General features: G+C 51.1%; 50 protein-coding genes (2 of these 50 only partly in view). 23 read left to right on the top strand and 27 right to left on the bottom strand.

Annotated features, from left to right (window positions below; all coding sequences use genetic code 11):
• On the bottom strand, positions 1–306 hold the 5' portion of the coding sequence (locus tag Q0577_RS05530; RefSeq protein ID WP_298733537.1) for a DUF6089 family protein. It extends 561 nt beyond the left edge of the window; the window shows 306 of its 867 coding nt (coding positions 1–306); the start codon lies at positions 304–306; its stop codon lies beyond the left edge, outside the window.
• A gap of 240 nt (positions 307–546) precedes the next feature.
• Between Q0577_RS05530 and Q0577_RS05525 the strand changes: the two genes are divergently transcribed.
• Entirely contained in the window at positions 547–1476 is a 930-nt protein-coding gene (locus Q0577_RS05525) for an AraC family transcriptional regulator (RefSeq protein WP_298733535.1), read from the top strand.
• Between the two features lie 214 nt (positions 1477–1690).
• Here the strand turns inward: Q0577_RS05525 and Q0577_RS05520 are convergent, their stop codons facing one another.
• Complete coding sequence (locus Q0577_RS05520) at positions 1691–2782, bottom strand: family 20 glycosylhydrolase (RefSeq protein ID WP_298733531.1); 1092 nt, start codon at positions 2780–2782, stop codon at positions 1691–1693.
• A 154-nt stretch (positions 2783–2936) separates the two neighbouring features.
• On the opposite strand from Q0577_RS05520, the gene Q0577_RS05515 reads away from it, so the two are divergent.
• Positions 2937–4019 (top strand): AI-2E family transporter, encoded by a 1083-nt coding sequence (locus tag Q0577_RS05515; RefSeq protein WP_298733529.1) that lies wholly within the window; start codon positions 2937–2939, stop codon positions 4017–4019.
• Between the two features lie 8 nt (positions 4020–4027).
• Here Q0577_RS05515 and Q0577_RS05510 read toward each other — a convergent pair whose 3' ends face one another.
• The gene (locus Q0577_RS05510; protein WP_298733527.1) at positions 4028–4726 is read right to left on the bottom strand and encodes an FkbM family methyltransferase; all 699 of its coding nucleotides are present in this window, start codon (positions 4724–4726) and stop codon (positions 4028–4030) included.
• A gap of 287 nt (positions 4727–5013) precedes the next feature.
• Between Q0577_RS05510 and Q0577_RS05505 the strand changes: the two genes are divergently transcribed.
• Both Q0577_RS05505 and Q0577_RS05500 read left to right on the top strand, forming a co-directional pair.
• Complete coding sequence (locus Q0577_RS05505; protein WP_298733525.1) at positions 5014–5511, top strand: GNAT family N-acetyltransferase; 498 nt, start codon at positions 5014–5016, stop codon at positions 5509–5511.
• 22 nt (positions 5512–5533) lie between these two features.
• The gene (locus Q0577_RS05500; RefSeq protein WP_298733523.1) at positions 5534–5947 is read left to right on the top strand and encodes an EamA family transporter; all 414 of its coding nucleotides are present in this window, start codon (positions 5534–5536) and stop codon (positions 5945–5947) included.
• 278 nt (positions 5948–6225) lie between these two features.
• Here the strand turns inward: Q0577_RS05500 and Q0577_RS05495 are convergent, their stop codons facing one another.
• Positions 6226–6867 carry a metalloregulator ArsR/SmtB family transcription factor gene (locus Q0577_RS05495; RefSeq protein ID WP_298733521.1) on the bottom strand — a complete coding sequence of 214 codons (642 nt, stop codon included), beginning with the start codon at positions 6865–6867 and terminating at the stop codon, positions 6226–6228.
• A 156-nt stretch (positions 6868–7023) separates the two neighbouring features.
• On the opposite strand from Q0577_RS05495, the gene Q0577_RS05490 reads away from it, so the two are divergent.
• From Q0577_RS05490 to Q0577_RS05455, 8 genes are all read left to right on the top strand, one after another.
• The gene (locus Q0577_RS05490; protein ID WP_298733519.1) at positions 7024–7605 is read left to right on the top strand and encodes an NADPH-dependent FMN reductase; all 582 of its coding nucleotides are present in this window, start codon (positions 7024–7026) and stop codon (positions 7603–7605) included.
• Positions 7606–7633: 28 nt separating this feature from the next.
• Positions 7634–7960: an iron-sulfur cluster assembly accessory protein gene (locus tag Q0577_RS05485; protein WP_298733518.1), complete on the top strand. Its 327-nt coding sequence runs from the start codon at positions 7634–7636 to the stop codon at positions 7958–7960.
• Positions 7961–8113: 153 nt separating this feature from the next.
• On the top strand, positions 8114–9559 hold the full coding sequence (sufB, locus tag Q0577_RS05480) for a Fe-S cluster assembly protein SufB (RefSeq protein WP_298733515.1): 1446 nt from the start codon (positions 8114–8116) through the stop codon (positions 9557–9559).
• Positions 9560–9606: 47 nt separating this feature from the next.
• The gene (gene sufC / locus Q0577_RS05475) at positions 9607–10368 is read left to right on the top strand and encodes a Fe-S cluster assembly ATPase SufC (RefSeq protein ID WP_298733513.1); all 762 of its coding nucleotides are present in this window, start codon (positions 9607–9609) and stop codon (positions 10366–10368) included.
• Between the two features lie 204 nt (positions 10369–10572).
• The gene (sufD, locus tag Q0577_RS05470; protein WP_298733511.1) at positions 10573–11889 is read left to right on the top strand and encodes a Fe-S cluster assembly protein SufD; all 1317 of its coding nucleotides are present in this window, start codon (positions 10573–10575) and stop codon (positions 11887–11889) included.
• A gap of 11 nt (positions 11890–11900) precedes the next feature.
• On the top strand, positions 11901–13148 hold the full coding sequence (locus Q0577_RS05465) for a cysteine desulfurase (RefSeq protein ID WP_298733509.1): 1248 nt from the start codon (positions 11901–11903) through the stop codon (positions 13146–13148).
• A gap of 100 nt (positions 13149–13248) precedes the next feature.
• A complete protein-coding gene (locus Q0577_RS05460) occupies positions 13249–13674 on the top strand; it encodes a SufE family protein (protein ID WP_298733508.1) in 426 nt (141 codons plus the stop codon).
• 28 nt (positions 13675–13702) lie between these two features.
• Positions 13703–14014: a DUF59 domain-containing protein gene (locus tag Q0577_RS05455; protein WP_298733507.1), complete on the top strand. Its 312-nt coding sequence runs from the start codon at positions 13703–13705 to the stop codon at positions 14012–14014.
• Positions 14015–14110: 96 nt separating this feature from the next.
• Here Q0577_RS05455 and Q0577_RS05450 read toward each other — a convergent pair whose 3' ends face one another.
• Both Q0577_RS05450 and Q0577_RS05445 read right to left on the bottom strand, forming a co-directional pair.
• Positions 14111–17422 carry a DUF5107 domain-containing protein gene (locus Q0577_RS05450; RefSeq protein ID WP_298733506.1) on the bottom strand — a complete coding sequence of 1104 codons (3312 nt, stop codon included), beginning with the start codon at positions 17420–17422 and terminating at the stop codon, positions 14111–14113.
• Positions 17423–17717: 295 nt separating this feature from the next.
• Positions 17718–19166: a sugar porter family MFS transporter gene (locus Q0577_RS05445; RefSeq protein ID WP_298733505.1), complete on the bottom strand. Its 1449-nt coding sequence runs from the start codon at positions 19164–19166 to the stop codon at positions 17718–17720.
• 266 nt (positions 19167–19432) lie between these two features.
• Between Q0577_RS05445 and Q0577_RS05440 the strand changes: the two genes are divergently transcribed.
• The 6 genes from Q0577_RS05440 to Q0577_RS05415 all read left to right on the top strand — a co-directional run bounded on the left by Q0577_RS05440 (position 19433) and on the right by Q0577_RS05415 (position 25008).
• Positions 19433–19696, top strand: a complete 264-nt coding sequence (locus tag Q0577_RS05440; protein WP_298733504.1) for a hypothetical protein — start codon at positions 19433–19435, stop codon at positions 19694–19696.
• 273 nt (positions 19697–19969) lie between these two features.
• Positions 19970–20197, top strand: coding sequence for a hypothetical protein (locus tag Q0577_RS05435; protein WP_298733503.1), 228 nt, complete (start codon positions 19970–19972; stop codon positions 20195–20197).
• 341 nt (positions 20198–20538) lie between these two features.
• Positions 20539–21804, top strand: a complete 1266-nt coding sequence (locus Q0577_RS05430) for a glycosyltransferase family 1 protein (RefSeq protein ID WP_298733502.1) — start codon at positions 20539–20541, stop codon at positions 21802–21804.
• A 10-nt stretch (positions 21805–21814) separates the two neighbouring features.
• Positions 21815–22369: an HAD family hydrolase gene (locus Q0577_RS05425; protein WP_298733501.1), complete on the top strand. Its 555-nt coding sequence runs from the start codon at positions 21815–21817 to the stop codon at positions 22367–22369.
• 79 nt (positions 22370–22448) lie between these two features.
• Positions 22449–23921: a PfkB family carbohydrate kinase gene (locus Q0577_RS05420; protein WP_298733500.1), complete on the top strand. Its 1473-nt coding sequence runs from the start codon at positions 22449–22451 to the stop codon at positions 23919–23921.
• 7 nt (positions 23922–23928) lie between these two features.
• On the top strand, positions 23929–25008 hold the full coding sequence (locus tag Q0577_RS05415; RefSeq protein WP_298733499.1) for a glycosyltransferase family 9 protein: 1080 nt from the start codon (positions 23929–23931) through the stop codon (positions 25006–25008).
• On the opposite strand, the gene Q0577_RS05410 is transcribed toward Q0577_RS05415, so the two are convergent.
• From Q0577_RS05410 to Q0577_RS05400, 3 genes are all read right to left on the bottom strand, one after another.
• Positions 25003–25974 (bottom strand): glycosyltransferase, encoded by a 972-nt coding sequence (locus Q0577_RS05410; RefSeq protein WP_298733498.1) that lies wholly within the window; start codon positions 25972–25974, stop codon positions 25003–25005. The genes Q0577_RS05415 and Q0577_RS05410 overlap by 6 nt on opposite strands.
• 12 nt (positions 25975–25986) lie before the next feature.
• Positions 25987–27708, bottom strand: coding sequence for a carbamoyltransferase (locus Q0577_RS05405; protein WP_298733497.1), 1722 nt, complete (start codon positions 27706–27708; stop codon positions 25987–25989).
• A 112-nt stretch (positions 27709–27820) separates the two neighbouring features.
• Positions 27821–28468: a hypothetical protein gene (locus Q0577_RS05400; protein WP_298733496.1), complete on the bottom strand. Its 648-nt coding sequence runs from the start codon at positions 28466–28468 to the stop codon at positions 27821–27823.
• A gap of 148 nt (positions 28469–28616) precedes the next feature.
• On the opposite strand from Q0577_RS05400, the gene Q0577_RS05395 reads away from it, so the two are divergent.
• On the top strand, positions 28617–29441 hold the full coding sequence (locus Q0577_RS05395; protein WP_298733495.1) for a hypothetical protein: 825 nt from the start codon (positions 28617–28619) through the stop codon (positions 29439–29441).
• A gap of 4 nt (positions 29442–29445) precedes the next feature.
• On the opposite strand, the gene Q0577_RS05390 is transcribed toward Q0577_RS05395, so the two are convergent.
• The 6 genes from Q0577_RS05390 to Q0577_RS05365 form a co-directional block, all read right to left on the bottom strand.
• Positions 29446–31674, bottom strand: coding sequence for a cation:proton antiporter (locus Q0577_RS05390; protein WP_298733494.1), 2229 nt, complete (start codon positions 31672–31674; stop codon positions 29446–29448).
• A 154-nt stretch (positions 31675–31828) separates the two neighbouring features.
• Positions 31829–32281, bottom strand: a complete 453-nt coding sequence (locus Q0577_RS05385; RefSeq protein WP_298733493.1) for a MarR family transcriptional regulator — start codon at positions 32279–32281, stop codon at positions 31829–31831.
• A gap of 301 nt (positions 32282–32582) precedes the next feature.
• The gene (locus Q0577_RS05380) at positions 32583–34280 is read right to left on the bottom strand and encodes a sodium/solute symporter (RefSeq protein WP_298733492.1); all 1698 of its coding nucleotides are present in this window, start codon (positions 34278–34280) and stop codon (positions 32583–32585) included.
• Between the two features lie 222 nt (positions 34281–34502).
• Positions 34503–34676 (bottom strand): hypothetical protein, encoded by a 174-nt coding sequence (locus Q0577_RS05375; protein ID WP_298733491.1) that lies wholly within the window; start codon positions 34674–34676, stop codon positions 34503–34505.
• An 85-nt stretch (positions 34677–34761) separates the two neighbouring features.
• A complete protein-coding gene (locus tag Q0577_RS05370) occupies positions 34762–35922 on the bottom strand; it encodes a FecR domain-containing protein (RefSeq protein WP_298733490.1) in 1161 nt (386 codons plus the stop codon).
• Between the two features lie 185 nt (positions 35923–36107).
• Complete coding sequence (locus Q0577_RS05365; RefSeq protein ID WP_298733489.1) at positions 36108–36584, bottom strand: hypothetical protein; 477 nt, start codon at positions 36582–36584, stop codon at positions 36108–36110.
• 160 nt (positions 36585–36744) lie between these two features.
• Here Q0577_RS05365 and Q0577_RS05360 point away from each other — a divergent pair, with 160 nt between their 5' ends.
• A complete protein-coding gene (locus Q0577_RS05360; protein ID WP_298733488.1) occupies positions 36745–38289 on the top strand; it encodes an alpha-L-arabinofuranosidase C-terminal domain-containing protein in 1545 nt (514 codons plus the stop codon).
• Positions 38290–38630: 341 nt separating this feature from the next.
• Here Q0577_RS05360 and Q0577_RS05355 read toward each other — a convergent pair whose 3' ends face one another.
• The 8 genes from Q0577_RS05355 to Q0577_RS05320 form a co-directional block, all read right to left on the bottom strand.
• Positions 38631–38843 carry a hypothetical protein gene (locus Q0577_RS05355; RefSeq protein WP_298733487.1) on the bottom strand — a complete coding sequence of 71 codons (213 nt, stop codon included), beginning with the start codon at positions 38841–38843 and terminating at the stop codon, positions 38631–38633.
• Between the two features lie 80 nt (positions 38844–38923).
• The gene (locus tag Q0577_RS05350; RefSeq protein WP_298733486.1) at positions 38924–39793 is read right to left on the bottom strand and encodes an aldose 1-epimerase family protein; all 870 of its coding nucleotides are present in this window, start codon (positions 39791–39793) and stop codon (positions 38924–38926) included.
• A 53-nt stretch (positions 39794–39846) separates the two neighbouring features.
• Positions 39847–41289 carry a glycoside hydrolase family 30 beta sandwich domain-containing protein gene (locus tag Q0577_RS05345; protein WP_298733485.1) on the bottom strand — a complete coding sequence of 481 codons (1443 nt, stop codon included), beginning with the start codon at positions 41287–41289 and terminating at the stop codon, positions 39847–39849.
• Positions 41290–41426: 137 nt separating this feature from the next.
• On the bottom strand, positions 41427–42887 hold the full coding sequence (locus tag Q0577_RS05340; RefSeq protein WP_298733484.1) for a RagB/SusD family nutrient uptake outer membrane protein: 1461 nt from the start codon (positions 42885–42887) through the stop codon (positions 41427–41429).
• Between the two features lie 11 nt (positions 42888–42898).
• Positions 42899–45853 (bottom strand): TonB-dependent receptor, encoded by a 2955-nt coding sequence (locus Q0577_RS05335; protein WP_298733482.1) that lies wholly within the window; start codon positions 45851–45853, stop codon positions 42899–42901.
• A gap of 294 nt (positions 45854–46147) precedes the next feature.
• On the bottom strand, positions 46148–48037 hold the full coding sequence (locus tag Q0577_RS05330) for a 7TM diverse intracellular signaling domain-containing protein (RefSeq protein ID WP_298733480.1): 1890 nt from the start codon (positions 48035–48037) through the stop codon (positions 46148–46150).
• A gap of 37 nt (positions 48038–48074) precedes the next feature.
• Positions 48075–48485, bottom strand: coding sequence for a copper resistance protein NlpE N-terminal domain-containing protein (locus Q0577_RS05325; protein WP_298733478.1), 411 nt, complete (start codon positions 48483–48485; stop codon positions 48075–48077).
• 38 nt (positions 48486–48523) lie between these two features.
• The gene (locus Q0577_RS05320) at positions 48524–49537 is read right to left on the bottom strand and encodes a zinc-binding alcohol dehydrogenase family protein (protein ID WP_298733476.1); all 1014 of its coding nucleotides are present in this window, start codon (positions 49535–49537) and stop codon (positions 48524–48526) included.
• Positions 49538–49766: 229 nt separating this feature from the next.
• On the opposite strand from Q0577_RS05320, the gene Q0577_RS05315 reads away from it, so the two are divergent.
• From Q0577_RS05315 to Q0577_RS05305, 3 genes are all read left to right on the top strand, one after another.
• Positions 49767–51230 carry an amidohydrolase gene (locus Q0577_RS05315; RefSeq protein ID WP_298733474.1) on the top strand — a complete coding sequence of 488 codons (1464 nt, stop codon included), beginning with the start codon at positions 49767–49769 and terminating at the stop codon, positions 51228–51230.
• A 123-nt stretch (positions 51231–51353) separates the two neighbouring features.
• Positions 51354–52322 carry a sugar phosphate isomerase/epimerase gene (locus Q0577_RS05310; protein WP_298733472.1) on the top strand — a complete coding sequence of 323 codons (969 nt, stop codon included), beginning with the start codon at positions 51354–51356 and terminating at the stop codon, positions 52320–52322.
• A 303-nt stretch (positions 52323–52625) separates the two neighbouring features.
• Positions 52626–53528 (top strand): cyanophycinase, encoded by a 903-nt coding sequence (locus Q0577_RS05305; protein WP_298733470.1) that lies wholly within the window; start codon positions 52626–52628, stop codon positions 53526–53528.
• Here Q0577_RS05305 and Q0577_RS05300 read toward each other — a convergent pair.
• The 4 genes from Q0577_RS05300 to eat form a co-directional block, all read right to left on the bottom strand.
• A complete protein-coding gene (locus tag Q0577_RS05300; protein WP_298733468.1) occupies positions 53525–54577 on the bottom strand; it encodes a sialidase family protein in 1053 nt (350 codons plus the stop codon). The genes Q0577_RS05305 and Q0577_RS05300 overlap by 4 nt on opposite strands.
• Positions 54574–55308 carry an ethanolamine ammonia-lyase subunit EutC gene (gene eutC / locus Q0577_RS05295; RefSeq protein ID WP_298733466.1) on the bottom strand — a complete coding sequence of 245 codons (735 nt, stop codon included), beginning with the start codon at positions 55306–55308 and terminating at the stop codon, positions 54574–54576. Before eutC ends, Q0577_RS05300 begins: the two co-directional genes overlap by 4 nt.
• A 122-nt stretch (positions 55309–55430) precedes the next feature.
• Positions 55431–56801 carry an ethanolamine ammonia-lyase subunit EutB gene (locus Q0577_RS05290; RefSeq protein WP_298733464.1) on the bottom strand — a complete coding sequence of 457 codons (1371 nt, stop codon included), beginning with the start codon at positions 56799–56801 and terminating at the stop codon, positions 55431–55433.
• Positions 56802–56804: 3 nt separating this feature from the next.
• Positions 56805–57671 carry the 3' portion of an ethanolamine permease gene (eat, locus tag Q0577_RS05285; protein WP_298733462.1) on the bottom strand. Its footprint extends 450 nt past the window's final position, so 867 of the gene's 1317 nt are visible here — the last part of the coding sequence; its start codon lies off the right edge, out of view; it ends in the stop codon at positions 56805–56807.

The raw sequence follows: 57671 nt of genomic DNA, 5'->3' as shown, positions 1-57671 counted from the left end.
GTTCACCTCCCACAATACGGAGCGGAAACTGAGATTGCGGGCCAGTAAGTACTTGCTTTCATTTGTACTATCTGCAGCGGCTACACGTCCCCACTGAAAGCCAAGACGGGCGGTGAAGTAACGGTTGATGTCCCGTTTTACCATCAGGCCGATAGTGGGCCGGGTATACTTCATATCTACTCTCGATTGTGATAAGTCCCCGCTGTAATTACTGATGCCGAGAAAACCGCCTACATGCCAATCCTGTGAAAATACGCTGAGTGGAGCCAGCATTGAAAGCAATAGTATCCAGGTAATCTTTTTCAACTGATAAGGTTTTTTAGAGGCCAATGAATTTATGTTAATAACGTTTAGAATGTGAAAAAAAGTATAAAGTTATAGTTTTCAATTCCCATGTAATAATTTTTTCTTATTTCATTACAAATACGTTAATTTTAGCTATTGTCAAAATAGCCGACTTATCATAAATAATTATTCATTTATAACGACTTGTGTAGTATTGTCTTTGAGCAACAGAAGGTAACCTCATTAAATCAGCTAAAACAGATGAAGCCCAAATCTCCTACCAAGGAACAAATGGAACTACATGCCCTGAGAGGCCTGGGGTATGCAGATGATCATGTGACAGACCCCTTCAATATGAAAGATGTATCAGACTGGCTGGGTATCTCTTATTCTTATTTCTATCACATTTTTGCAGAGATCATGGGTGAGCCCTACTGGCAATATGTAAAACGGCATCGCCTGGAGCTGGCCGCCGGCCTGCTGCGCCACAGCGGGTATAACATAGGTGAGATCGGGGATCTTTGCGGCTATGCGACTATGGCAGCCTTCACCAAAGCCTTTTCAGGGCACTTTGGTAAAAGCCCGCGCGGCTTCCGTAAAATAGATGAACTGCCCAATGAGAAAAGAACACTGGAAATGACGGCAATGATCACCGCGGCCTTTGCCCGGCAGGGCGCCGATCTGGCTAACCTGTTCAGCTTTGACCGTGCCGAACACGTGATCCTGCCCGATACCATATTATATTATACGCTGGTGTCTTACGGTAAAGATCCGATTGCCCAGCTGGTGATGAAGATGAGTTATCATGAACAGCATTTCCGCAAGATGCTCGACATGCTGGACCTGCCCCAGGGCAAGATCATTACCGGCACCCTTGACGCCGTACCCGTTACCAACTATGAAAAACTCAGCATGTATGCAGGGATCTGTGTGCCCGTAAAAGAAGCCAAAGCCCATATACAGATCGCGGCACAGTTCCCGCTGCTCATTCAGAAACGCATGAACGGCGGCAATTATCTGCGCCTGCAGGTACCGCTGGACTTTGCCACCGCCGGTGTACCCATGTATGATTTTATTAACCGCTGCTGCAGGGAAGGTATTTATAAGATGAGTGGCAACCACTTCTTTATTTCTTTCACAGGACCTAACCTGGTGGAGATTTACATTCCTTATATGAAACAGTTGTTATAGTTTGGTTTATCCCCGTCATTGCGAGGCCCTAAAGGCCCTGGCGGGAAGCCGGGCCGAAGCAATCTTTTTAAACGGAAAAAGGCAGGCAATCATCATTATACGTCGCTAAAAGATTGCTTCGTCGCGCTCGCGCTGTTTCCTCTACGGCTCCTCGCATTGACGGATCAGTGCCCCGTTCCTCCACGCAGCTCCCCGCCATGACGCAAATGAAGCCCTACTTCACAAACGCCGCCCTGAAACAATTACTCTGCGTGTTCACTGAATCCTTACCCTGCTTGCTTCTTCCATAGAACTCATCCAGGAAAGACTCCGCCGGAGACCATACCGTTTGCATAATGCCCTGGTACATGGGCTTTGTTTCTTTGGTTGCATCCTTGCGGAAGCTGATCATATCTGCTACCTGTGCAAGGGCCACATCGGGTTTGCGCCAGGGACATGTGATCACCGGCAAACCTTTCATTGCGAAGAGTACGGCCGATTTATCCGCCCTTTCATAATGCCAGTCGCATACCATAATATCTTTAGGCACCATATCAATGGCACGGTGTGTATTATTCATACTGGCTTCCCACATACCCATGCCCGTAGTTTTGCCATCCAGCATACGGTCGCCCCATATCCAGAGCTGGCGGTTCTTTTGCGCCAGGTGATTGCGTAGGGTCCATACCTCCCCGGCAAAGAGTGCTGCTTTATCACGGCCGCCGCAACGCGGACATTTATCATCGCCCAGGTAGAACACTTCATCCATCCCTGCATGAAAGGCGTCGGTCTCAAACACATCGCAGATCTCATCCACCAGGTCAAATACTATTTTGTGCACTTCGGGGTGCAGCGGACAATAACTTTTACAATACAGTCCGTCCGGGTTAGGCCACACGTACTTTTCAGGCATCTTTACATGCGGCGTTTCGTCAAATTGCGGGTATACCCGCAGCAGGTTGCCGATGGAGCCCGCCCATGACTGGTGCCCCAGCAGATTTACCTGCGGTATCAGGCGGATCTGATGTGCACGGCAGGCTTTCACCAGCTTTCCGATATCCTGTTTAGATAAAGCGCCTGAATCGCTCAGTTCCGGGTGGCGCTGGTACTGGTAATTATAATCTACACGCAGCACCAGCGTGTTGATATTCCGGGGCGCCAGCTCCTCATTGATAAATTTGATAAAGGCATTCAGGCCAGCCGCCCGCGGCGCTGCGATACAGAAACCCCGCACCGGCAGACTGTCCGTCAGCCGGGCCTGTGAACGACCGGTATGACCGATCAGCAGTAACACACTCAGCGACAAAAGGGATAGCAGTTTTTGCATGTGGATCTAATTTTGATGACGATAGCGTACAAACTACGAAAAAGGTTTGAAAGTTGGAGGGTTTGAAAGTTTGAAGGTGACCAGAACAGGTAAGCCCGCCTTCAAACTTTCAAACTGTTAAACTTTTAGATTTACATTTGGTAAAAAGTGTTTCATGACCGAGAACAAACTGCCCTTTACTGCGCGACTGGCCTTTACGCTCCTTTCGCTGGTATTGATCATTTATATCGCTCATTTCAGCGCCACCATCATCATTCCCCTGGCTTTCGCCAGCCTGGTGGCCATCATGCTGCTGCCCCTGGCCTCCCGACTGGAAGAATGGGGCTGCTCCCGCGGGCTCTCGGCATTTATAGCGGTGCTGCTATTCGTGATCGGTCTTTCCACCTTACTGGCCCTGCTTACTTCGCAGATGGGCGCCTTTGTATCTGACTTTCCGCACCTGCAGCAGCAGCTCATGAAAAGCCTGGATAATTTACAGGTATGGATAAACGAAAAGTTCCACATCAATGCGCATAAGCAAATGGATTACCTGGAGCAGTTTGCGCTGGGCACACTCGGTTCTGCCACCACCTTCCTGAGCCAGACCTTCGGCGCGGTATCCTCGCTGCTTATCTTCTTCGTGTTTGTACTGCTTTACTCCTTCTTTATATTGTTGTACCGTTCACTGCTCATCACCTTCCTGATACGGTTGTTCCAGTATCAGCACCGGGATAAGCTGCTGGATGTGGTGAGCCAGACGCGCTTCATTATCCGGAGCTATGCCAGCGGACTAATGATAGAAATGCTGGTGGTAGCCATCCTGAACTGCACCGTCTTCTGGATACTGGGTATTAAATACGCTACCCTGCTGGGCGTAATGGCAGCGGTGTTCAACCTGATCCCCTACCTGGGCATTATTACGGCCACCATTATCTGCATGCTGATCACATTAACCTCCGGTACGCCGGGCGACAGCCTGCAGGTGGGCATCGCGCTGCTCATCATTCACTTCCTGGACAGCAACATCCTGCTGCCCCGCATAGTAGGCTCCAAGGTGAAGATCAATGCGCTGGTCACCCTTGTTGGAGTGGTAACCGGCAACCTGCTCTGGGGCGTTCCGGGTATGTTCCTGGCCATTCCCACCATCGCCCTGCTGAAGATCATCTTTGAACATATTGAGCAGATGAAGCCCTGGGCCATATTATTGGGCGAACTGCCTGCAAAGCCCCGGAAAAAGATCAGCAGCAAAAAACAGTGAATGCAGATCTAGCGCTGACTGTCTGCAAACAACACGGTGTTGATGGTCTTTGCCAGGAACTTATAACCGATCTTATCAAGATAGGCGGCCGTCTCGTTGCCCGCCATATTCGCCGGATCAAAGCCTGTTATTTCCACCAGCAGCACCTGCGGCCGGTAGTTGATCCAGTCGTTGGATTGTAATACGTTCAGGTCCAGTCCCTCCACGTCAACAGACATAAAGTCGATCACCGTACCCCTGGGCACATGTTGTTCCAGCAAAGCGGATAATCGTTGCGTACGGATCTCCTTTGTAAAGATGATCTTATAACCTTTCTGGCCATCCCTGGTATCGGACAGCGCTTTGGAGAACCCGTTCAGCGCCGGCTCATTAAAAGCATAGTAGGTCAGTACTTCCTCTTTATCAGATATGGCCGCTTCAATGTTAGTGTCTGAGGGGCGGTGCTCATTAAACGCATGCATACTGCCTGGCATGGCATCGATGTTGATACCCCGCCATCCTTTCAGGTAAAATTTGTAGGTATTGGAAAAACGGATAGGATCATGGGCGCCTACATCCACAAAAAAGCCCTTGTTCCGGTGCTCAAAGAACCGGTCCAGGATCTTGTCTTCCCCCTCCTGGGAATAGGACAGCGCATCAAAGAAATTTTTGAGAATGGCTTTACCAAAAAGCTTATTCACTAAAGTGTTGGAAGAAACAGTGCTCATCTTCAATTTGATATAGACGGTTTTAAATATACCTGGGCCGCCAGCTGTAAACCTGCTACAGTGTTGGTACAGCGTGATGCACGCCCGGTAACTGACATAGGATTGCAATGCTACCTGTAACGGACGAACGAATATAATGTTACACTGACACTTGAAATACTCCGCCACAGTTCAGCAATCCCCCTTATTAACTGTCTGTCGTACAGCAACATCCGTGTATTACTGACAACCCATTGTTCATGGTTCCCTGCTTACAATATCATTTTTAAATTTGTACTTTTGCGCGCATGTCCTCCCTTCATTTCCGCAATGCACAGCTCTCCGATCTGCCGGTGATCGTAGAGATATACAATTCTACCATTCCCGGGCGGATGGTGACCGCAGATACCACTCCAGTTACCGTTGAAAGCCGTCAAAAATGGTTCCATGATCATACGCCGGAAAAACGTCCCTTATGGATCGTGGAGTCTGAGGGGCAAACTGCCGGATGGGTCAGCTTTAATTCTTTTTACGGACGCCCCGCCTATGATGGAACGGTGGAGATCAGCATTTACCTGCATCCTGATTTCCGGGGCAAAGGATTAGGCAAAGCCGTGTTGGCGCATGCCATGGAGCAATGCCCCGCACTGGGTGTATCTACTCTCCTGGGTTTTATTTTTGCGCATAATGCGCCCAGCATACAGTTGTTCCTGAACATGGGCTTTGAAGAATGGGCCCACCTGCCGGATATAGCGGTACTGGATGGGGTGAAAAGAAGTCTGAAGATATTGGGAAAAAAAGTTTGACGGAGATCGTTAACTTCGTTTTATGTGGTGGATCTACGCTTTACTCTCTGCGCTTTTCGCCGCCTTAACGGCCATCTTTGCCAAGGTGGGCGTTTCCGGTATCAATTCCAACCTGGCTACCGGTATCCGCACCATTATTATACTGATCATTGCCTGGGGGATCGTCCTCTTCCGCGGCGAAGCGAAAGGGATCGGCAGCATCTCAAAACACAGTTTGCTGTTCCTGGTGCTCTCCGGTATTGCCACCGGCCTTTCCTGGATCTTTTATTTTAAGGCCCTGCAGGTAGGAAAAGTGTCGCAGGTAGCCCCTGTAGATAAGCTGAGCGTGGCGCTGACCATCGTCCTCTCGGTTATTTTCCTGCACGAGGCCCTTACCTGGAAAACGGCCATCGGGGCCCTGCTGATCATCAGCGGAACCCTGGTCCTGATATTCTAGCGAACCACATCATCCCCTCCTTAAGTCTTGATCAAGTCCACCTCATGTCCACTAAGCATTGAGTTTCAGTGGCTTATACGATGCTTTTTCATAAAGGCTTACTCCCAGGGTATTGGTAATGAGTGTGTTGTGAAATCGTAGTGAGTGCCTTGTAAGCGTTTAGTCCGTGTTTAGTCGGTGCTTAGCCCGTTCTGAACAGGCGTGCTGTTGGAGCACTATTTATGCTCCACCCGTATGCCCCCCGTTATAAAAAGCGCATACCATCCCTGTACAAGCGCTTACACCAGCTGGTCGGTATATGTGATCCGGTAAATACAGCAGCGATTTCCCGCCAGGATGTGTTCAGTACGGGTTACGGTCACCTCGTCGCCCAGGATGGCGGCAAAGGTTCTGAGCTCTGAAGAACAGATATTATCGCATTGGGTAGCTGCACTGCAGATGGGGCAATGGTTTTCAATGAAAATATAGCCGTTTTCTTCCTTCCTCCACTCTGCCAGGTAGCCCTCGGCGGTTCGTAAAGTGGCAAAACGGGCTATTTTATCTCCTATGTTGGTAATTCCTTTTAAAGCTGCACGGTATTTTTCAAGTTGGCTATGTTCCCGGGCGATGATCACCTGGTCTAAAGCTTCCTGGCCTAGTTCCTTTTTGATGGTATTCATCAGCTGAAGGCTCAGTTCGGCGTGTGTATCGGGAAAATGCGCATTACCCTGGGCAGTCAGACTCCATACCTGCACAGGCCGTCCTACCCCCCTTGAGCTGGTGGTGGCGGCTACCAATCCTTCTTCTGCCAGTTTCAGTAACTGCAAACGCGCACCCTCCCCCGTTATGCCAAGCTCGGCGGCCAGGGAAGCGGCTGTTTGCGGACCACGGGTCTTTAATAATACCAGAAACCGGTCAGCTGCTGCTTTGATCTTTGGCATATAATTTTCCAAGTTATCACTTGTTTTATTGTCAAATGTCGTAATTTTGTACTAGTTAAAAAAATATTGTTGTAAGGTTTATACGACCTTTGCACCGACGATCAACTAAGGGTATACCTTCATAACAATTTAACCTATTGATAATAAGGACATTAGATGAATGTATTGATATTCAATGGTACGATGGATGACCGGCCCTATGCAACAGCCGGGAAGGTAGCCGCTTACTTTGAGACCCGGTTCAGGGAAAAAGGCTTTACGCCCCGCGTATTCAGCCTGGCTAATACAGCCATTCCGTTCTTTGATCCGCTGAAACAGGAAACGCCCGAAGCCGTGCAGCAGATGTGCAACGCCTTTTGCGAGGCCGATCTGCACGTATGGCTCACGCCCCTTTACCACGGGAGCATGACGGGCGTTATGAAAAATGCGCTCGACTGGCTGGAGCTCACCAGCCGCCTCGGCCGCCCATATTTAACGGGAAAGGTTGTAGCTTTGGTGAGTTGGGCCAACGGCTCACAGGCCATGCAGGGTATCAACGCCATGGATGCAGTGGCTAAGGCATTGCGGGCCTGGGTACTCCCCTTTTCGGTTCCCGTGCTGAAAGACCACCTTTTTGATCCGCAAACAAATGACTTTTCAGCCCTCTATAGGAATAAGTTCGATCAAATGATAACTTTGCTGGCTGAATGCAAAGAGAATAATAATATAAATAAGCTGCTGCAGGCAGCCAACAGCTAATATTAACTGCTAAAAGCTAGATATAAAGATGATTACCGTTTCAGAAAAAGCAAGCACCTACATAAAAGACCTCATGGTAAAAGAAAACCATGTACCGGGTACCTTTGTACGCGTGGGCGTGAAAGGCGGCGGTTGTTCCGGACTTTCATATGAGCTGGTGTTTGAAGCAGAAGAAAAGCCAGGCGACCAGATCTTTGAAGATAAAGGCGTTAAGATTGCCGTACAGATGAAAAGCCTCCTGTACCTCTACGGTACAGAGCTGGACTACTCTGACGGCCTCAATGGTAAAGGCCTTTTCTTTAATAATCCCAACGCCACCCGTACCTGCAGCTGTGGGGAAAGCTTTGCCGTTTAGGCTGCGCAAATTCCAAATTCCAGGAGTTTTAAATTCCAAACAAGCGGAATCTGGATATTGGAATTTGATATTTGGCATTTGAATTTTAGATTTTGGAATTTGGATTTTGGAATTTGGGATTTTAGTATTCGGGATTTTACATTATAAGTAAGTATGAGAAACAGTAATGAAATAATCGATGATATTGCCAATAAGGAATACGAGTTTGGCTTTACCACCGATATTGAAATGGATATAGCGCCGGCTGGTCTCAATGAAGACACCATCCGCTTTATATCCGCTAAAAAGGAAGAACCTGAATGGTTGCTGGAATGGCGCCTGAAAGGATACCAGGCCTTTAAGAAAATGCAGATGCCCGGATGGCAGCATTTTAAATTGCCTGAGATCGACTTCCAGGGCGTGTCCTACTATGCCGCTCCCAAAAAGAAGAAGCAGCTGTCCAGCCTGGACGAAGTAGACCCTGAACTGCTGGCTACCTTTGAAAAACTGGGCATCCCGCTGAACGAACAGAAAGCGCTCTCCGGCGTAGCCGTAGATGCCGTGTTCGACAGTGTGTCTGTTGCCACCACCTTTAAAGAAAAACTGGGCGAAATGGGCGTTATCTTCTGCTCCTTCGGGGAAGCCGTGAAGCACCATCCCGACCTGGTGAAAAAATACCTGGGCTCCGTAGTGCCCCACTCTGATAACATCTTTGCTGCATTGAATGCCGCGGTATTCTCTGACGGCTCTTTTGTATATATTCCGAAAGGCGTACGCTGCCCCATGGAGCTGAGCACCTACTTCCGTATCAATGCTCAGAACACCGGCCAGTTTGAACGTACGCTTATCATAGCAGACGATGAAAGCTATGTAAGCTACCTCGAAGGCTGTACCGCCCCCATGCGCGACGAGAACCAGCTGCATGCCGCAGTAGTGGAACTGGTAGCCCTGGATCATGCGGAGATCAAATACTCTACCGTACAGAACTGGTACCCCGGCGATAAAGAAGGCAAAGGCGGTATCTATAACTTTGTAACTAAAAGAGGGATCTGCAAGGGCAAAAGCAGTAAAATATCCTGGACACAGGTAGAAACCGGTTCTTCCATCACCTGGAAATATCCCAGCGTGATCCTGCAGGGAGACGATGCCCAGGGCGAGTTTTACTCCGTAGCTGTAACCCGTAACCGGCAGATAGCCGATACGGGTACCAAAATGCACCACATCGGCCGCAATACCAAAAGCAGGATCATTTCCAAAGGTATCTCAGCCGGCGAAGGTGACAATACCTACCGCGGACTCGTACAGGTAGGACCGCGTGCACATAACGCACGTAACTTTACCCAGTGCGACTCCCTGCTGATAGGTAACCGTTGCGGTGCGCACACCTTCCCTTACATCGAATCCCGCAATAAATCCGCTACCGTTGAGCACGAGGCTACCACCTCCAAGATCGGTGAAGACCAGATCTTCTACCTCAACCAGCGCGGTATCGATACAGAAAAGGCTGTAGCCCTTATCGTGAACGGTTACGCCAAGGAAGTACTGAACCAGCTGCCCATGGAATTTGCCGTGGAAGCGCAGAAATTATTGTCCATCACGCTGGAAGGCAGCGTAGGGTAATAGTTTAAACGTTAAACACTAAACAACAACAGAGAACAAATAATATCATGCTGACGATTAAAAATCTGCACGCAGAAGTAGAAGGAAAAGAAATTCTGAAGGGCATTGACCTCGAGATCCCCAGGGGAGAAGTACATGCCATTATGGGACCTAACGGCTCTGGCAAAAGCTCCCTCGCTTCTGTGCTGGCAGGTCGGGAAAATTATACAGTAACCCAGGGCGAAGTGATCTTTGATGGGAAAGACCTGCTGGAAATGTCTCCGGAAGACAGGGCCCGGGAAGGCGTGTTCCTCGCTTTCCAGTACCCCGTGGAAATACCCGGCGTGTCTAACCTGCACTTCCTGAAAACCGCGCTCAACGAGATCAGGGCTTACAAAGGTCTGCCCGCGCTCGAAGCGAAGGAATTCCTGAAGCTCACCAAAGAAAAACAACAGCTGGTTGATTTCAACGCCAACCTCATGAACCGTTCCCTCAACGAAGGGTTCTCCGGCGGCGAAAAGAAACGTAACGAAATCTTCCAGCTCGCTATGCTGGACCCGAAGCTGGGTATCCTCGATGAAACAGACTCCGGCCTGGATATCGACGCACTCCGCATCGTGGCAAACGGCGTGAACAAACTGCGCAGCGCAGACAAATCCTTTCTGGTGATCACCCACTACCAACGCCTGCTGGATTACATTGTGCCCGACTTCGTACACGTACTGTACGATGGCCGCATCGTAAAAACCGGTCCCAAAGAACTGGCGCTGGAACTGGAAGAAAAAGGGTACGACTGGCTGAAAGAGACAGTGGTCCACGAGAATGTCTGAAAAATTAATAATGAATAATTAAGAATTAATAATGGAGTAAGGCTGGTGGGAAACACATGCTCAGTTGTACTACTATTGTTGTTGTTAATTAGGGGGTTATTAAAAGACTTAAGCACTAAACACATTAATATCGGATAATTAAGACCCGCGTTCTCCGGAACACGCTTTCCGCGATTATTAATTATTCATTATTAATTATCAATTATGACTGATATCACGATACCTTTTTATCAATATATCCTCGAAGGGGGAAACGGGCTCACACCTAAGGATGATGCCCTGTATTCCCTGCGGGAAGACGCGCTTGTGCGTTTCAGAAGCCTTGGACTGCCCGACCTTAAATCAGAAGCCTGGCGTAACACCAATATCCAGCGGATACTGAAAGAGCAGCCTTTTACACTGCGGCAGCAGGCCGCCCCCGTAAGCGCCGCACAGGTTGCGCCCGCTTTCATCCAGGGCCTCTCCTGCTATAAAGCAGTACTGGTAAATGGTCACCTGCAGCCTGAACTGTCCCAGCTGCCCGATGTGAAAGGATTTACCATCACCAAACTTTCCGAAGCCTCCAAAAACGAAGCGTTCAAAAGCCACTTCGATAAACACCCGCACCTGGCAGATCAGCCCTTTGCAGCGCTGAACACCGCCCTGTTTGCAGACGGCCTCTTCATAGAGCTGAAAGCCAACACCGTGCTGGATAAACCTTTGCATATCGTACACGTATACACGGTATCCCAACACGCATTCCTGCAGCCCCGCCACCTGTGGGTAGCGCACACCAGCGCTTCTGCAACCATTATTGAAAGCGCGCTGGGCCTGCATGAAAATGCAGTGGCCTTTGTGAACAGCGTGAGCGAGATCTTCCTGGAAGATAATGCCGAGATCTGGCATTATAACCTGCAGGATATGTCGCCGGACAGCCGTCATATTTACCAGACTGCCGCCAGTCAGCAAACCTATAGCCGTTACCATCACTATAACTTTACGCTGCCACATGCAACGCTGGTGCGTAATAACCTGAGCGTTGCGCTGAACGGCAGCTATACCGAAACAGACCTTCATGGCCTGTACCTGGCTACCGGCAATCAGCATGTAGATAACCACACCTTTGTGGATCACCTGCAGCCGCATTGCAACAGCAACGAACTGTACAAAGGCGTACTGCTGGACAACGCCAACGGCGTATTCACCGGCCGTATCCATGTACACCAGGATGCACAGAAAACCAACGCTTTCCAGCAGAACAACAACCTGCTGCTGAGCGAAAAGGCCGATATCAACTCACAGCCTCAGCTGGAGATCTATGCTGATGATGTGAAATGTTCCCACGGCTTCACCGTTGGCCAGTTCAGCGAAGAATCGCTGTTCTACCTCCGCGCCCGCGGCATTGGCGAAGAAGCAGCCAAGACACTGTTGGTGAACGCGTTCGCCTTCGATATCACCGACAAGGTGCATATCCCCGCCCTGCAACACCACCTGACCGAACAGATCAGGCGTTACGTCAGCGGCGTTTCAATTAATAATTAATTCTTTAAGCGATGCAGCACATATCCGAAATAGAGACAACTTTTGATGTAGAGCGTGTAAGAAAGGATTTCCCGCTGCTGCAGCAGGCCAGCGTGTATGGTATACCGCTGGTTTATCTTGATAATGCTGCCACTACCCAGAAACCCCGCGTAGTACTGGATATCCTGGAGCAATACTATACCGGTTATAACAGCAATGTACACCGCGGTGTACACCAGCTGAGCCAGCAGGCCACAGAAGCTTACGAGCAGGCCCGCAATACGGTAGCGGCATATATCAACGCTGCAGATTCAAAAGAGATCATCTTTACCAAAGGCACTACAGACAGTATTAACCTCGTTGCCAGCAGCTTCGGGCGTAAATACCTGCAGGCCGGCGATGTAGTGCTGATCTCTGCCATGGAGCACCATTCCAACATTGTGCCCTGGCAGATCATCTGTGAAGAGAAAGGCGCCGAGCTCAAAGTGATACCCATCAATGAGCGCGGCGAATTGCGTATGGACGCCTTCAGCCAACTGCTGGACGATAAAGTGAAGATAGTGGCCGTTACCTATGTGTCTAATACACTGGGTACGGTGAACCCCGTGCGTGAGATCATCGCCCAGGCGCATGCACGCAACATTCCCGTGTTGCTGGATGCCGCACAGGGTATACAACACATCGCTATCGACGTACAGGAGCTGCAGCCTGATTTCCTGGCTTTCTCCGGTCACAAGGTATATGGTCCTACAGGCATTGGTGTGCTGTACGGCAAGGAAGCATGGCTGGATAAGATGCCCCCCTACCAGGGTGGTGGCGATATGATCAAGACCGTTACCTTCGCCAAAACCATCTATAACCAGCTGCCTTATAAATTTGAAGCCGGCACCCCGCATATTGCCGGCGCAATAGGCCTGGCTGCTGCGCTGGACTATGTAAAACAGATCGGTATCGATAAGATCGCTCACTGGGAGGAACAACTGCAGGAATATGCCCTGCAGCAGCTGCAGCAGGTAGAGGGCATCCGCTTCATCGGACAGGCCGCTCACCGCGCTGCTTCCATCTCCTTCCTGGTAGACCAGATCCACCCGTACGATCTGGGCGAACTGCTGGATAAGCAGGGCGTTGCCGTTCGCACCGGGCACCACTGTACCGAGCCGCTGATGGACATTTTTCAGATACCCGGCACCGTACGCGCCTCCCTGTCCTTATACAATACCTTTGAGGATATAGACAAGCTGGTAGCCGCTGTGAACAAAGCCGCAGCAATGTTGAAATAGTTTGAAAGTTTCAACGTTTGAAAGTTTGATTGTGCCCCACATGATCAAGGACATTTTCAAACACACAAACGCTCAACTTTTAAACGCATAATTTTTTGAAATGACGATCAACGAGAAACAGGATGAGCTGATAGCGGATTTTTCCCTGATGGAAAACTGGATGGATAAGTACGAATACATTATTCAACTGGGAAAAGAACTGCCGCTGATAGACGAACAATATAAAACAGACGACAATCTCATAAAAGGCTGCCAGTCCAGAGTGTGGCTGCACACAGAACTGAAAGACGGAAAACTGTACTTCACCGGAGACAGTGACGCCGTTATCACCAAAGGACTGATCAGCCTCATGATTGCCGCGCTCTCCGGTCACACGCCGGCGGAAATCGCCGCTACCGATGTTTACTTCATTGACGCCATCGGGTTGCGCAGTCACCTGTCTCCCACCCGCTCCAACGGGTTACTCAGCATGCTCAAACAGATGAAGCTGTACGCCGTAGCATATATGGCCAAACAAGCCAACTGATCTGCAAACAGATAAATACATCATTGAAATGGAAGGGGAAACACTAAGAGATAAAATTGAAGCAACGCTCAAAACCGTTTATGACCCGGAGATCCCGGTGAATATCTTTGAGCTGGGACTGGTATACGAGATCAGGATCGGCGACAACAACCGGATAGGCATTACCATGACGCTCACCGCCCCTGGCTGTCCGGTAGCCGGCGATATTGTAATGGAAGTAGACCAGAAAGTACGCGCCATTGAAGGCGTTTCTGATGTAGATGTGCATCTGACCTTTGATCCGCCCTGGACTAAAGAGATGATGAGTGAAGAAGCCCGGCTGGAGCTGGGGTTTATGTGAGGTGATCGTTAACAATGATATTATAACAACACAAAGGGGCTAAGCTTTCGCTTAGCCCCTTGTTTATTAAACCCAGGCGTTTTACGCCCGCTCGCCTTAGCTTAATTGTGAACTGTGCTCCGACATGGCCAGGTGTATATGCGCCCCGGTATGATAGCTGTCTGTATTCAGCACCTGCTCAAACATGGCGCTTGCCTGAGCTGTTTTGCCTTGTCCCAGCAACCCTAAACCGATGAGGTAATAACAATGCAAACGGTTACGCTTGTTCAGGTCATCATCCCATATCAGCAGATCCGGCAGCGAAACGGCAAAGTAATCGATCTTCACTTCGTCAAACAGATGCGCCTCTCCGTAGTCGATCAGCTTATTGAAACGGCTGCTGGCTTCACTGTTACGCTGTAACTGCAGCAGGGCCAGTCCCTGGTAGAAGATCTTATCCGGCTGCTGATCATTATAATACATCGCGGCCGCTGGTACGGATTGACCCGTGGCAGCCCGCTCCCAGCACGCATTGGCGATGGCAGTTTGTCCCAGCCCTGCGTAAGCGCAGCCGCTCCAGTAATCTATATCATTCTCCTGTGCACCATACAGTTTGCCTTCTCCCAGGTTGTGCGGATATTGCCGCGCTTTTTCCAGCAGTTCCAGCGCTTCCCGGTGACTGGCCACCCGTATGGCGGCTTTAGCCATGGAAATAAGGCTGTGTACATACTGGAAGGTCACCTTGCCTTCACCTCCCTCCCAGGGATGGAAATTGCGCGCCATCAGCAGCTCATATGCTTCCAGGTGACGCCCCAGGAGATTATACAGCGCGATCCTCTCCAGGTACAGATCATCCCGGTCATTAACCAGTGCCGGGTATTTCTCCAGCAGTTCCAGGCGGAAAGGCGCTGGTTTGTTAAGGCGCTTGTACAGTTGATCCAGCTCCATTAATATGCGTGCATCCGTTTCATCCAGTGCAAAAGCTTTTTCCAGGCTGATGACCGCCTCCTCAGGCTGTTGACGCTTATTGAACAATGCCAGGGCCAGGTTGCGGTGAACGGTAGAAAAACGGTCGTCCAGCTGGCGCGACTTTTCCCAGCAGGCGATGGCGGCATCATATTGCCTGAAATGATACCAGTAATTACCCAGGTAGTAAGGCGCTCTGGCATCCTCAGGATGTTGCCGTATGGCGAGTTGCAGGGCAAGTGCAGCCTCCTGCTGATGCGGAAAACAATAGTCAGGCGGCGCCTGCGCTGCTTTTTTCCAGTAAGCATGCGCTGCCAGCTCATCTCCTGATTCCCAGGCGATGGCGGCCATAAAATACCAGGCCAGCGGGTAAACTTCCCGCTGCTGATCAATGCCCAGTTGCAGGAACCGCAGGGCTTCGGTATACATGCCGGCAGACTGGTAGTCCAGCGCATACTCCATGTAATGATGGATATTTCCCCGCAGCAATGTCTGTAATTCCTGCAGCACGCTTTCATCATTAATCAGCAGGTACTTTTCGAAAAGTGCGCCAGCGTTGAAGCGGTCCAGCTCCAGTGAAGCATTTGCCCAATCCAGCGCCAGGCTGCGCTTTCCCTGCTTACGCAGGATGGATATGAGCAGATGTCTTGTTTTATGATGATGCCAGTTGGCATGTAATGAGCGGAAGGCCTCATCAAGTGCAACCTCCCATTTATGGCGCATTGCCGAGATCAGGCCCAGCTGATAATAACCGGCGGCCTGCCAGGCGGCGTTCCATACGGATTTGTGGAAAGCGGCATACGCTTCCGGGATACGTTGCTGCCACCGCAGGCTTAATCCCAGGTTATAGAAAGGCTCTCCATCGTAGGGGTTGGGGTTGCGGCTGGTAAGGGTGTCAATGGCGCTGCGGAAACAGCTTTCTGCTTCAGACAGCAGCAGGCGGCGCAGGTACCATTTGCCCAGGGCATTGTTGCAGCGCACATCTCCTGCATCGCGGCGCAGCCCTTCCTGGTAATATGCTACCGGGTCGCAGGTGGCATGACGGTATTGTTCGAGGTGCAGCCCTGTAAGATAAAGCTGCTCTGCCTGTGCGATCTCTGCGGGCGCTTTTGCAGCAACAGCAGGCAGGGGAACCGGCTTAATAGTGTCCGGCTCAGGTTGCCATTCCAGCAGGGCAAAGCCCTGCTGGTCGTATATACTTATACGATAGTGAATGGCATCATTGCTGACGTGTAATGGAATGTCGGTTTCTTCATAGGATGCAGGCTGCAGGTCCATCACTTTGCTCCATATTTCCCGGCCCTGGTAATACAGCACGGCTTTGCTTTTTGGGAACCTGCCCGTAGAATATAGCTTAAAAGTGGCTTTATGTTCTTCCAGTTCGAGGTTCAGTACCAGGTCTTTACTGGCGTTCTTCACCATACCTACCTGGCTGTATGGCATAAAGTACTGTTGAAAGCTTTTCTCCTCATAAGGCATCAGCCAGGAGAAGTCCGGCTGGTTGTCCGTGTATACACCGCACATCAGCTCAATGTACGGCCCATCGGCATCGGTAAGATTTCGATCCCAGGCCAGGCCGAAATCGCTGTTGCCCCAGGTCCACTGCTTTTTACCAGGGGATACGTGATGATTGGCCACATGCAGCAGTCCGCCCTGCGTATCATGTTCATAGCCTCCTACAAAGTCGTAGGACGATGTGATCGCCATGTATGAGGTAGGTACGGGAATGTTGCGGTAACGGGAGATATCCACCCCTGCAGAATAATCCACTTTATAGTAAGTGCCGGTGGCCACCGGGAAGCGGGATACATCACGTTTGCCATGATCAAACACAGCATGAACATCCGGCGGAAAAACAGACTGGTAATGCTCATTTACATGCACGGCCGGGTTGGCCCACCACAGGAAGGTTTGCGGCAGCGGGGTACGGTTGTACAGCTGCACTTTTATTTCAAGATAGGCCTTGTCCGGATACAGCGTAAAACCTGCCATGCCCTTGGTGCGGAACATCCGTTCCAGTTCGCTGCACCATACGGTTACGCTGCCGTCCGGAAAATGCTCGATGGTCCAGTCAACCGGTTCGTAAGTACCGGGCCGGTGGTGCTGCGGCCAGTTAAACTCTATGCCGCCTGAGATCCAGGGGCCGGTGAGCCCTACCAGTGCAGGTTTTATCACCTGGTTATGATACACGAAATGCCGTTGCCGCACTTTATCAAAGGCTTGTTGTATGCGGCCGCCCAGTTGCGGCAGGATCATGATCCGCAGGTAATCGTTCTCCAGGAATACGGCCTGCCATTCCTGGTCGGTCTTTTCGTCCAGTATTTTTTCAACTACCGGGTACGGGTATACGGTACCACTACTGCCCTGGTAAACTCTTTTCTCCAGGAAAACCGGATGTTTCTCCGCTGGTCCGATGCCATAAGTTGGAATACGGACCGTCTCATGCCAGGCTTTAACTTCCATATGAATTGTTTGAATGATGTGCTGAAAAATTTTAGTTGTTTATGGTTTGAGGACGCCCCTGCGCGTGTGAAGTCTGAGGACATCCCTTCCCCGCATGGAGTCTGAGGGCTTTCTGCCCACCTCAAGCCTGAGGACTCCCTGCCCCTTCATTACGGAACGGTGGCGGAAGCCCGGGGCATTAGTCCCGTCATTGCGGGGAGCAGTAAAGCCCTGTGCGGAGCGCGACGAAGCAATCTTTTTAACCCACAAACAGTGATTACGTTTGTTGCTTGCTTTTGCCGTTTAAAGGATTGCTTCAGCCCGGCTCCCCGCCAAAGCCTTGCGGGCCTCGCAATGACGGTGGCTGAAGTGCGTGCGGAGCGCTCACACCCGATTCTATCTCTTCCAAAGTCTTGCCCTTTGTCTCCGGCAGATAGGCCCTTATAAATAACAATCCTGCCAGGCAGATAATCCCATACCCCCAGAAAGTCCCTGCAGCGCCCAATGCGCTGTTCAGCAGGGGAAACGTATAGGTAAGCCCGAAACTCGCCGCCCACAGGGATAACGTGGCAATGGCCATCATGCTGCCACGTAAACGATTAGGGAAGATCTCCGACAATACCACCCAGGTTACCGGCGCCAGCGACATGGCATAACATGCAATGGCTACTACCACCAGCAGCAACAGCGGCCACCCACTCAGCTGCATATAATACAACGCCCCCATAATGGCATAGATCAATGCAAGGCCGCCGGCGCCCATCAGCATCAACGCACGCCTTCCCCAGCGGTCTACCGTGTACATGGCCACCAGGGTGAACACCAGGTTCACACCGCCGGTGATCACAATATTGAACAGAATATCAGACACACCATAGCCTGCTGCAGCAAATACCTCCTCGGCATAATTGAATATCACGTTGATGCCGCACCATTGCTGGAAAGCCGCGATCACCACACCCAGCAGCAGTATGCTTGATATGCCCGGCTGCAATACCTGTTTCCAGTGCAGGCGGTCGTCTGCCGCGGCCGTTCTTACAATAGCCTGCAGCTCGTCTTCCGCGTGAGCTGCGCCCCCTATCCTGCCCAGCACCTGGCGGGCTTTCTCTCCAAAGCCGCGGGTAGCCAGCCATCGCGGACTCTCAGGCAGCCATACCAGCAGCAATAAAAACAATGCAGAGGGTACCAGCGCCGCCCAGAACATAATGCGCCAGCCCGTTTGGCCATTCCAGGATTGCAGGATCATTTCATCTGAAGCGCCCGCAGGAACAGGCTCGGCTATCCACCAGTTAAACAGCTGTGCAGCCAGTATGCCGATCACCAGGGTCAGCTGGTTTATAGATACATATTTTCCCCGCAGGTGGGCCGGGGTTACCTCGGCAATGTACATGGGCGACAGGTTAGAGGCCAACCCGATACCGATCCCACCGATAATGCGATAAACAATAAAGCTGTTAAAAGAATGGGCCGCACCGGTAAAACCTGCTGACAGCAGGAACAGCAGGGCAGACAGCATCAGCAGTTTCTTACGCCCGTAACGGTCGCTTAGGATACCCGAAATAGCGGCGCCTGCCAGGCATCCTACCAGGGCGCAGCTCATGGCCCATCCTTGTGCCGCCGGCGATCCGGTAATGCCGAAAAAACGCTCGTAAAAGGGCTTGGCGCCCCCTATCACTACCCAGTCGTATCCGAAGAGGAATCCGCCCATTGCGGAGATCATGGAAATAATAAATAGATAAGTATGATTATAGTGGTAGTTTTTCATAACACCGCTAAATTACATGATCCCCCATCGTAAGGGCAATAGCAATTTTTTTTCCGTTAATGGATTATCTTATTTATTTCTACCCCAGAATGGATGGCCTGATGCTTGTACGGATATCAGTGACCAAAACAATTTGTTATGCTTACTTCACTGGTAGTGCTGGGAATTGTCCTCCTGCTTGTTGTTATATACGTGGTATGGCCTTACAGAAGGAATAAAGACAGCATGAGAGGGAAGTGATATTATTCACTATTAAATGCAGGGTTATGCAGCAAAAAGAAAAAGACAAGGATCAGCTTGCAAACAGCAATCCTACGGCGCGTAATTTTCAACGTCCCAACGACGAGGAGAAAAAACAAAGCACTCCCACCGCCCAGGGTCAGAACGGCGCCGGAGAGGAAGAAGAAGAGGATGACGATGATCCTGTACTGGACGAGCAGGACCTGGAAGAAAACAACCTGTCAGATGAAGAGGCAGATAATATCGACTGGGATGAAGCATCTGACACCGAAAAAGACCAGGGCCAGTAAGCCACTGTAGTGGCCGTCACAGCCGCTTTGCCCCCATCATCATCAACACGGATTGTAAACAGCCGCTGCACTGTCAGATACAAATTTGTGGAGCCTGTTAACAATCCGTGTTTAAAAATCCACAAGAGACCCCTTCGCTGATCCCCACTTCTCATCAGCGTTTCCGCGCAATACAATGTTTATCATCCTGTTAAAAATTACATTGCCAACACCAGTATCCCTGAAAAGGTAGCAGGCCTTTTGGTATATGCATACTATTAAAACATTACGGCCATGAAAAATCACCTGACCCTTTTGGGATTGTCATTTGCACTCTGCACCTTCATCGTTGCTCAAGCCAGTACCAACTATCGCCCCGCCCCGGTAAAGTATTCAGTAGACCAGCAGGACACCAGCAAAAAGAAAATGCACAAGAAAGACAAGAAATGGAAAAAAGACAAAGACACTTCCTGGCACAAAGAGCCGAGAGACACTTCTGCTCTGCGTATTGAGAACAGGTAAGCAAACTGTGTGGTAACGACAAGAATGGGTATTGAATTACCTGAAGGCACAGCGATCATGCTGTGCCTTTTCTTATTCGCGCTATTGCACTGTGGTAGCTAATCCGCAGATGAGTAATAAAATCATCAACACTTAAATAAAATATTCCGCTATGCTGTCCTCTCTAAGCCATTCTGTGTAAATTCTTTAGAGAACCGCTACTGTGGCGCACTCCGCCGGGAAGTGTTTCTCTTCGTACATACGGTTTGGTTCTATTCTTGAAGTACTTCTGCATAGAAAATGCTGTAGTATCGCGGTTTAGCCCGTTGGCAGCAATTAGTAACCCAATAACCTGCTTGTTTATGAAAACGAGAATAGCATTCATCAGCGATCACGCTTCACCTATTGCTGCGCTGGGCGGTGTTGATACCGGAGGACAAAACGTGTATGTTGGCGAACTGGCCTATCAGCTGGCAAGAAAAGGATACGAGGTAGACATTTTCACCCGCTGGGAACATGCGCAACTACCACAGGTAGTGCAATGGAGGAATGGTGTCAGAGTGGTGCATATCAAAGCCGGTCCCGTTGAATGCATACCCAAGGAACAGCTGCTGCCCTACATGGCAGACTTCCGCGAAAATATGCTGGCATTTATGCGCAATGAGCAGATACAATACGACCTCATTCATGCTAATTTCTTTATGTCGGCCCTGGTAGCGCTTGAACTCAAAGCGATACTGCATGTGCCTTTTGTGGTGACGTTCCATGCGCTGGGACATGTACGCCGCATTCACCAGGGCGAGCAGGACAAGTTCCCGCCCGAACGCCTGGATATTGAAAGCTCCGCCATTAAGCTGGCTGATTATATTATAGCAGAATGCCCGCAAGACCGGGAAGACCTGATCAAATATTACAATGCGCCGCCCGATAAGATCCGGGTGGTGCCCTGTGGCGTGAACACAGAAGAGATGTTTCCCGTAGATCAGCGCCTGGCGCGCATGAAGCTGAAGCTGCCACAGGACGATTTTGTACTGCTGCAGCTGGGCCGTATGGTGCAGCGCAAGGGAGTAGACAACGTGATCAGGGCCCTTACAAAACTCAGGTACACCGGCACACGGATCCGCCTGATCATTGTAGGCGGTGAAGATGAGGTGTGCGGACTGGGATATAATCCTGAAATAGCGCGGCTTAAACAACTGGCCAAAGAGCTGGGCGTGCAGCATTGCGTAACCTTTGCCGGGCGTAAAGGCCGTGAGGAGCTGAAGTACTATTACGCTGCAGCAGACATATTCATCACCACGCCCTGGTATGAACCCTTCGGCATTACGCCGCTGGAAGCAATGGCCTGCGGTACAGCGGTGATTGGTGCGGATGTAGGCGGCATCAAATACAGCATACTGGACGGGAAAACAGGTTTGCTGGTACCTCCGAAAGATCCGCAGGCGCTGGCTGATAAGATCAACGAACTGCTGATGCGCAGACCTGTACTGGAAGAAATGGGACGCAACGGCATTAAACGCGTGCAGGCGCTATTTACCTGGGAAAGGGTGGCACAGTTAATGAGCAGGTTGTATGATAAAGCCATCGCCAGCAACGATATTGCCCTGAGCGGCACTATGAGCCTTTAATAATTGGCGAATGAGAAAAGCAGTTTTCATAGATAAGGATGGCACGCTCATCACCGATGTGCCGTATAACGTCAACCCGGAGCTCATCAGGCTGGAACCAGGCGCTGCAGAAGCTTTACAGCTGCTGCACAAACATGGCTACGCACTGGTGGTGGTATCCAATCAATCTGGTATTGCCCGCGGTTATTTTGAAGATAAGGCTATGCAGGCGGTAAAAGACCGCATCGCTGCATTATTGAGTCTTAGTGGCATACAGCTGGATGGATTTTTTTACTGCCCGCATCATCCGCAGGGATCGGTTAAAGCCTACGCAATAGACTGCGTTTGCCGAAAACCACATCCCGGCTTACTGTTACAGGCAGCCAGCCTGTTAAATATAGACCTGCAGCAATCATGGATGATAGGCGACATTCTGCACGATGTAGAAGCCGGTAACCGCGCCGGCTGCCGTACCGTGTTGCTGGATAACGGACATGAAACAGAATGGATCATCAACAGCTATCGCAAGCCCCTCCTCATTACAGGCGGCCTGCTGGAGGCTGCACAATTAATAATTAGCAATTAAAAATGAGGCCCTCTGCTACGCTATGCGTCACCTGCCTCTCCATTGTTAGTTATTCATTATTAATTATTAAAACGGACCCATGTATAAAGATCTGATTGCAAAATTCCTGCAGCCCACCATCCTGGTGATCGGCGACCTGATGCTGGATGTGTATCTCAAAGGCGCCAGCACCCGGCTTACGCCCGAAGCACCGGTACCAGTGGTGGATATCGCCTCCAGGACCACTACGCTCGGCGGCGGTGCAAATACTGCGCTGAACGTAAAATTCCTGGGCGCAAAGGTAACGTTCTGCAGCGTTAGCGGACAGGATGATGATGGCCGCAAAGCCAGCTCACTACTGGAAGCAGCAGGCATCAACGGAAAAATACTGCACTGCCCTTCAAGGGAAACGATCGTAAAGACAAGAGTAGTGGCTGGGCACCAGCTGCTGACCCGTTACGATTGCGGCACCGAAACGGCTGTCAGCGGGCAAACAGAGCAGGCCTTCATCCGCCTGCTGCAACAGGAGTTTCCGAAACATGATGCGGTGATCATTGCAGACTATTGTAAAGGGCTTATCACACCTGCCGTTATTGGCGCTTTACAGGCATTAAAACGGAAGCACAAGAAGTTCATCGCCGTTGACTCCCGCCGCCTGGAATGCTTTAAGAGCCTCTCCCCATCGCTGGTGAAGCCCAATTACCCGGAGGCGGCGCAACTGCTGGGATTGCATGTACAGCAGCATTGCAGGGCACAGCAGATCAATAACATGGGTGCAGACATTTACTCCCGCACCGGTGCGGCCATCACAGCGGTCACACTGGATGAAGAGGGCGCCGTTATATTCAACGGCAATCAACCCGTATACTGCTGCAGCGCTTACCCGGTAGCTTCATCGCCCAACGTATCAGGTGCAGGAGATGCCTATATCAGCGCATTTACGCTGGCCTGCCTTTCGGGCGCAGATGTACCCGCGGCAGCAGATCTGGCAGCAGCTGCGGCTGCCATCGCCATCGGCAAACAGCATACCGCCTGCTGCAGCTGGGAAGAACTGAACGCTTACCTGTCTGTGAATGATAAATATATCACTGACCCCGGACAGCTGCAGCACCTGTCTGCCATGTATAAAGCCCAGGGTAAGAAGATCGTTTTCACCAATGGTTGTTTTGACATTCTGCACAGCGGCCATGTAAATTACCTGGGCCGCGCAAAAGAGCTGGGGCATGTACTGATGGTGGGCATCAATACAGATGAAAGCATACGCCGCATCAAAGGCAGCGACCGCCCCATCAATACCCTGCAGGACCGCATGGAAGTGCTGGCCGCCATGGGCGCCGTAAATCATATCATCCCATTTGGCAGCCCGGAAGATGATACACCGGCGCCGCTGATACAGCTGATCCAGCCGCACATCTTTGCGAAAGGCGGCGACTACACCCGGGAGAGCCTGCCGGAAGCCGGACTGGTAGAACAATTAGGAGGAGAAGTGATCCTGCTGCCACTGCTGCCGGGGCACTCTACATCAATGATCATACGCCGTATCCATACCAAACCGGTATTAAAATTGGCGTAAACATTGTATGAAACGCATCTTATGTATACGGCTCGACAACATGGGCGATGTGATCATGAGCACGCCAGCTATCCATGCACTGAAAACAACGTTTGAATGTCATATCACCCTGCTCACCTCTTCCATGGGCGCCGTTATTACACCCAGCATTCCAGACATTGACGACACGATCATCTTCGATGCTCCCTGGGTAAAGAATGAGTCGCCTGATGCGACACCTGTTTTCAATGATACGGTAGAGAAACTGCGGCAAGGCAATTTCGATGCGGCCGTAATATTTACCGTATACAGCCAGAACCCCATGCCGGCTGCCATGCTGGCCTACCTGGCCAATATCCCCATCCGCCTGGCCTACTGCCGCGAAAACCCTTACGGGCTGCTTACACACTGGGCCCCTGAAAAAGAACCTTATGATTACATTCGTCACCAGGTAAGCCGTGATCTTCACCTTATTACTCATTTAGACGTGACACCATCGTCAGATAAGCTCATGCTGGAGGTAAACGAAGCCCTGTGGCCTGATGTGCGGAAAAAGCTGCAGCACTGCCACATAGACCCTGATAAACCCTGGGTGGTCCTCCATCCGGGCGTAAGCGACAATAAACGCCAGTATCCCGTACAGCAATGGATAAAGGCCGCCAAAGACCTGCTGCGGCAAACCGGAGTGCAGCTGCTCATTACAGGCACCAAAGCAGAACGTGCGCTTGCTACCGCCATTAGTCATGGTATCAACCAGGAGAACGGGGTTTGCGTGGGCGCCGGGCTTTTCTCCGTTGCAGAGTTCATCACACTGATCCGCCACAGCGCACTGGTGATCTCCGTGAATACCAGTACCGCACATATAGCGGCGGCAGTACAGGTACCGGTGGTGGTATTGTATGCGCATACCAATCCGCAGCATACGCCATGGAAAGCACAGGGCGCAGTATTGTATTTTGATGTGCCTGAACAGCTGCGAAGCAAAAATGAAGTGATCCGTTATGTGCATGAACAATACAGCTATGAATCACAAATGCCCGCTACCACCGGTAATATTGTACAGGTAGCCGCGGGCATATTGGAGCCTATCCTGGATAAACAGTTATAGATACAACACACGGAACCGCACCGCACCATACAGGTTCCAGTAAACAGACAGAAAAGGTATCAGCACAGAAGTGACGATCATCTCCACTACATGCGGCCATGCATGCGACGTGTGCATCAAACGCTTCCATATAAAACCGGTAAGGAGCAACAACCATATTGTTACAGCGGCGAACGCCACGGCGGGGGCATTCAACAACAGCGCCGCCAGCAGCACCAGGCAGCAAAGGGTCATAACATAGTAGCTCCAGATTGGGTGCTGTTTGATATAATTGCGATACAGGCCTGGAAATTTCTTATACAGCAGCGCATTGAACATTGACTTGCGCTGCTCCCGCAGGCTCACGCCCCAGGACGCTTCGCGCACCGGGTGCACTACAATGGCCTCCGGCAAATGGTGGATGGGTATCTGTTGCTGCAGCAGTTTAAATTCGAGATCGCTGTCTTCCCGCCAGGCCAGTTCAAAGCGTTCGTCAAATCCCTGGATCAGCTCCAGCGCCTTCCAGGTGCATACACAGTTGGCGGTAATGAAGCGCGCACGCTCCAGCTGTGCAATGTTCCATTCATAGTCAGTGGGCTTTTCCGGTAAAGGAACGATCACCCGCCCGCTGTAAGCGATCAGCTCTTCCTGCTGATAGGCATCCCAAATGGACTGCAGCCACAGCGGATCCGGCAGGGTATCATCATCCGTAAATGCAACAAGGGTACCGGCGGCCAGCTTCCATCCCATGTTCCGGGCGGCGGCAGGCCCGCGTTTGGTGGCAAGCGGTACATATACAATGTCCAGCAGGCCGGTATGTTTCCAGGATACCACCAGTTGTTTGGTAAGATGATCAGGACCATCGCTGATCACGATCACCTCAAAATCATCCCGCGCAAACTTTTGCCTGGCAAGGGACTTCAGGCATTCCATCAGCAGCAGCGGCCTGCAGTAAGTAGGGATCACAACAGAGATCTTCTTTTCCATAGCCATTACCATTTAGCTTTTCGAAACAAGGAAACTGCCAATTACCAATGCATCGAAGGGCGACGACCAGAAGCATTCCAGCGCATCGCGCGGGGTGCATACAATAGGTTTGCCCAAAGTGTTGAAAGAAGTATTGATCAATACAGGCACACCGGTGCGCTGTGCAAAAGCATTCAGTAAATCGTAGTAGCGCGGATGCTGCTGCCGGTTGATGGTCTGGATACGTGCGGTGCCGTCCACATGGCACACAGCCGGTATCCGCTCTTTCTTATCTTCCTTTACTTTATACACAAACAACATGAAAGGCGAATACGCTGCCTGCTCAAACCATTCCGGTGCGGCTTCCTCCATTACTACGGGCGCCACCGGCCGGAAGTCTTCCCGGTCCTTCACTTCGTTCAGCCGGGCCTGCATAGATGGAGAAATAGGAGAAGCCAGTATAGAACGGCTGCCCAGGGCTCGCGGCCCAAACTCCATCCTGCCCTGGAACCAGCCGATGATCTTATCCTGCGCCAGCAGTTCAGCTGTTTCTGCGGCCACATCCTGCATGCGGCGGTAAGGCACTTTTGCCCAGTCCAGGAATTTTGCTATTTCATCATCCCCGTAATCTGGTCCCCAATAGGCATGCTCCATACAAAAACTGCGTCCTTCTCCGGGCCGCTGCTGTGCATCTATCCACATGGCAGCGCCCAGAGCGGTGCCTGCGTCGCCTGCAGCAGGCTGTACCCAGATATTTTTGAATATCCCTGCATCGCGTATCGCAGCGTTCAGCACACAATTCAGTGCCACACCGCCGGCGAAGCAAAGATTTTCTGAGCTTGTTTCCTGCTGCAGCCATTCAGCCAGCTCCAGTACGCGCTCCTGCAGTACTACCTGCAGGGATTGCGCTATATTGAAATGATGCGCGGTAAATGCAGCACCTCTTTCGCGCGGGGGACCGAAGCGCGCAAAAAACCGTTCATTGCTGATGGTGTAATGACCATTCTCCTGCAATTGTATCATCTCACGAAAATCATTGGCAAATACCGGTTTCCCGTAAGATGCCAGGGCCATCACTTTATATTCATCTGAAGAGTGCAGGAAGCCAAGATAGCTGGTCACCTGCTCATACAACAGTCCTAATGAGTGCGGCATGTTTACCTGTGTAATGCGCTGCATATCGTTACCGGAGCCGAGACTGAAGGTGGTGGTGGCCTTCTCTCCGCGCCCGTCAATAGTCAGCACGGCCGCCTGTTCATAAGGCGAAGGAAGGAAGGCGCTGGCTGCATGGCAAAGGTGATGTTCAACAAAATGAAACCGTTCTTTATCCGGTTGGGCGCCTTTAAAACGCTGCTGCAAATGGTGTGGATAACCATCCACCAATTGGCGCGGCGCATTCACAATAGAGGAAAGGAAGAGCGGGTCCCATGGCGACATCCACTTTTCAGGCACCTTATACGCAGAAGGTTCCAGCGGCAGGGTGATGCGGTCTTTCTTTTCATCTGCATCGTTCAGCAGGATATACGGATCAAAAGAATAAGCAACACGGTCTACATCTTTCAGGTGTATGCCTGCAGTCTTTAAACAATAGTCTATTGCATGAAAGGGCAGCTCATATGCAGAGAACGGAATAGGCCTTTTGCCGTGCTTGATATGTGTGAAGCGTTCATCCTCCACTGCGGCAAGCAGCTGGCCGTCCTTTACTATACAGGCAGCAGAATCATGGAACGCGGCGTTGATGCCAAGGGTGTACATAAGCGATGGTTTTCTATCATCGTTACATAAACTGTTCCAGTATCATTGCTTGTTTAAAAGTTCAAAAGCCTGAATGTTCGGGCCTTGCCGCTCAGCCTTGAAGTGAGGAGCCTTATGGCTTCAGCACGCCGTCTCTCATCATCTGTGCAATGACCTTACCGGGGTATTCTGCCAGGAATTTTTCCAGGCTGCCGGGGTTAACGGTAGCCGTCTGCGCCGACCATAGCAGTTTCTCTGTACGTGCATCATAGAGGTTGCTTTCCACAAAATAGGTCTTATCAGCTACATAATATCCCGTATCGTACACCATGGGATACCAGTGGGCATAGTAGGCGTAGAAGCCGCGGTACCAGCCATAAGCGGGAACGGGCGCGTATTTTACGCTGCTGCGCACATACCTGGTTTCACTCTGCGTACGCAGCAGGGAGGTGGTCAGTATGGCATCTGCACCGGTTTGTTGTATCAGCTGGAGCAGCTCTTCACGGGCAGGCAGGGTTTCCAGCAAAGCGGGTGTGAATGTGTCGCTGCTCTTCAGCCCGCGCTTGTTGAACCGCTTCAGCTCTGCAGAAAGTGCGTTCTCTGTCTGCGCTCTTGCTATTGCATGCTTCGTCATCGTGGCAATAAAAATGTGGTGATAATCCTGCTTTACAGGCTGTGTTTCGGGGTTTACCCAGGAGCCGGTAATACGGGTAGCGCCGGTACAGGAAAAAAGTATAAGGCTCACCGGTAGTATTATTTTCCAGTAGATTGTCCGCTTCATGGCCGTCCTTTTTCTGAATAACACCGTGCTGATCAGAATGTTTAATGCCCCTGGACAACGCATAGCACTAAAATGCTATATATTCACATTTGCTTTTTGCTAATTTTGAAATACTAACTATTCCATATTCCTATAACCGATTATACCTATGAGAACTGCCAATTTCCGGGAGCGGATTGCCCTTGCCGCTATGCTGGCTATTACGATCCTGGCCTCCTTCCGTAATACGGATGCGGACAGCAAAGAGCGCCGGCCCCTTCCCCTGCTGCAGGGGATCAACAGCCAGGCCAGCACGATGCTGATCAGCTATAGCCAGCGCAACACCATTGACCGCCTGACCAGGATCCAGCGGGCATCAGAAGATACCTATACGGATGTACGTATACCGGTGTATAAGAACGGGCGGCTGGCCAGCACGCTGGTATCCGGCCACACAAACGGGGAGAACAGCGAGATCTTCTCTTCGTTTGAATATACCACTAACTACCCGCTGATAGACAAGATCCATTACTATACGCAGGGCCAGGTACAGGGTTATGATTCACTGGTGTACAATGCAGCAGCGCAGATCATTGCGCGCTATTTCTTCAGCCGCAATGCAGATAATACCTATGAATGCCATAATTACCAGCAATATACATGGAACGGCGAAGGCAATATTATCCGGCTGGATAACTACGGCCGGAGCCGTGGGGGGACAAATTTTGAGCCCGGATCTTCTGTTACGTACACCTACGACCAGCATCCTAATCCGCAGAAACAGGTAACAGACCTTTGTTACATTACGGATATTATGCCGGCCTTTCTTTCTGCCAACAACATCCTCACAGAGGAGATCCGGTATGCTGGTGCAGCGGGTACGCATCTTAATACCTACAGCTATGAGTACAATGCTTTGAAGTACCCGGTAAGCGTTACCGCCCACTATGGCCTGGATGGCCTTAGTGACACCACACAACTGAGCTATAAATAGAGCGTTAAAAACCTTTGAAGAAGGCAGCCAGTTTTTTGTCGCTGCCAGCCACCCATATGATATCGCCTTCCTGCAATACGGTGGTGGATTCAGGGTTCAGGATGCGTTTACCGCTTCTTTCTATGCCCAGGATCATGCCTTGTGATTGTTCACGGATGCCGGCTTCACGGATCGTTTTACCGCAAAGGGGCGCTTCTTTTTTAATCATGTAACGGCGCAGCACAATATCGTGCGCCAGCATCTGTTTTTCCTCGATGCTGCTGTCTTCCTCTTCCAGGAAGCGGTTCAGCTGCGATATCTGTTCATCTGTCCCGATGACGGTGACCATATCACCGGGATAGAGGCGTTCATCTTTACCGGGAGCGGCATACTGCTGTTTACCTCTTTTGATCAGCGCGATGTTGGCGCCGAACCTTTCCCGTATGGCCAGCTCCTGGAGGGTTTTTCCTACGGCCGGCGACATGGGCGAAATATTCATAACGGCCAGGTGTGCATCCCAGGGCGCCAGTACCTGTTTGTTGATGCCGCCTACGCGGGTTTCCCTTTCATTGAAATTGGAGAAGAACCGTTCTTCTATCTTGGTATAAAAAGCCTGCAGCTTGCGGTGGAAGATGAGCAGCAATGCCAGGATGATCACGGTTACCGTCAGGGCCACCACTACAGAAAAGAACAGGTCTACAAAGAAACCCACCAGGGAAACAGCCAGGCCTATACGTAATAAACGCAGTAACAGTAAAGGGCCTCTGTACTTCTTTTGCCGCCATATATTGGCCGAGGCCTGGTTGCTGACCCCGCGGAAGGCCAGCGCCCACAGGAAGGGCGATAACACCAGCAGGGTAACCAGCGCAGTAATGATACGGGCAGGGTTGATGTCTTCCGGCGCCTCCGTCACCATGGGCAGTACATAATAGGCTGACATCAGCACAATCGCGATAATGATCACCGAGTACAGCACCGTATTCATGAAATAAGAGCGCAGCAGCTGCTTCCAGTCGCTCACCACCGCAATGGTCTGCGTGGCGGCGCTGTAGCGGTTCAGCGTGGTCCTCCACCGGTGCGGCAGCAGGGCCGCTATCCTTACATAGGCCCGTTCTGATGAGCGGATCAGGTAGGGAGTGGTAAAGGTGGTAACGGCAGATACGGCCACTGCCACCGGGTACAGGAAATGGCTGGTTACCTTCAGCGTAAGTCCCAGCGTAGCAATGATAAAGGAGAACTCCCCTATCTGCGCCAGGCTCATACCTGCCTGCACGGCGGGTTTGAGCGGCTGACCGGCTATCAGGGCGCCGGTAGTGGTGCTGAGCAGCTTACCCAGTATAGTGATCACCGTTATAACAGCCACCGGACCAGCATACTTTACGATCATGGCAGGGTCTATCAGCATACCTACTGAAACGAAGAAGACGGCGCCAAACAGCTCTTTTACCGGTTTTACCAGGTGTTCTATCTTTTCCGCCTGCGTGGTTTCAGCCAGTATGGAGCCCATAACAAATGCGCCCAGGGCCGGGGAGAAACCCACTTCAGTTGCCAGCACCACCATCAACAGGCAAAGCCCGATGGAAGTAACCAGCAGCGTTTCCTCGTTCATGAGTTTGCGGGTGCGCTTCAGCAGGGTAGGCAGGAAGAAAATCCCCGCCACAAACCATATGATGAGAAAGAAGACCAGCTTTACCACGGAAGTCAGCATTTCGATACCGGCAAACTGCCGGCTGGCCGCCAGGGTGGATAACAATACCAGCAAAACAATGGCCACCAGGTCTTCTACCACCAGTATGCCGAACACCAGCCCGGCGAACTGCTTTCCCTTCACGCCCAGTTCATCAAAGGCGCGGATGATGATGGTGGTAGATGACACAGAAAGGATACCGCCCAGGAAGATACTATCCATGGTAGACCATCCCAGTAAACGGCCGGCGGCATAGCCCAGAAGCAGCATCATCCCCACTTCGATAACGGCCGTAATAGAAGCCGCCCCTCCTACCTTGATCAGTTTTTTGAAGCTGAACTCCAGGCCCAGGCTGAAGAGCAGGAAGATCACGCCTATTTCAGACCATGTCTGGATATTGGCCTCGTCAGAAACAGTAGGGAGAAGCGATACGTGAGGTCCCACCAGCAGTCCGGCCACAATATAGCCCAGTACCAGCGGCTGTTTCAACTGTTTGAAGATGAGTGTGGTAATGGCCGCGGCCGCCAATATCAGTGCCAGATCTGAAATAAGTGCTGGTATGTGCATGCTGTGTAGTAAAATTGGTTTAAATAGTGGATAATCAGGCGACTGCAGCCGGCTGCAATATAAACATCTGTGTATAAAAAACACAATACATCTCTCCCGTAACCCTCGCAGAAGTGTTACGGAACACGTAGCTGAAAATGATGTGAAACTTGTTTTACCTGCGGACCTTATCCAGCAGGTCGCTCAGTGCCAGCGCATCTTCGGCGCTTAAACGCGTACTCAGGTCCTGATAAAAGGCAGACAGGGGCGCCTCCAGTTCTTCCAGTAGCTGTAATCCTTTTGGTGTGATGGTGATGTCCATTTTACGGCGATTGAACTCGCAAAGCTGCCGTTTTACATATCCCTGTTTTACTAGTTTGTCGAGCAGGCGGGTAACGTCGCTGGCCTTATCCAGCAACACGTCCTTGATCTCACCGGCTGAAACCGGTTTAGGATGCCGGCCTTTTATAATGCGCAATGCGTTGAAATGCTGCGATAATATGCCGTATCGTTTGAATATCTCGGTATGTGCATCCCGTAACCAGTTGCTGGTGTAGATCAGATTTACCACGGCCTTATGAAAATTGCTGCCGAATCTACCCTGTTTGATGGCTTCTTCTATTTTCATACACCCCAAAGGTAACAAAAACAACAGACGTTGTAACGGATTAGCCCGGAGGGAGCTTTGGACCCCCTTCGTAGGTTTTTTCTCGTTAGCCCGGCGCAAAATCGTTAAATGCTGGTTAAGAATGCCATTTTCTTAACGTTCACTAGACAAAATAGTGTCTTCACCAAATGATCTGTGCCCGGTAACTGCCGGCGACTATTTTTGTAATAGGTTTTTCATAGGATATGGTTAAAAAATTAGGCGGTATTCCTACCGCCTTTTTTTATTTATTCGTTTGTGGGCTACCGTGAGTGTGTCATTCTTACCAGAAACGCACATACAGCGCGCTCAGTATCAGCAAGGTAACAACGATGAGCACCAGGGTGGAAGGCTGCAGGCGGAACATTTTGCTATCCAGCTCGAAAGCTTTGGGATTCACTTTTGGTCCGCGGAGGCTCATTAACACCATCACCAATACCGTGAAGAAGAAAGACCAGCCCATACAGATCAGGAAAGGTATCTCGTATTTACCTTTACCATTCGGGAAGGCAGTGTATAGTAAGGTCTCATTTCCAAACCATTGCGGGGCATAGTTGTTGAACACTACAGACAGTACGAAGCCGGTGATCACACCCGCTACCGCCGCAGCGCCGGTGGTACGCTTCCAGAACATGCCCAGTAAGAACATGGCAAAAACGCCCGGGCTGATAAAGCCGGTATATTTCTGGATAAAGGTAAAGCCACCCTCGCCTCCGATGCCAAGCAGGTCGTTCCAGGTAAAGAGAATGGCCAGCAGCATGGCGGCTATAATGGTAATACGCCCCACCCATACCAGTTGCTGCTCATCCGCATCTTTGCGGATATATTTTTTGTAGATATCCAGTGTAAAGATGGTGGAGATGCTGTTTGCCTTACCTGCCAGGGAGGCCACAATGGCCGCTGTTAATGCAGCCAGGGAAAGCCCTTTGAGCCCCGCAGGCAGAAAACCCAGTATGGCAGAATAGGCATTATCAGCGTTAAAATGCCCGCCCGGGGCCATTTCCTGCTGTAAAGCGCCGTTCCTGTACAGCACATAGGCGGCTATACCGGGCAGCATTACGATCACGGGCATCATCAGTTTCAGGAGGCCGGCAAACAGGATACCATTGCGGGCGGTCTGCAGATCAGCGCCCAGCGCCCTTTGCGTAATATATTGATTACAACCCCAGTAGTTCAGGTTTACGATCCACTGACCGGCGAAATACATGGTGATGCCAGGCAGCATCAGGTACTTATTGATCTGTGCCTGCGGTGCATCCTGCGAAGGTTTTTCCAGGATCATTTTGAAATGGTCCGGCGAATCCTTCATCAGGGCATTAAAGCCTGCCAGCACATCGCCGCCCAACCCGAAATGCTCGCTCACCATGCTCAGGGCCAGGTAGGTGGTGGCCAGGCCGCCAATGATCAATACCGCCACCTGTATCACATCGGTATAACCGATCACCTTCATACCGCCCAGGGTAATCAGCAACGCAAATACCGACAAGCCGATCATGATCAGGTGGAAATTGCCATTGCCTACCAGGCTGTTGATAGCCAGGGCGCCGAGGAAAAGGATGGAAGTGAGGTTCACGAAAATGTACAGGAACAGCCAGAAGATCGCCATGATCAGGCTCACCGTCTCATTGTACCTGGTTTTCAGGAACTGCGGCATGGTAAAGATCTTATTCTTCAGGTACACCGGCATAAACCACACTGCCACGATGATAAGGGCGATGGCCGCGATCCATTCATAGGCGGCTACTGCAACGCCCACTGAAAAGCCATTACCGCTCATACCGATGAACTGCTCCGCCGAAATGTTGGATGCGATCAGGGAAGCGCCAATGGCCCACCAGGTCAGTGACCCCTCTGCCAGGAAGAAGTCTTTTGTGTCTGTACGGGCTTTTTTCTTACGCCGGTAGATCCAGTATCCGTAAGAGGCCACTATCAGGAAATAGATAATAAAAATAACGTAGTCAATAAATACCAGTTTATTCATAACGTGTGATTACGGGTTTATTGAGCACTAATATATGTCTATTTGACATTTATTCAAACAAAGAGATAGGAATTTTATTTAATGATGTTTCTGGACCAAGCTGAAAATATTATCCTAAAAAGCGATGATTAAAAGGGGTTATGTAGAACATGCACTTTACAGCTGTTGTAAATGAAGAAGGTATAGGTCATCATATTACAGGTTGCACCAAATGTAATCATTTTACACCATCCGTTCTTTCCTCCCCTCCTTCCCTACCCTGAATATTCCTTCCTTCTGTGCAGGACTGAATTCCGATGATGTTACCGATGGATTTCCGCTTTTGACGACAATTTGCTTTACCAGGATATGATCCTCCTGGTAGAAAACGTATGGGCCATCATTCACAGCGCTCATGATACCCTTAAATTACGAATTAAGGGTGAATGCAAAGCCGTCCTGACTTCACATTCACCCTTTAATATCGAGTCGATAAATTATATCAGTGGGCGGATTTTAAATGCAGCGTCTCTTCCCTGAAGTAATAATCGATACCAATACCGGTATTCTTCAGGTTCTTCAGGAAGAAAGCCAGGTCATGATGTTTGTCCAGTATCCCCGTAAACGGTGAATTGGCCAGTGCCGGGTCATCAAAGACCACCGCTATGCCAAACCAACGCTCTATGACGGGCTGGAGATCTGCCAGCCTGGTATCATCAAACTGGAAAATGCCATTCATCCAGGATACGACCGCATCCTTGTCAAACTGTTGGACGGTAAACCCTGAACGCTCGGTATAGACCGCTTCCTGGCCTGGTTTCAAAACAATGGTAGAAGAACCGGAGCGGGCAGAAACCGCGCCTGTAACCAGGGAGGTACTGGTAATGCCCCGCTTGTAGGTGTTCACATTAAATTCGGTACCCAGTACCTCTATTACCGTTTCAGGCGTGCGGACAAAGAACGGTTTATCCGCATTTTTTGCCACTTTAAAGAAGCCTTCACCTTCCAGGTACACTTCACGGGTATTTTGGCGGAAAGAGAAAGGAAATTTCAATGTGGAGGTAGCATTCAGCCAGACTTCCGTACCGTCTGACAATATTACCCGGTAATCCATTTTGGGAGGAACCACCAGGGTATTATAGCCGCCGATATCTTTTCCTTTGGAGGTATACTGCAGGGTTCTGGCGCCGGCGTTCAGGGCTACTGAACCCGCACTGATATCCTGGGCAGGCATGTTATAGGGCAGCTGGATGACCTTTCCGTTGGCCATCTGCAGATGCAGCCCGTTTGCCGGCATTTCTGCGGTTGCCGTTACAGGAGATGCAGGTGATGATTCCCTTGCCTTGTTCAGCAGGAAATAAGCGCCGGCGGCGATCACCCCGGATACAGCGGCGGCGGCCAGCCACTTTTTAACGGACAAATACCTCACCGCCCGTTTCCGTCTGAGCAGCTCGTGCTCAACCTCGTTCCAGGCCGTTTCACTGTCCGCTATGTCATACCAGGCCTTTTCGTCAAAATCGTTCTGCCTGATATCGTCCCATAACCTGCTTACATCTTCATTTTCCGCCATTAGCTGCTCCAGGTACTCATCATCCGGTTTATCAATTCCACCCTTTTTCTTGCGCAGCAACAATTCATAAATACGCTCCTGAGTATATTCCATTGCTTGTTTTAGTGCCAATTAATGAATAAAGTTAATAGAAAGATTGAACAGCACTTCGAGGAAAAAATTATATTTTGATCAGATATACAATGATCAGATTGAAAAGCTGTTCTCATTGTAGAAGACCTTTCCAAAAATAGCACTAATCATTTTGACACCTCGTTAATATCTGGTTAACCAAAATGTTAACAAAGTGTTAACTCCTGAGCAGGAAGCAGTTCATCATACTCAATCTTCATCATCTGTAACAACCTCTCCTCCAGCAACATAGCGAAAGTTTCCATGTACAGGATCACATCTTCCCGCTGGTTACGCTTCAACCACCTGAAACCGCCCGGCAGGCGTTCCAGCACCTCGCGGTCCTGCAGGTACTCAATGTTGTGTATATCTGATGGCGTCAGCCCTTTTTCCATCAGGCTCGAGATCAGAAGCCCTACAGGAGCATTAGACGCAACGCAGTAGTCTTCCGCCAGTTCCGTCCACTCTCCCATACCCGTGTGGGCATAATATAAAATTTCTTCTTTACTGTACCGGGTGATCACCTGCAGCAGGTTACCACAATTGCAGGTACCATGGTTTCCCCATGCATAAGGCGCTCCATTTTTTAACCGGCGGGCAGTTTCGCGCAAAGCAGTGATCAATTCCACGTTAGGATGTGCCATAAATAATCATTTTATATAAAGTTACAAAATATGGCGGTTCAATCCGCACCTCTCCCATCCCCGGGAATTCCTCATTCCGGGCGAGTTTCAGCAATGCTTTAATTGTATAATTGACATTTATATAATAAAGCCCTACCTTAGGACCATAATTCACGTTATAATGAAAAAACTTATTTACGCCATCGGTTTGCTGTGTACTACCCTGTACGCCACCGGACAAAGCGCAGACGCTACGCTTACTATCCAGCAGAACAACTCCGGACTTACCATCAGCCGGCATATCTATGGACATTTTTCGGAACACCTGGGCAGGTGTATATACGATGGTTTCTGGGTAGATGAAAAGCTGCCCGTACAGAAAAAAGACCGTATCCGCCTTGACGTGGTCGAAGCATTGAAAAAAGTAAAGATCCCCAACCTTCGCTGGCCGGGTGGCTGCTTTGCCGATGAATACCACTGGCGCGACGGCATCGGACCACGCGAACAACGCCCTAAAATGGTAAACACCAATTGGGGCGGGGTAACGGAAGACAATAGTTTTGGTACCCACGAGTTCCTGGAACTTTGCAGCCTGCTCAACTGCGAGCCATACATCAGCGCCAACGTAGGCAGCGGCACCGTAGAGGAAATGTCCAAATGGATCGAATACCTCAACTTTAACGGTGAAAGCCCGATGGCCAAAATCAGGAAAGAGAACGGCCGCACCGAACCCTGGAATGTGCACTTCTGGGGCGTAGGCAACGAAAGCTGGGGATGCGGCGGCAACATGACCTCCGATTACTATTCGGACCAATACAAACGCTACGCCGCCTTTGCCAAGAACTACCCGGGCGCACCCCTGAAAAAGATCGCCTGCGGACCTAACACCGCAGATTATAAATGGACAGAGACCTGCATGAAGAACATCCCCCTGAACATGATGTGGGGCCTTTCACTGCATTACTATACTGTGCCCAAAACCTGGCGCGAAAAAGGATCAGCAACCTCCTTCACCGAACAGGAATACTTCACTACCATGAAGAAATGCCTGTATATGGAAGAACTGGTAAGCCGTCACAGCGCTATCATGGACCATTATGACCCGGAAAAGAAAGTAGCCCTTGCCGTGGATGAATGGGGCATCTGGACCGATGTGGAACCTGGCACCAACCCCGGCTTCCTTTACCAGCAGAACAGCCTCCGCGATGCACTGGTGGCCGCTACTACCCTCAACATCTTTAACAATCACTGCGACCGTGTACGCCTGGCCAACCTCGCCCAAACCGTGAACGTATTGCAGTCGCTCATTCTTACCCAAAAGGAAAAGATGCTGCTCACACCCACCTACCACGTATTTGACCTGTTCAAGGTACACCAGGACGCCAAATTTCTGCCCATACTGCTGAACAGTCCTGCTTACACCATGGGCAACGAACAGATACCGGCTGTAAATGCATCAGCCTCCGTAGATTCCAACAACGTGATCCACGTTTCCCTGGTCAACCTGGACGCGGCTAAAACGATCAATGTATCCGCGGTGATCAGCAACCTTCCCTGGAACAACGTAGAAGGACAAGTGCTCAGCTCCGCCAAAGTAACGGACATCAATACTTTCGAAGCCCCCAACACCGTTAAGATCACGAAATTCAACGGGGCAAAAAAGAATGGGAACAACCTCAGCGTGAGCCTGCCGCCGCACTCAGTTGTTGTGCTTCAGCTACGCTGAGATGAATGCCAATGAATATTGAATAATTAATAATCAGGGTGGCTATTGTCTAAAAGGACACCAGTACCGTTGATTATTAATTATTCATTATGATTATTAATTACGCTGTGCGCAGGCTCCTCACAGGGTTGGCTACAACCGCACGGATGGCCTGGAAGCTGTACGCCGGCTGCAGCAAACATCCACCAGCTGATGTACTTATTACGTGGATGAAATAGAGATGTTATGTACTTCTTAAGATACATAACATCTACATAACATGTACATAACATCTACATAACATCTCCGAAGCAAAGAAGAGGGTGGATGCCACCCTCTTCCTTATTTTACAGTACCTGGCCCTATTTAGCCCGGCCCTGCCTTGCTGCTGCCGTCTTTTTTGCCGCAGTCGTTTGCTGCGAACGGGTACCCGTTTTCTTTTTGTTCTTAACAATAATATCGGAGGTATCTACTCCTTTCGCTTTACGGCTCAGGTTCCTGCTGTAGTCGTTACCCATATTGGGGCCGCCCTGCTCCAGACCCTTATTGCCTATAGACCTGTCTCTCACTGGCATAACATATACATTTAAGCGGTTAAGAATGTTGTTTCCACAGTATCAGTGCCGCTAAAATGATGCCATGCCAACAGGCCGTATCAGAACAACACTACCTGCCAGCTTCTTTCAAACAGGCCGCCTGCCTGTAACTGGTTGATCCCTTCCTTTTCTGTCAGCTGTCCGCTGGCGTCTACATGATCTGCTATACCGCACCAGGGCTCTATGCATACAAAATCAGCGTCCTTTGCGGCCCAGATACCCAGGTAGGGAAAGCCTGAAAAATGAAACTCAAGCCCATGCGGGGTGGCGTCGCTTTTCAATGTTACCGCATCAGAGGCAAGGTGTTTCAGCACCAGCGCATCGGCATAAAACAGGTCCTTTTTCAGGGGCAGGCGTTGTGTATGATCCAGCAGTGGCTGTGTGCTGCGTTCAATCAATCCTTCGGCGGATAATGGCCATTTACCGGCTGTTTCCTCCCGGTTAAACTGCAGGTAGTAATCGGCATAGCTGGTGCCGGCTGCCAGGGGTACGCGGAATGCCGGGTGGCCGCCTACCGAAAAGAACATATCCTCATTGCCGGTATTACGCACGCGATAGGTAACGGTGAGCCGGTTATCATCCAGCGTATACGCTACTTCGAAATGAAAAGGAAAAGGGTATACTTTCTTTGTATCTGCATTGTCTGTAAGCAGGAAACGGATGCTATTGGCCGTTTGTTCTGCCACGGTAAATACCATGTCGCGGGCAAATCCGTGCCTGCCCAGTGTATAGGCCGTTCCGTCATAAGTGTAGCTGTTATTCTTCAAACCGCCCACCACCGGGAACAGTACCGGGCTTTTTTTTCCCCAGAAGGCCGCATCGCCGCTCCAGAGGTATTCCAGCTGGAGGTCTTTACGGGTAAGGCTTTGCAGCTCCGCTCCTTTCTCAGCGATGGTGATACTTAAACGTTCATTGGATAATTGCAACATACAAGTCGGGTTAGTTATAGCTGCAAAAATAACAATTACCCGCCACACGCCTGCTACTTCCATACAATGGTGGCCACCGCGTTCCCTTCCAGTGAATACTGGTATTGCCGGTCGCCCTCCCTGACCGTAAAGCTGCGGGCATTCCCATCCTTGTTCAGCACTACCAGTACGCGGGTGGCATCGCTGTTCAGGAAAGCGGCACAGTCAAGATTACCGCCGCTACCGCTAAGCGATATACGAAAAGCGCCGGGCCGTATAAACCTGGACATATGGCCGATTGCATAGTACTCCACATTACGGGTAACAGCGCCATCGCTGCCAATGGTCACCACGCCCCTGCAGTCTTTACAGCCGCCATTCTGCGGGCCATGATGATCATCCAGGGCCAGGTTCCAGAGCAGCGCGTTGCGCGACCAGTTATTAACGCTGCCAATGAATATATTGGCCATGTTCCATTCCAGGTTATCGGCAAACTGCTGTGCCCAGGCGCCGCCGGATACTTCCGTAAAGTACAGCGCTTTATCCGGATGCTGTGCATGTACCTGCGTCATGGCCGTTACCTCTCCTGCATAAGCATGAAAAGCGGCGCCGGTTACATATTGCCGGGCAGCCGTATCATTCAGTATGGTGATGGGATACTGCGGCACATCCCAGTTATGATCGTAGATGACAATGGCTGTATTCAGCTGGTGCTGCCTGAATGCAGGCCCCAGGTGCTCCCTGATGAAGGCGGCCTGTTCTGCGGCCTCCATCCGCATAGACGGATAAGCAGCCTCGTACAGCGGTTCATTCTGGGGCGTAACAGCATCTATGCGGATGCCTTCCTGCCGGTAAGCCTGTATGTACTTAACAAAGTAGCCGGCATAAGCCCCGTACCACTCCGGTTTGAGCCTGCCGCCCGCCAGCCTGCCATTGTCTTTCATCCAGGCGGGCGCGCTCCACGGACTGCCCATTATTTTCAAATCCGGTGCAATGGCCCTGATGGCTTGTAATACCGGCACGATATCTTCTTTATCCTTTACGATGGAGAAATTTGCCAGGCTGGGGTCTGTCTGCCCCGGGGGCATGTCGTCATAGGTAAAATCTTCCAGCGAAAAATCAGAAGCGCCCATGGTAAGACGAAGGTAGCTGATACCAATACCCTGCCCGGGGTCAAAAAGCTCCTGTAAGAGCTGGCTGCGTTGTGTATTGTTCAGCTGCCGGTGAATGAGGTAGGCAGACGAACCGGTGAGGGCGGCGCCAAAACCTTCTATCTCCTGCAGCGGTTTTGAAGCATCAATCGTGATGAGGGTTGTACCGGCGGCAGCGCCTGTTTTGATATCGATATCTGTTCCCTGCTGCAGCAGTTTTGACTGCGTACCATTGGTAACCCATACCTGCGCTTTACCCACTACCCTTACTGAATCGCCGGAAGGCGTACCCGATTCCGTATAACGGCCTTTCGCACAGCCGGTCACAAGCAGGGCTGCCGTTAACAATAGAACAGTGTATCTCATAAAAAAGTTTGAGGTTTGAAGTTTGAAGTTTGAGGTTTGAAGTTTGGGGTTAGTTGGAAGTGGAAGGTCCAGTACAAGCGTCCCGGACTGGCAGACCTGCTAACCAACCTCAAACTTCAAACATTAAACCTCAAACTTTAATTGTATCCCGGGTTCTGATCCAGTTGTTTATTCCTGTCCCGTTCCTGTTGCGGAATGGGCAGCAGTTCTTTTGTGGGTGTCATGTTATAATTTACCCGCTGGCCGGTACGCAGGTCTATTTCCTGCAGGGCATTCATCACTGCTTCTGCACGGCCATAACGGCGAAGATCATCCCAGCGGTGGCCTTCCTGCGCCAGTTCCAGGCGGCGTTCGTTTTCGATGGCGCGCTGCATGGCCTCTTTAGTGGCAGCAGTGGCAGGCGGTAAGGTAACCCGCTTGCGGATGTTGTTCAGCTCTGCGGCGGCTTCACCCAGGCGGCCCAGTTCATTGAGTGCTTCTGCTTTTAACAGGATGATATCACCAAGGCGGAGGATATACTGGCGGTTGGTACTTGCCCAGCCGTTGGCGCTTTTCCATTTGTAGGCAAAGGGTACGCTGCCGCCGCCTATTGCCCAGTATTCATCTGTCCAGGTAACGTTCTCGAAAAGAATGCTGGCATTCTTGCGGATCACATCATTCTCCGCATCAAAGGCGTTCACCAGGTCTTTGGAAGGCGTGACGAATTTCCTCCAGGAGTCGCCGGAAAGGGATGGCGGCAGCAGCAGCTGCGGCCCCCAGTTGGCTTCTGCCCCACCGGTGAACTGCACTTCCATGATAGACTCTTCATTGTTGTAATGGCTGCCATCAAACAGGAAATTAAAATTGATGAGATGATAGCCGGCCGGGCTGTTGATCACGGCATTGCAATATTCCAGCACCTTGGTATAGTCGCGGTTGGGCTGTTGTGCATATACCTTAGCCAGCAGCGCGTTTACGGCGCCTTTGGTGGCGCGGGCCTTGTTCACACTGGCATCGCCGGGGTAAGTATCCGGCAGGCGGCTCAGCGCAAAATCAAGGTCCTGGATGATCTGAGCATACACCTCCGCTTCGCTGGCGCGCGGCCGGTTGGTCTGTGCAGGATCAGCAGACGTAACGGGCTCCAGTACCAGGGGCACGCCACCCCATAGCTTTACCAGCTGGAAGTAGTGATAGGCGCGGAGGAAAGAGGCCTCTCCCAGTATCTGCTCCCTGCGGTCGTTCAGCTGTGGATCTTCGATGCCCGGCACTTTGGAGAGGATGATGTTCACCCGGGCAATGCCGCTGTACAACTGGCTCCAGTTGTTGAACAGGCGGCTGTTCACCGGTGTAATGTTCAGCAGGTCTACTGCAAAGAGCTCGGGATTATCGCCCCCGGCGTAGTAATTATCAGACAATACATCGCTGAAGTTGATGTTGTCCCAGATATAGTATTCCTGGTGAAAAGCATCATATGCTCCTGTCAGCGCGGCTTCTGCGTCAGCGGCAGACCTGTAGGCATTTTCCGTGGTGGCATCAGAGATGGGCTCAACGTCCACAAACTTGTTGCAGGCGGCCAGGCCCAATGCCAGTGTGCATATTAAAAGATATCTTGTTTGCATGGTAGTAAGCATTAGAATGTAACATTTAACCCAAAGATCAGGTTACGTGTTTGCGGATAGGTACCGAAGTCTATTCCCTGGGAAATATTGGCGTCTGCCGCATTGGTGGTATTGCCCTGGTAGTTCACTTCAGGATCAAAACCGGTGTAGTCTGTAATGGTGAACAGGTTTTCACCGGTTACGTATACACGCAGCCCTTTCAGTTTGATCCTGTTCAGCACGGTGACAGGCAGGTCATAACTGAGCGTGGCAGATTTAACGCGCATGAAAGAACCGTTTTCCACGTAACGGGTAGAGATCAGCGAGTTTTTGGAATCATTGGGTGTTGCTCTTGGTATATCCGTGATCTGGCCCGGTGTTTTCCAACGGTTCAGCACAACGGTGGTCTGGTTCCGCGGGTCCATCATCGATTCAGTTTCTATGCGGGAGGCATTGAACATGTCGTTTCCCTGTGAGCCCTGCAGGAATACGCTCAGACGGAGGTTTTTATAGCCGAAATTATTGGTGATGCCGTAAATGAAGTCCGGGTTGGGATTGCCAATGATCACGCGGTCTTCTGCCGCAGGCTCAAATACCTTTTCTCCCTTGCTGTTAAGGTACCAGAGGTCGCCTGTCTGCGGGTCTACCCCGGCCGCCCTGTAACCATAGAACACGCCCAGTGGCTCTCCTTCTCTGGTGAGGCTGATATTACCGCGGGTGGATACCGAAGCGCTGAATATATCCTGCTGCTCAATGTTGATCACTTTATTGCGGTTAACAGATACGTTCAGATCTGTTGACCATTCAAAATCCCCTGTAAAGTTTTTGGAGCTTACCAGGAATTCCAGGCCTTTATTGCGCACTTTACCTACGTTCTGCGTAGAGATGTCAAAACCGGTTGATTTAGGCACCGGTACATCCAGCAGCAGGTCGTTTGTATTCTTCTGGTACGCGTCTATACTAACGGTTAAACGGGAATCCAGCACCGTAAGGTCCAGACCAATGTTATATTGTTCTGTTGATTCCCATTTCAGGTTCCTGTTCTCGAAAGAGGTAGGCGTAGTACCGGGCAGTATCGCTCCGCCGATGGGATAGTTACTACCGGGCCCCACACGGCCCGACCAGGGATAACGGTTGCTGGACAGCTGATCATTCCCTACTTTACCCCAGCCTGCGCGCAGCTTCAGGTCATTGATGGCGGTTACATCCTGCATGAAAGGCTCCTGCGAAACACGCCAGCCGATGGAAGCGGAGGGGAAATATCCCCAGCGGTGATCGGGCCCGAAGATGGAGGAAGCATCTGCCCGGAAATTGGCCGTCAGTAAGTACTTATCCGCATAGCTGTAGTTGATCCTCCCCAGGAAGGAAGCGTTCTTCTTTTCAGATTTGGTGTTCTCTGCCACCTGGAAGGTAGATCCTGCATTGGTGGTTGGGATACCGCTGCTGGAAAAACCCGTCTTTTCGATCCTTGCGCTCTCCCATTTGGTGCTTTGCGCTACCACACCTCCCAATGCCCCCACATTGTGCTTGCCGAACACTTTGTTGTAGGACAGGGTATTTTCTGCGATCCAGTAATTGATCAGGTCTGTATTGTTCTGACCAATGCCTCCCCTTGCGCGGCCGTAACTGGTGCGGAAAGGATCCACGAAGTAATCGTACACGGAATTATTATAATCGATACCGAAATTGCTCCTGAATTTCAGTTCGGGCGTCAGCTGTATTTCGCCGTAAATATTGCCCAGCAGGCGTTGTTGTTTATAGCCTCTCTCGGCGCCATCGGTACTGGCCACCGGGTTTTCCCAGTCCTGGAAGGGGTTGCTGGTAAAGGTACCATTGTCATTGTAAATGCCGATCACCGGCGGGGTAGCCAGGGCGCCCAGCAATACACCGCCCCTGTCTACTCCAATGTTATCGGTTACGTCTACATCATGCCAGCGGCTATACGCCACGTTGGTGCCCATGGTCAGCCAGTTGTTCAGCTGTTGCTCCAGGTTCACCTTGAAATTAAAGCGGTTCATCGTGGCAGAGCGCACTGCGCCGTTCTGTTGCACCCAGCCGCCGGAAAGGTAGTAAGTGGTTTTATCATTCTTACCGGACACGGATAACTGGTAGTTCTGGGAAGTGCCTTTGCGGAAGATCTCATCCTGCCAGTTGGTGTTCTTGTTATACCTGTTCCAGTCGGTAATGTTGCCCATTTCGGTCATCAGTTCGCGGTACTGGGCGCCATTCAGCACGTCCAGTCTTCTCCATACGGACTGATAACCGCCATAGGCATTGAACTCGAAGCGGGGCGGACCGGTTTTACCTTTGCGGGTGGTGATCAGCACCACGCCGTTGGCGCCGGAGGCTCCATAGATAGCGGCGGAAGAAGCGTCTTTCAATACGGAAATGCTCTCAATATCCGCCGGGTTTACGGAACGGGTATCGGTGGTGGGCACTCCGTCTATTACATACAATGGGTCGCTGCTGGCCGTAATGGAGCTGGTACCCCTGATACGGATGCTGAAACCTGCGGAAGGTTTACCTGAGGGCGCCAGTACCTGTACACCGGGGGCTTTACCCTGGAGCACGGCGCCCAGCTGTGTATTGGGGCGGGATGCAAACTCCTTTTCTCCTACTACAGACACGGCCCCGGTAATATCTTTCTTGCGCTGGGAACCGTAACCTATTACCACCACTTCACTCAGCTGCCGGTTTTGGTCCTGCAGAACCAGGTTTATCACACTGCGGCTGCCTACGGGTGTTTCCTGTGTGGCATAGCCCAGGAAGGAAAACACCAATACGTCCTGCGCGCCCGCCTGGATGGAGTAAGTGCCATCCGGCTTTGTAGTGGTTCCGCGGGTGGTGTTCTTCACCGCCACGGAAACCCCTGGCAAAGGGTTGCCCTGGTTGTCTTTAACTGATCCACTGACGGAAACGTCCTGCGCCCCGGTAACACCCACCAGGAGAAGCAGAACGGCCATTAAAAGTGTAGCCTTCTTTTGCATATGATTTGCATAAATAGTGATAGGATAAAATGCTTATAATCTGTTTTGGTCTCTACTCATAACATGGACAACGCGGAAAGCAATAACGATACCCTAAAGTTATTTCAAAAAGCTGCGCCAAACAAAAATTATTTGCCGTAACTTGTTGATATTTAAATACTTGCAATCGATTTGATACGCTTCAACACCGTGAGGAACAGCCGCCCGACCTGCCTGATAATCAAGGGGCTGGCAGCACCGTTTGGGCATGACGGCGGTGAAAACTGATACGGATAGCTACCTGTTGAAAAATGATCAATCGTATTCCATGACGAGTTTGCTCCAGCCTTTTTCGTCTGACTGGCGGAGGGATCTTTTGCGGTCTTCCATTACTTTCCTGATACGGCTGCTGTAAGACCAGCAGGTGCTTTGACGGATATGAAGGATCTCAGACAGTTTATGGGAAGATATTTTCCCTTTGGTGGAATACACCAGGAAGATCATGTAAAAGGCCTTATTGATGTCTATACGGGTGTTCTGTAAGATGGTATTGGCGGTTACGGACTCCTCATAACCACATTTGGCGCAGCGCCGGCTATATAACAGGTGACCATGGAAGTAATGGTCATGCCCGCATTTACGGCAGTGATAACCCTGGCTCCATTTCAACTCCGACAGGAAGCGGAAACAGCTTTCCTTATCGGGATAGATCCTGCTGAACTCTTCAAAATCTACCGGGGCAGACAACACCCGGGCGCGCGATACTTTCTCGACGTTGTTCTGCAGCTGGCGGTTATCCTGTTCCAGCAGCGCATTCATGCGGGAGATCTCTGCTGCCTGCGCACGTAGCAGCAGGTTGGCTTTCTGCAACTCTTCATTTTGTTGGGCAATGAGTTCAGACTTTTCAGACAGTTCATGGGTGCGTGCTGCTACCTGGCTTTCCAGCTCGCGATTCAGCACATCCTTGAGGTGGGCGTTTTCGCTCATCTGCCGGATGATCTGGCGCTGGGCTTTATCCTTCTTCCGCTTCAGGAGGCGCAGCTTATCCCCGATGGCGAATGAGAGGAAGAACATTTCCAGGATAAAACAGAAACTCAGGCTGTAGTAGCTGACCACGCCAAAGTTCAGCCGGTCGTACCCCAGCATGATAAAGAACTTCAGCATAAAGCCAACAAAGAGGAAACTATAAGCCAGCACAAAGAAGCGGGCGGGCCGGTATCCCCGCAGCCAGATATAGATACCGGTATAAAAGGCTACCGCCAGGGGGATCATCTCGATGAACTTATAGTTGAACCAGGAGCGGTTGAACAGCAAGGCGGCCGCAAAGAAGAGGAGGCGGACAGCAATAATACCCAGTATCAGCTTATCCAGCAGGGGTGCGCGGGACCTTACGTACAGCAGCTTTCGGGTGAACAGCAGGGCAAAAATACTCATCCCGCACAGGGGCAGTGCAAAGGCGTACTGGTTCCAGTGGGGTGCGCCGGGCCAGAGATACTGGTAGGCAATACCATCCGTACAGGCCTCATACAGGGCCACGCTCAGGTTGTACAGCACATAATAAACGTATTGCACCTGCCGTACCGCCAGGAACATGATGAGGTTATAAAAGCTGAAGATGAGGATCATGCCGTAGAAGATGCCGAAAGAAAAATATTCGTTCAGGGCATAGCCAATGAATTTATTGACGGAGCGCAGCACAATGATCACATCTGCGATCTGGGCAGAGCGGATCCTGAAGTAATACAGCTGTTCGCCGGGCCGGCTGTTGTCCAGCTCCAGCTCAAAGTTCTTGTGGCGGAACAGCCTTTGTCCGAAATGGTAGCTGTCGCCCAGCTGACGCGCCTGGTAATGGCCATTGCTACCGGGCATATAGGCCGTGATCTCGTCTATGGTCTGATCAAAGTATTCAAGTATGAAATGTTTCTTTACGGAAGGATCGTGCCTGATCCTGATACGGTACCAGTATACGGCGCCCAGGCGGTGGTTCTGCGGTGTGCTCTGAGCGCTGGGCCTGAAGAGATGGGCGGCGGCAGGGCTTTGCAGCTGTGTGATGGTGAACTGGCCTGCAGGGTCTTCCAGGTATTCTATTTCACCATAGGTAAAGATGTGCTGATCCAGTCCTTCAGCAATTGTAACGGGCTGTTGTGCCCGTACGTGGAATGCGGTGATCACCAGCAGGAAGATTAATAAGATCCTGGCCCCCATATCCAAATTTAACTAAAAGCGGCCAGGAAACCCGGTGTTATTCCACTTTCCGCAGGTAGTAGGTATCCACCTCTTTCTTATCGGCGTCCAGCTCGTAGAGGCGGTTACCTTTTACCTTGTAATAGGCGGGGCCGTCGCCATCTGCCCTGATCAGGGTATAGATCGTGTCTTTGCCGCGGCGAACCGTCCACATCCCCTCATCGTTAAAGGTATTGTTATTGTCCTTACATCGTTGCATCAGCTGATAGCTGCCCGTATCGGATCCTTCCTTATGTATAAAGCTGAGTCTCACTTCTATATTTTCACAGGTAACCGCATGGATAGTGCCCTGCCATTGCTCTGCCAGGGTCAGGGTATCTGCGCCGGGTGTGCTGTGCTGCGTTTCACATTGCTTTGCGTTACATGCCCACAGGAATAACAAACTGCCAAGGGCCGGAAGCCATTTCATATACTACACTTTCCACAAAGCTACTGAATTACTGATCATCAAAGCGTTATCATCGCTTTAATGACCCCGTTGGCCGGGTTGAGCCAATGCCCGAATTCATCTTTTACCTGGTCAAAATGCACCCGGTGGGTAATATAGGTAGCCGGCTGCACCCATCCCTTTTTCATAGCGCTGATCACATGTTCAAAATCCTGGCGGGTGGCGTTGCGGCTGCTCATCAAAGTAGCTTCCCTTTTGTGGAATTCAGGATGGGAAAAACTGATCTCTTTCTTCTGCAATCCTACCAGTACGTACCTGGCGCCATGGGCCATGTATTGAAATGCATGGATGATGGCCTGCTGGCTGCCGGTAGCATCTATTACTACGGTGGGCATTTCGCCACTGGTGATCTGCAGCAATTGTGCGTTAACGTCACTGTCGCCCGCATTTACGGTATGCGCTACCTGCAGCTGCGTTTTGCAGAAGGACAGGCGGCGTGCATTGATGTCCATCGCAATCACATTACCGCCGGCAATACGGGCAAACTCCATGATGCCGAGCCCGATGGGCCCGGCTCCTATTACCAGTACAAACTCACCCGGCTGTACGCCCGCACGGCGAACGCCATGGGCGCCGATTGCCAGGGGCTCTACCAGTGCCAGTTCGTCAAAAGAAAGGCCCTGTCCGTGCACCAGCGAGGCGCTGGGTACAGACAGGTATTCTGCCATGCCGCCATCCACATGCACGCCGCATACTTTAAGGCTGGTGCAGCAATTAGGTTTGCCGGACCGGCAGGCAATACAGTGGCCGCAATTGAAATAGGGAATGAAAGTAAGGGCTTCGCCTTTCTCAAAACCAGGCGCAGCATCCGCATCGAGCAGCTCTCCCGCCAGTTCATGCCCCAGGATACGGGGATACTCAAAATACGGCTGGGTGCCTTCAAAAGCATGGAGGTCTGTACCGCATACACCAATGCGGTTGATCCTGATGATGGCATGGCCCGGTGTCAATACCGGTTTTTCCTTTTCAGCGTAGGCAAACTGGCCGGGTGTGGTGCAGACAAGCGTTTTCACAATATGGAATATTTGATGGTTTGAAGGTTTGCGCGTTTGAAAGTTTGAAGGTGGCCTGGCAGCGTTGGGAAACTTCAGAGATTCTAAGCGCAAACATTTAAATGTAATTATAACACTTATTTAGGTAAAATAGTATCAGCAACGAATAGAAATTGTTTGTTACTTAGTAGGGAGTACACCCTTAACGGGTATACGGAAACCTTCAACCATCATCTAAATCAACACTAGCATGCAAAGAGATCTGCTGCTGGTACTCAGTAGCGCCTGCTTACTGGCATCAGCTCCTGTTTCCCTGGCCCAGAAAAAGAACGTCCAGGTATTAAAACAAACGGTCATCAGCAATTTGCAGTCCGGGTACGATCAGTACAGACAAACTGCCCTGCAGATCTGGAACTATGCCGAAGTAGGCTACAAGGAATACAAGAGCACGGCCCTGCTGCAGCAGACCTTAAAAGACAATGGCTTTAGCGTAGACACGGGCGTGGCAGAAATACCCACGGCCTTTGTTGCCACTTACGGGAGCGGAAAACCCGTGATCGGGATACTGGCTGAATTTGATGCGCTGCCCGGGCTCTCACAGGAGGCCGTACCTGAGCGCAAACCTATTGCGGGCAAGGCTGCCGGTCATGCCTGCGGGCATCATCTTTTTGGAGTAGCCGCTGTGGCGGCGGGTATTGAGCTCAAAAAACTGATAGCAAACGGCCAGCTGAAAGGCACCGTAAAAGTATATGGCTGCCCGGCAGAAGAAGGCGGCTCCGGCAAAGTGTATATGGTGCGCGCGGGTCTTTTCAACGATGTGGATGCCGTGATACACTGGCATCCGGGCGACCGTAACGCCGTTAGTCTGGGCCGTTCTATGGCCAATATCAGCGCCAAGTTCCGCTTTACAGGATTATCTGCCCACGCAGCCGCCGCGCCGGAAAAAGGGCGTTCTGCACTGGATGGCGTGGAAGCGATGGACTACATGGTGAACATGATGCGCGAACACATTCCATCTTCCACCCGCATTCACTATGTGATCACCAATGGCGGTAAAGCGCCCAACGTAGTGCCAGATTTTGCAGAAGTGTATTATTATGTACGTAACCGTGACCGTGAAGTAGTACGTGATGTTTTTGAACGGGTGGTGAATGCAGCCAAAGGCGCTGCACTCGGCACCGGCACAAAAGTAGACTATGAAATAACAGGGGGGGTATACGATATGCTGCCCAACCGGACACTGGCCGAAGCCATGTACAGGAACCTGCAGCAGGTAGGCGGCGTGGCTTATACACCGGCAGAAATTGAATTCGGTAAAAAGATACAATCCTCTTTTGCCTACAATGCGCCCGACATCGGCAAAGCCAACACCGTAGATACCCTGCGGCCCGACCGCGATGGCGACGGCGGCGCTTCTACAGACGTTGCCGATGTAAGCTGGACCGTGCCCACCATTGGACTGGGCGCCGCCACTTGGGTACCCGGCACACCCGCCCACAGCTGGCAGGCAGTCGCCAGCGGCGGTACCGACATCGGCGCCAAAGGTATGATGGTAGCCGCCAAAACACTGGCGCTGACAGGGATAGACCTCTTCACCAACCCGGTGCTTATACAACAGGCCACCGAAGAATTCAACAAGGCAAAAGGACCCGGCTTCCAGTATAAAGCCCTGCTGGGCGACAGAAAGCCCGCCCTGAACTACCGTTCAGAATAATACCGGTTCCCAACCTTATTCTGGAATTTGGTATTTGGAATTTGGTATTTAGAATTTGGTATTTAGAATTTGGTATTTGGATTCTGGAATTTGAATTTCGTATATTTAATCAAAATCACGTTAATGCAAAGCAGAAGGTCTTTTATTCAACAGGCAGCGCTTGTTGCTGCAGGATTGGCCATTCAACCCACCCGCATACTCGCCGGCGGAAAACCCACAGCAATTCCGGGTAAACTGGGCATCCAGTTATATACCCTTCGTGATGAGCTGAGCAAAGATGTTAAAGGAACCATTGCTAAAGTAGCCAAGGCAGGTTATCAACAGGTAGAAACCTTTTTTAACTACCAGGGCGCCAACTCTGATTTCTGGGGATTGAGCACTCCCGAATTTAAAGCGTTACTTAAACAGCATCACCTTACAACACCCAGCGGGCATTACCAGTTGAGCGACTACCTTACAAAGGGGAATGGAGATGACAGCGCACTGAAAGCACAGCTGGATATTGCAGCAGGCGCAGGACAGGAATATTTTGTGGTGCCGATCCCACCCCACTATCTCTGGGATAAATATCCCGTTCCGGTTGATGACTACAAATTTATAGCCGCACAGCTGAACAAAGCCGGTGAACTGGCTAAACAGTCAAACCTGAAAGTGGGTTATCATAACCACTTCTGGGAATTCAGGAAGCTGCCTGACGGAAAGGATACCGCTTACGATATCCTGCTGCAGGAAACCGATCCATCACTGGTATTCTTTGAGCTGGACCTGTTCTGGGCAGAAAAGGCAGGACATTCTCCCGCCAGCCTGTTCAAAAAAGCGCCCGGCCGTTTCCCGATGTGGCATGTGAAAGACATGGATAAAAATGCTTCCAATCCTGTGCCAGACACAGAAGCCGTACGCATCCAGGATATTGAAGGCGATATTAAGTTTGCCGAAGTAGGTACCGGGAGCATTGATTTCAAGCAGATCTTTACGAATGCATCTGCCGCAGGCGTAAAATATCTCTTTGTTGAACAGGACAAGATCACAATAGATCCTTTTGAAAGCATTGCCAAAAGTGCGGCATATGTGAAAAAGCACCTGATGAAATAAATTACTGTTTAATTGTCAGCCGTTAGTGAGCCGCCCACCATTGCGCCATCACTAACGGCTAACAGCTAAGCGCCGGCAGCTGATTATTACTCCCCTCTCCTCTTTTATTTCAGATAATTTTACAAAGTATTTTGATAACTGGTATTTTGGGTGCCTCACGGCTGAGGGCAGGTTCCATTCGTGTGTACTTCAGCGGTAGCAACCTGTGGCCGGGCGAAGAGCATCAGGACTATTGGCAGATCAAAACCTGGAGCCTGATCCGGTTATTAATACTACTTTAAATAACCATTTAAAACACTTTACATGAAACGGTTATCAAACTATGCTTTACTGCTGTTGTTAGTGCTGACAGCCGGCAGCGCCACCGCTCAGGGACAGGCCGCTACCACCACGGGACCCGAAAAAGGATCGCTGCTGATAGCAGGCGGCGGTAAACTGGGCGCTGATATCTGGGCCAGGTTTATTGAACTGGCAGGCGGCGCCAGCGCCAATATCGTAGTGATCCCAACGGCAGGAGAAGATTCTGCCATTAATGCGGGCAGGTCTTTTGAAAAAGAGCTGCTGCAGAACCTGGGTGTACAGCAGGTAACGGTACTGCACACACGCGATCCTAAAGTGGCAAATACTGCGGAGTTTACAGCGCCGCTGAAAAAAGCCACGGGTATCTGGTTCAGCGGAGGCAGACAGTGGAAGATTGCGGATGCCTACCTGCATACATTGGCTGAAAAGGAATTCAAGGCTGTTCTGCAACGTGGCGGAGTGATAGGCGGCACCTCAGCCGGCGCTACCATCCAGGGCTCCTTCCTCCTGAGAGGAGATACCAAAGGCAACGGTATACTGGAAGGCGATCACCTGCAGGGACTCGACCTGATACACAAGGTGGCGATCGATCAGCATATCTTACGCAGGAACCGGCAGTTTGACCTGGTGGGCGTAATCAAAAAACACCCCGAGCTGCTGGGCATTGGTATAGACGAGAACACAGCGATCGTAGTGCAGAAAAATATCTTTGAAGTGATCGGGAGCTCATATGTAGCCATCTATGATATTAATCAGATCAACGGCAACGGAAAAAGCCCTACGGGAGAATATGCAACAGGCGGGCCTTTTTACTTCCTGGGAAAAGGCCAAAAGTTTGACCTGCAGCAAAGGAAGGTGATACCCGCTACCAGGCCGGCAGCAGCGCCGCTGAAGCTGGGCAACTAACGCCTGGTTTCCAGCCGCAGCACCACATGACGGATATTCTTACGGTCAGCGGTGTAGGTGATATGTATCAGTCCGTCCGGCGACTGAATAATGGCCGGATAACTGTACTCACCTTTGGGCTGGTCTTCCAGCGTGTACACATCTTTCCAGTGGCGGCCGTCTGCAGACGCCGCCACTTTTAATTTACTCCGGCCTTGCCACCATTCCCTGCCGGCTGGCAGCGGATTATATACCAGCAGCTGCACGCCGTTCTGCAAGGTAACAGCATCGGTGCCTGAATTGGGATTGGGCAACGTAGTTTTAGTCAGGGGACTCCAGGTGAGGCCATTATCTTCCGACCAGCTTTGTACGATGTATTGCTGGCGGCTTCTGCACAGCAACTGTAATTTATTACCGGGGTATTGCAGAATACTGGGCTGTATAACACCAAAAGTATCGCAGTTGATGGGGATGTATTGCCAGTTCCGTCCATCAGCATCTGACTTTTCCAGGTGGATCTGCCAGGTCTTCTCATCTTTACTTTCCGTACTGGAGGGATACAGTATGTCTCCGCCGGGGAGTTGAACAGGTTTGTTCTTGATAGGGCCCAGCAGGCTGTCGGGCAACCGTTCTGCTTTGCTCCAGTGCCTGCCGTCATCACCGGATGTCATCATCATGCCCCACCAGTGGCGGGGCGTTTTACCAACTTTATAGAAAAGGAACAATTTACCGGCCCGGTTGCGGAACAATACCGGGTTCCAGCAGGGATAACGCAGGGAATCATTTATAACGCCGTCTGCTACACGCTGCGGTGCGCTCCAGCTGCCTTTATCGTAAACAGCCGTCCAGATACATACATCGGGGTGGCTTTCCCGTGTACCGCCAAACCAGGCAGCCATGAGGCGTTTGCCGGGCAGCGCTGTGATGGTGGAAGCATGACAGGCGGCAAAAGGCGGCTGCCGCATGATGAGCGCATTTTTCAGCAGCACTAACTGCTGCGCCTGTACGGTGCTGAAGGTAAATGAGAAAAAGACAATGCTAGCAAGTAGTGATCCCGGTTTCCGCTTCATGATAAAAGTTGCTCGTTATCCTTCAAATGTACGCCGGATAATTGCAGGCGCAAAGCTTCGCTGAGCAGGTAGAAGGCTTTTTCTGCCGCGGCCTTGTAAGGCAAGCCTTCGGGACGGATGTTGGAGATGCAGTTACGGGCTTCATCTGTGAGCCCTGGTTTAGGCTGAAAGGTAAGGTAAATGCCAAGGCTGTCCGGAGAGCTGAGACCGGGCCTTTCGCCAATGAACACCAGCACCGCTTTGGCCCGCAGCAGTGCGCCTGCTTCGTCGCCTACCGCAACCCTGCCCTGCTGCACAATACATACCGGCGCCAACGCAATACCTGCTTTGCTGAGCATGGGCAGCAGCTGTTGCAGCAGCGGCACTGCATGCCGGTTCACGGCAGTAGCAGAGAGTCCATCTGCTATTACAATGACCACCTCATTTCCCGTGCCGCCAATGGCGGATAAGGCGGCAGCAGATACCTCGTCCAGCCTCCTGCCTTTATCCGGCCGTTGCAGGTATTCATGCCGGTCTGCCGCACGGCTATGCAAAACCTGTACAGGTACCTGTAAGGCAAGCAACTGCTCCTGCAGGCCCGCTATGTCCGCCAGTGAATATACGGCATCGCGCGCATGGGCGTGGGCAAGGCGGAAACGCAGCACCTCATCCATCGGAACGGAGGTACCGGTACGGCCCAGTGCAATGCGGGCAGGCGTAAAAGCACGCAGTTTTAACCAGGGATCTTTCATGGAATCCGGGTTGGGAGTTTGATGTTTGAGGTTTGAGGTTCGTTAAAGGTTAGATGTTCGGGAACGGTATCCTGCTATCGCATACCTGTTCTGAACCCGTAACGTCAAACGAACCTCAAACCTCAAACTAACTTTAACAATTTATGTGACGCTTGTATCTGCAGTTGATTTCCGGCTTCGTCCATAATCCCCTGTTTCAGCAGCCATTGTTCAAACTCGGGTGCGGGACGCAAGTCCAGTACCTTGCGGAGGTAAAGGGCATCATGGAAGGAGGTGGACTGATAGTTCAGCATAATATCATCCGCTCCCGGTACACCCATGATGTAATTGCATCCTGCCACGCCGAGCAGGGTAAGCAGGTTGTCCATATCATCCTGATCGGCTTCGGCGTGGTTGGTATAACATACATCCACTCCCATGGGCAACCCCATTAGCTTGCCGCAGCAATGATCTTCCAGCGCCGCACGGATGATCTGTTTCCCATCAAAAAGGTATTCTGGTCCAATAAAGCCTACTACCGTGTTCACCAGCAGGGGGTTGAAATGACGGGCCACTGCATAAGCCCTTACTTCACAGGTTTGCTGGTCCAGTCCTTCATGCGCATTGGCAGAAAGCGAACTGCCCTGCCCTGTTTCAAAATACATCACGTTGTTGCCGCAGGTGCCGCGCTGCAATGACAGTGCCGCGTCATAGGCCTCCTGCAGCATGGAAAGGTGAATACCGAAACTGGCGTTGGTCTTTTCCGTACCGCCAATAGACTGGAATACCAGGTCTACCGGCGCCTGCGGCATGATCTGTAAAGCCGTGGTAACATGGCACAGCACACAGGACTGGGTAGGAATATCGAACTGCTGCCGCAGCTGGTCCAGCATATTGAGCAGGCCTACTACAACAGCCGGGCTATCGGTGGCAGGATTGATGCCTATTACGGCATCCCCGCTGCCATACAGCAGGCCGTCTACTATACTGGCGGCAATGCCGCGTGGATCATCTGTAGTGTGATTGGGCTGCAGGCGGGTGGAGAAGCGGCCCTTCAGTCCAAGTGTATTCCTGAAACGGGTCACTACCTGGCATTTGCGCGCTACGCTGATCAGGTCCTGGTTGCGCATCAGCTTTGATACGGCAGCGGTCATTTCAGGAGTAATGCCGGGCGACAGTTGCTGTAAGGCGAGGGTATCTGCTTCATCGCTCAGCAGCCAGTCGCGCCACTCACCTACCGTCATGTGCCGTATGGGTGCAAAGGCAGCGGCATCATGCGTATCTATGATCAGCCTTGTAACTTCGTCTTTCTCATAAGGCACCACCGCCTCCTGCAGAAAGGTGCCCAGGGGCAGGTCTGCCAGCGCCATCTGCGCGGCCACCCTTTCTTCGTAGCTGCCAGCGCTTACACCTGCCAGCGCATCACCGGAGCGGAAAGGCGATGCCTTTGCCAGCAGTTCTCCGAGGCTGTCAAAACGGTATGTGACATGCTTTATGGTACAGCTATAACCCATGATCTATTGTAGCTGGTATAAAGATATATCTTCCTGCTGTTGTTTATGCCTTCCGCTGAGCACAAACAGCGTAAGAACAATGGCCAGCCCGGTAAAGAACAGTACGCTTAAGAAAGGATTGTAGTAAATGATCGCCACCAGTGAAAGGACGGAAAGCACTAAAGCGGTGGCAGGCACCCAGGGATAAATCGGCACTTTGAACGGCCGCTTCAGGTCCGGTTCTTTTTTACGCAGCACAAACAGGCTGATCATGCTCATGATGTACATCACTACGGCGCCCAGTACAGACAGTACCACCAGCTGGTCTGTTCTGCCCAGGCCCAGGGCAATAATGCCCAGCAGGCCCCCAATGATCAGCGCCCAGTCCGGCGTTTGATGCTTTGCACTGAGCCTGGAGAGGATGGCAGGTAAATACCTGCTGCGCGACAAAGCAAAGAGCTGCCTGGAATACCCCACGATAATACCATTGAAAGAGGCCAGCAGGCCAAAAAGCCCGATCCCTGCAAAGATCCTGGTAAGGCTGTTCTGTTTACCCAGTACAATGCCGATGGATTCCGGCAGGGGATAATCTATTGCTGAAAGCTGTTTCCAGTCTGTAATACCGCCGGTAAGCACCATTACGCCGATGGCCAGCAGCATCAGGGTGAAGATGCCTGATATATAACCCAGGGGAATGGTTTTCTCCGGGTCCTTCACTTCTTCTGCCACCATCGCTACCCCTTCTATGCAAACGTACAGCCACATGGCAAAAGGCAATGCCGCAAAAACGCCCTGCACCCCATAGGGCATTGCATTGTGCAGGAAATTGGCGCTTTTAAAGGCCGGTGCAATAATACCCATGTATAACAGCAGCTCCCCTACCGCCAGCAA

This window comes from uncultured Chitinophaga sp., from assembly GCF_937898475.1.
Lineage (GTDB): Bacteria > Bacteroidota > Bacteroidia > Chitinophagales > Chitinophagaceae > Chitinophaga.
Note: the sequence above shows the minus strand (reverse complement) of the source record. Positions and strands in the feature narration are given on the sequence as shown.

Bases quoted from the DNA above. Each gene is read 5' to 3' on its own strand.
- Q0577_RS05525 (WP_298733535.1), top strand. From the start codon at position 547: ATGAAGCCCAAATCTCCTACCAAGGAACAAATGGAACTACATGCCCTG.
- Q0577_RS05520 (WP_298733531.1), bottom strand. From the start codon at position 2,782: ATGCAAAAACTGCTATCCCTTTTGTCGCTGAGTGTGTTACTGCTGATC.
- Q0577_RS05515 (WP_298733529.1), top strand. From the start codon at position 2,937: ATGACCGAGAACAAACTGCCCTTTACTGCGCGACTGGCCTTTACGCTC.
- Q0577_RS05510 (WP_298733527.1), bottom strand. From the start codon at position 4,726: ATGAGCACTGTTTCTTCCAACACTTTAGTGAATAAGCTTTTTGGTAAA.
- Q0577_RS05505 (WP_298733525.1), top strand. From the start codon at position 5,014: ATGTCCTCCCTTCATTTCCGCAATGCACAGCTCTCCGATCTGCCGGTG.
- Q0577_RS05500 (WP_298733523.1), top strand. From the start codon at position 5,534: ATGTGGTGGATCTACGCTTTACTCTCTGCGCTTTTCGCCGCCTTAACG.
- Q0577_RS05495 (WP_298733521.1), bottom strand. From the start codon at position 6,867: ATGCCAAAGATCAAAGCAGCAGCTGACCGGTTTCTGGTATTATTAAAG.
- Q0577_RS05490 (WP_298733519.1), top strand. From the start codon at position 7,024: ATGAATGTATTGATATTCAATGGTACGATGGATGACCGGCCCTATGCA.
- Q0577_RS05485 (WP_298733518.1), top strand. From the start codon at position 7,634: ATGATTACCGTTTCAGAAAAAGCAAGCACCTACATAAAAGACCTCATG.
- sufB (WP_298733515.1), top strand. From the start codon at position 8,114: ATGAGAAACAGTAATGAAATAATCGATGATATTGCCAATAAGGAATAC.
- sufC (WP_298733513.1), top strand. From the start codon at position 9,607: ATGCTGACGATTAAAAATCTGCACGCAGAAGTAGAAGGAAAAGAAATT.
- sufD (WP_298733511.1), top strand. From the start codon at position 10,573: ATGACTGATATCACGATACCTTTTTATCAATATATCCTCGAAGGGGGA.
- Q0577_RS05465 (WP_298733509.1), top strand. From the start codon at position 11,901: ATGCAGCACATATCCGAAATAGAGACAACTTTTGATGTAGAGCGTGTA.
- Q0577_RS05460 (WP_298733508.1), top strand. From the start codon at position 13,249: ATGACGATCAACGAGAAACAGGATGAGCTGATAGCGGATTTTTCCCTG.
- Q0577_RS05455 (WP_298733507.1), top strand. From the start codon at position 13,703: ATGGAAGGGGAAACACTAAGAGATAAAATTGAAGCAACGCTCAAAACC.
- Q0577_RS05450 (WP_298733506.1), bottom strand. From the start codon at position 17,422: ATGGAAGTTAAAGCCTGGCATGAGACGGTCCGTATTCCAACTTATGGC.
- Q0577_RS05445 (WP_298733505.1), bottom strand. From the start codon at position 19,166: ATGAAAAACTACCACTATAATCATACTTATCTATTTATTATTTCCATG.
- Q0577_RS05440 (WP_298733504.1), top strand. From the start codon at position 19,433: ATGCAGCAAAAAGAAAAAGACAAGGATCAGCTTGCAAACAGCAATCCT.
- Q0577_RS05435 (WP_298733503.1), top strand. From the start codon at position 19,970: ATGAAAAATCACCTGACCCTTTTGGGATTGTCATTTGCACTCTGCACC.
- Q0577_RS05430 (WP_298733502.1), top strand. From the start codon at position 20,539: ATGAAAACGAGAATAGCATTCATCAGCGATCACGCTTCACCTATTGCT.
- Q0577_RS05425 (WP_298733501.1), top strand. From the start codon at position 21,815: ATGAGAAAAGCAGTTTTCATAGATAAGGATGGCACGCTCATCACCGAT.
- Q0577_RS05420 (WP_298733500.1), top strand. From the start codon at position 22,449: ATGTATAAAGATCTGATTGCAAAATTCCTGCAGCCCACCATCCTGGTG.
- Q0577_RS05415 (WP_298733499.1), top strand. From the start codon at position 23,929: ATGAAACGCATCTTATGTATACGGCTCGACAACATGGGCGATGTGATC.
- Q0577_RS05410 (WP_298733498.1), bottom strand. From the start codon at position 25,974: ATGGAAAAGAAGATCTCTGTTGTGATCCCTACTTACTGCAGGCCGCTG.
- Q0577_RS05405 (WP_298733497.1), bottom strand. From the start codon at position 27,708: ATGTACACCCTTGGCATCAACGCCGCGTTCCATGATTCTGCTGCCTGT.
- Q0577_RS05400 (WP_298733496.1), bottom strand. From the start codon at position 28,468: ATGAAGCGGACAATCTACTGGAAAATAATACTACCGGTGAGCCTTATA.
- Q0577_RS05395 (WP_298733495.1), top strand. From the start codon at position 28,617: ATGAGAACTGCCAATTTCCGGGAGCGGATTGCCCTTGCCGCTATGCTG.
- Q0577_RS05390 (WP_298733494.1), bottom strand. From the start codon at position 31,674: ATGCACATACCAGCACTTATTTCAGATCTGGCACTGATATTGGCGGCC.
- Q0577_RS05385 (WP_298733493.1), bottom strand. From the start codon at position 32,281: ATGAAAATAGAAGAAGCCATCAAACAGGGTAGATTCGGCAGCAATTTT.
- Q0577_RS05380 (WP_298733492.1), bottom strand. From the start codon at position 34,280: ATGAATAAACTGGTATTTATTGACTACGTTATTTTTATTATCTATTTC.
- Q0577_RS05375 (WP_298733491.1), bottom strand. From the start codon at position 34,676: ATGAGCGCTGTGAATGATGGCCCATACGTTTTCTACCAGGAGGATCAT.
- Q0577_RS05370 (WP_298733490.1), bottom strand. From the start codon at position 35,922: ATGGAATATACTCAGGAGCGTATTTATGAATTGTTGCTGCGCAAGAAA.
- Q0577_RS05365 (WP_298733489.1), bottom strand. From the start codon at position 36,584: ATGGCACATCCTAACGTGGAATTGATCACTGCTTTGCGCGAAACTGCC.
- Q0577_RS05360 (WP_298733488.1), top strand. From the start codon at position 36,745: ATGAAAAAACTTATTTACGCCATCGGTTTGCTGTGTACTACCCTGTAC.
- Q0577_RS05355 (WP_298733487.1), bottom strand. From the start codon at position 38,843: ATGCCAGTGAGAGACAGGTCTATAGGCAATAAGGGTCTGGAGCAGGGC.
- Q0577_RS05350 (WP_298733486.1), bottom strand. From the start codon at position 39,793: ATGTTGCAATTATCCAATGAACGTTTAAGTATCACCATCGCTGAGAAA.
- Q0577_RS05345 (WP_298733485.1), bottom strand. From the start codon at position 41,289: ATGAGATACACTGTTCTATTGTTAACGGCAGCCCTGCTTGTGACCGGC.
- Q0577_RS05340 (WP_298733484.1), bottom strand. From the start codon at position 42,887: ATGCAAACAAGATATCTTTTAATATGCACACTGGCATTGGGCCTGGCC.
- Q0577_RS05335 (WP_298733482.1), bottom strand. From the start codon at position 45,853: ATGCAAAAGAAGGCTACACTTTTAATGGCCGTTCTGCTTCTCCTGGTG.
- Q0577_RS05330 (WP_298733480.1), bottom strand. From the start codon at position 48,037: ATGGGGGCCAGGATCTTATTAATCTTCCTGCTGGTGATCACCGCATTC.
- Q0577_RS05325 (WP_298733478.1), bottom strand. From the start codon at position 48,485: ATGAAATGGCTTCCGGCCCTTGGCAGTTTGTTATTCCTGTGGGCATGT.
- Q0577_RS05315 (WP_298733474.1), top strand. From the start codon at position 49,767: ATGCAAAGAGATCTGCTGCTGGTACTCAGTAGCGCCTGCTTACTGGCA.
- Q0577_RS05310 (WP_298733472.1), top strand. From the start codon at position 51,354: ATGCAAAGCAGAAGGTCTTTTATTCAACAGGCAGCGCTTGTTGCTGCA.
- Q0577_RS05305 (WP_298733470.1), top strand. From the start codon at position 52,626: ATGAAACGGTTATCAAACTATGCTTTACTGCTGTTGTTAGTGCTGACA.
- Q0577_RS05300 (WP_298733468.1), bottom strand. From the start codon at position 54,577: ATGAAGCGGAAACCGGGATCACTACTTGCTAGCATTGTCTTTTTCTCA.
- eutC (WP_298733466.1), bottom strand. From the start codon at position 55,308: ATGAAAGATCCCTGGTTAAAACTGCGTGCTTTTACGCCTGCCCGCATT.
- Q0577_RS05290 (WP_298733464.1), bottom strand. From the start codon at position 56,801: ATGGGTTATAGCTGTACCATAAAGCATGTCACATACCGTTTTGACAGC.